This window comes from Bradyrhizobium vignae (assembly GCF_004114425.1).
GTDB lineage: Bacteria > Pseudomonadota > Alphaproteobacteria > Rhizobiales > Xanthobacteraceae > Bradyrhizobium > Bradyrhizobium vignae.
Genome location: NZ_RDQF01000044.1, coordinates 1 through 57,671 on the forward strand (window position 1 = coordinate 1; position 57,671 = coordinate 57,671).

General features: G+C 58.5%; 36 protein-coding genes and 3 pseudogenes (1 of these 39 running past the window's edge). 16 read left to right on the plus strand and 23 right to left on the minus strand.

Translation table 11 applies throughout. The features are described from left to right. Window positions 1–308: 308 nt before the first annotated feature. Together EAV90_RS28410 and EAV90_RS28415 are read right to left on the minus strand one after the other, a co-directional pair. Complete coding sequence (locus EAV90_RS28410; RefSeq protein WP_129145362.1) at window positions 309–1,745, minus strand: porin; 1,437 nt, start codon at window positions 1,743–1,745, stop codon at window positions 309–311. A gap of 784 nt (window positions 1,746–2,529) precedes the next feature. Continuing rightward, window positions 2,530–3,369 (minus strand): Crp/Fnr family transcriptional regulator, encoded by an 840-nt coding sequence (locus EAV90_RS28415; protein ID WP_129145363.1) that lies wholly within the window; start codon window positions 3,367–3,369, stop codon window positions 2,530–2,532. A 2,126-nt stretch (window positions 3,370–5,495) separates the two neighbouring features. Between EAV90_RS28415 and EAV90_RS28420 the strand changes: the two genes are divergently transcribed. The 3 genes from EAV90_RS28420 to EAV90_RS41310 all read left to right on the plus strand — a co-directional run bounded on the left by EAV90_RS28420 (window position 5,496) and on the right by EAV90_RS41310 (window position 8,607). Beyond that, window positions 5,496–7,043, plus strand: coding sequence for an acetolactate synthase large subunit (locus tag EAV90_RS28420; RefSeq protein ID WP_129145364.1), 1,548 nt, complete (start codon window positions 5,496–5,498; stop codon window positions 7,041–7,043). An 809-nt stretch (window positions 7,044–7,852) separates the two neighbouring features. Next, a complete protein-coding gene (locus EAV90_RS41305) occupies window positions 7,853–8,287 on the plus strand; it encodes an extracellular solute-binding protein (protein WP_283810517.1) in 435 nt (144 codons plus the stop codon). Then, window positions 8,281–8,607 carry an extracellular solute-binding protein gene (locus EAV90_RS41310; protein WP_283810518.1) on the plus strand — a complete coding sequence of 109 codons (327 nt, stop codon included), beginning with the start codon at window positions 8,281–8,283 and terminating at the stop codon, window positions 8,605–8,607. The genes EAV90_RS41305 and EAV90_RS41310 overlap by 7 nt, the downstream gene beginning before the upstream one ends. Before the next feature lie 748 nt (window positions 8,608–9,355). Here the strand turns inward: EAV90_RS41310 and EAV90_RS28430 are convergent. Beyond that, window positions 9,356–10,327: an ABC transporter substrate-binding protein gene (locus tag EAV90_RS28430; RefSeq protein WP_245509636.1), complete on the minus strand. Its 972-nt coding sequence runs from the start codon at window positions 10,325–10,327 to the stop codon at window positions 9,356–9,358. 1,539 nt (window positions 10,328–11,866) lie between these two features. Here EAV90_RS28430 and EAV90_RS28435 point away from each other — a divergent pair. The 4 genes and pseudogenes from EAV90_RS28435 to EAV90_RS28450 all read left to right on the plus strand — a co-directional run. Next, window positions 11,867–13,048, plus strand: coding sequence for a M24 family metallopeptidase (locus EAV90_RS28435; RefSeq protein WP_129145366.1), 1,182 nt, complete (start codon window positions 11,867–11,869; stop codon window positions 13,046–13,048). 665 nt (window positions 13,049–13,713) lie between these two features. Continuing rightward, window positions 13,714–14,610, plus strand: a pseudogene (locus EAV90_RS28440) (IS5 family transposase); the annotation flags it as partial. A 23-nt stretch (window positions 14,611–14,633) separates the two neighbouring features. Continuing rightward, complete coding sequence (locus tag EAV90_RS28445; protein WP_129145367.1) at window positions 14,634–15,677, plus strand: IS110 family RNA-guided transposase; 1,044 nt, start codon at window positions 14,634–14,636, stop codon at window positions 15,675–15,677. A 288-nt stretch (window positions 15,678–15,965) separates the two neighbouring features. Further along, a pseudogene (locus tag EAV90_RS28450) lies at window positions 15,966–16,449 on the plus strand (transposase); the annotation flags it as partial. Window positions 16,450–16,643: 194 nt separating this feature from the next. On the opposite strand, the gene EAV90_RS28455 reads toward EAV90_RS28450, so the two are convergent. Both EAV90_RS28455 and EAV90_RS28460 read right to left on the minus strand, forming a co-directional pair. Then, window positions 16,644–17,825: a M20 metallopeptidase family protein gene (locus EAV90_RS28455; protein ID WP_129145368.1), complete on the minus strand. Its 1,182-nt coding sequence runs from the start codon at window positions 17,823–17,825 to the stop codon at window positions 16,644–16,646. Between the two features lie 549 nt (window positions 17,826–18,374). Further along, entirely contained in the window at window positions 18,375–19,424 is a 1,050-nt protein-coding gene (locus EAV90_RS28460; RefSeq protein ID WP_245509637.1) for an ABC transporter substrate-binding protein, read from the minus strand. A gap of 553 nt (window positions 19,425–19,977) precedes the next feature. Here EAV90_RS28460 and EAV90_RS28465 point away from each other — a divergent pair. Further along, window positions 19,978–20,193, plus strand: coding sequence for a hypothetical protein (locus EAV90_RS28465; protein ID WP_129145370.1), 216 nt, complete (start codon window positions 19,978–19,980; stop codon window positions 20,191–20,193). A gap of 570 nt (window positions 20,194–20,763) precedes the next feature. Here EAV90_RS28465 and EAV90_RS28470 read toward each other — a convergent pair. Both EAV90_RS28470 and EAV90_RS28475 read right to left on the minus strand, forming a co-directional pair. Then, complete coding sequence (locus tag EAV90_RS28470) at window positions 20,764–21,747, minus strand: 3-hydroxyacyl-CoA dehydrogenase NAD-binding domain-containing protein (RefSeq protein ID WP_129145371.1); 984 nt, start codon at window positions 21,745–21,747, stop codon at window positions 20,764–20,766. A gap of 95 nt (window positions 21,748–21,842) precedes the next feature. Continuing rightward, window positions 21,843–22,313 carry a thioesterase family protein gene (locus tag EAV90_RS28475; RefSeq protein WP_129145372.1) on the minus strand — a complete coding sequence of 157 codons (471 nt, stop codon included), beginning with the start codon at window positions 22,311–22,313 and terminating at the stop codon, window positions 21,843–21,845. A 2,333-nt stretch (window positions 22,314–24,646) separates the two neighbouring features. On the opposite strand from EAV90_RS28475, the gene tnpB reads away from it, so the two are divergent. Continuing rightward, on the plus strand, window positions 24,647–24,880 hold the full coding sequence (gene tnpB / locus EAV90_RS41845; RefSeq protein ID WP_430644755.1) for an IS66 family insertion sequence element accessory protein TnpB: 234 nt from the start codon (window positions 24,647–24,649) through the stop codon (window positions 24,878–24,880). On the opposite strand, the gene EAV90_RS28485 is transcribed toward tnpB, so the two are convergent. The 4 genes from EAV90_RS28485 to EAV90_RS28500 form a co-directional block, all read right to left on the minus strand. Further along, entirely contained in the window at window positions 24,774–25,604 is an 831-nt protein-coding gene (locus EAV90_RS28485) for an ABC transporter permease (RefSeq protein ID WP_129145373.1), read from the minus strand. The two genes, tnpB and EAV90_RS28485, sit on opposite strands and share 107 nt — an antisense overlap. A gap of 5 nt (window positions 25,605–25,609) precedes the next feature. After that, the gene (locus EAV90_RS28490; RefSeq protein ID WP_129145374.1) at window positions 25,610–26,860 is read right to left on the minus strand and encodes an ABC transporter permease; all 1,251 of its coding nucleotides are present in this window, start codon (window positions 26,858–26,860) and stop codon (window positions 25,610–25,612) included. 76 nt (window positions 26,861–26,936) lie between these two features. Next, window positions 26,937–28,004 carry an ABC transporter substrate-binding protein gene (locus EAV90_RS28495; RefSeq protein WP_245509638.1) on the minus strand — a complete coding sequence of 356 codons (1,068 nt, stop codon included), beginning with the start codon at window positions 28,002–28,004 and terminating at the stop codon, window positions 26,937–26,939. An 82-nt stretch (window positions 28,005–28,086) separates the two neighbouring features. Next, a complete protein-coding gene (locus tag EAV90_RS28500; RefSeq protein WP_129145393.1) occupies window positions 28,087–29,178 on the minus strand; it encodes an ABC transporter ATP-binding protein in 1,092 nt (363 codons plus the stop codon). A gap of 1,572 nt (window positions 29,179–30,750) precedes the next feature. Here EAV90_RS28500 and EAV90_RS28505 point away from each other — a divergent pair. After that, the gene (locus EAV90_RS28505; RefSeq protein WP_129145375.1) at window positions 30,751–31,635 is read left to right on the plus strand and encodes a beta-keto acid cleavage family enzyme; all 885 of its coding nucleotides are present in this window, start codon (window positions 30,751–30,753) and stop codon (window positions 31,633–31,635) included. Between the two features lie 470 nt (window positions 31,636–32,105). On the opposite strand, the gene EAV90_RS28510 is transcribed toward EAV90_RS28505, so the two are convergent. The 5 genes from EAV90_RS28510 to EAV90_RS28530 all read right to left on the minus strand — a co-directional run bounded on the left by EAV90_RS28510 (window position 32,106) and on the right by EAV90_RS28530 (window position 37,962). Continuing rightward, window positions 32,106–32,654: an SDR family oxidoreductase gene (locus EAV90_RS28510; RefSeq protein ID WP_245509639.1), complete on the minus strand. Its 549-nt coding sequence runs from the start codon at window positions 32,652–32,654 to the stop codon at window positions 32,106–32,108. A 422-nt stretch (window positions 32,655–33,076) separates the two neighbouring features. After that, window positions 33,077–34,468 (minus strand): aminotransferase, encoded by a 1,392-nt coding sequence (locus tag EAV90_RS28515; RefSeq protein ID WP_129145377.1) that lies wholly within the window; start codon window positions 34,466–34,468, stop codon window positions 33,077–33,079. An 11-nt stretch (window positions 34,469–34,479) separates the two neighbouring features. Further along, window positions 34,480–35,991 (minus strand): NAD-dependent succinate-semialdehyde dehydrogenase, encoded by a 1,512-nt coding sequence (locus EAV90_RS28520; protein WP_129145378.1) that lies wholly within the window; start codon window positions 35,989–35,991, stop codon window positions 34,480–34,482. Between the two features lie 541 nt (window positions 35,992–36,532). Next, window positions 36,533–36,916, minus strand: a complete 384-nt coding sequence (locus EAV90_RS28525; protein WP_129145379.1) for a carboxymuconolactone decarboxylase family protein — start codon at window positions 36,914–36,916, stop codon at window positions 36,533–36,535. A gap of 11 nt (window positions 36,917–36,927) precedes the next feature. Further along, entirely contained in the window at window positions 36,928–37,962 is a 1,035-nt protein-coding gene (locus EAV90_RS28530) for an NAD(P)-dependent oxidoreductase (RefSeq protein ID WP_347338823.1), read from the minus strand. A 743-nt stretch (window positions 37,963–38,705) separates the two neighbouring features. On the opposite strand from EAV90_RS28530, the gene EAV90_RS28535 reads away from it, so the two are divergent. Both EAV90_RS28535 and EAV90_RS28540 read left to right on the plus strand, forming a co-directional pair. Beyond that, complete coding sequence (locus EAV90_RS28535) at window positions 38,706–39,182, plus strand: Lrp/AsnC family transcriptional regulator (RefSeq protein WP_129145381.1); 477 nt, start codon at window positions 38,706–38,708, stop codon at window positions 39,180–39,182. Between the two features lie 1,282 nt (window positions 39,183–40,464). Continuing rightward, window positions 40,465–41,702 (plus strand): annotated as a pseudogene (locus EAV90_RS28540) (multidrug effflux MFS transporter). 141 nt (window positions 41,703–41,843) lie between these two features. On the opposite strand, the gene EAV90_RS28545 reads toward EAV90_RS28540, so the two are convergent. Further along, a complete protein-coding gene (locus tag EAV90_RS28545) occupies window positions 41,844–42,104 on the minus strand; it encodes a hypothetical protein (protein WP_129145382.1) in 261 nt (86 codons plus the stop codon). A 344-nt stretch (window positions 42,105–42,448) separates the two neighbouring features. On the opposite strand from EAV90_RS28545, the gene EAV90_RS28550 reads away from it, so the two are divergent. Then, window positions 42,449–44,134, plus strand: a complete 1,686-nt coding sequence (locus EAV90_RS28550) for an MFS transporter (protein WP_129145383.1) — start codon at window positions 42,449–42,451, stop codon at window positions 44,132–44,134. Window positions 44,135–44,639: 505 nt separating this feature from the next. On the opposite strand, the gene EAV90_RS28555 is transcribed toward EAV90_RS28550, so the two are convergent. The 3 genes from EAV90_RS28555 to EAV90_RS41525 form a co-directional block, all read right to left on the minus strand. After that, entirely contained in the window at window positions 44,640–46,766 is a 2,127-nt protein-coding gene (locus tag EAV90_RS28555; RefSeq protein WP_129145384.1) for an acetate--CoA ligase family protein, read from the minus strand. A 175-nt stretch (window positions 46,767–46,941) separates the two neighbouring features. Beyond that, window positions 46,942–47,613: a dienelactone hydrolase family protein gene (locus tag EAV90_RS28560; RefSeq protein ID WP_129145385.1), complete on the minus strand. Its 672-nt coding sequence runs from the start codon at window positions 47,611–47,613 to the stop codon at window positions 46,942–46,944. A gap of 415 nt (window positions 47,614–48,028) precedes the next feature. Continuing rightward, window positions 48,029–48,772, minus strand: coding sequence for a PaaI family thioesterase (locus EAV90_RS41525; protein WP_347338822.1), 744 nt, complete (start codon window positions 48,770–48,772; stop codon window positions 48,029–48,031). Window positions 48,773–48,988: 216 nt separating this feature from the next. Between EAV90_RS41525 and EAV90_RS28570 the strand changes: the two genes are divergently transcribed. The 3 genes from EAV90_RS28570 to EAV90_RS40845 all read left to right on the plus strand — a co-directional run bounded on the left by EAV90_RS28570 (window position 48,989) and on the right by EAV90_RS40845 (window position 52,254). Beyond that, on the plus strand, window positions 48,989–50,167 hold the full coding sequence (locus tag EAV90_RS28570) for an FAS1-like dehydratase domain-containing protein (RefSeq protein ID WP_129145386.1): 1,179 nt from the start codon (window positions 48,989–48,991) through the stop codon (window positions 50,165–50,167). A 1,081-nt stretch (window positions 50,168–51,248) separates the two neighbouring features. Next, on the plus strand, window positions 51,249–52,061 hold the full coding sequence (locus tag EAV90_RS40840) for a hypothetical protein (RefSeq protein ID WP_245509640.1): 813 nt from the start codon (window positions 51,249–51,251) through the stop codon (window positions 52,059–52,061). Window positions 52,062–52,071: 10 nt separating this feature from the next. After that, window positions 52,072–52,254 (plus strand): hypothetical protein, encoded by a 183-nt coding sequence (locus tag EAV90_RS40845; protein ID WP_245509641.1) that lies wholly within the window; start codon window positions 52,072–52,074, stop codon window positions 52,252–52,254. A 1,199-nt stretch (window positions 52,255–53,453) separates the two neighbouring features. Here the strand turns inward: EAV90_RS40845 and EAV90_RS28580 are convergent. The 3 genes from EAV90_RS28580 to EAV90_RS28590 form a co-directional block, all read right to left on the minus strand. Continuing rightward, window positions 53,454–54,896, minus strand: coding sequence for an NAD-dependent succinate-semialdehyde dehydrogenase (locus EAV90_RS28580; protein WP_129145387.1), 1,443 nt, complete (start codon window positions 54,894–54,896; stop codon window positions 53,454–53,456). Between the two features lie 401 nt (window positions 54,897–55,297). Further along, window positions 55,298–56,203 (minus strand): NAD(P)-dependent oxidoreductase, encoded by a 906-nt coding sequence (locus EAV90_RS28585; RefSeq protein WP_245509642.1) that lies wholly within the window; start codon window positions 56,201–56,203, stop codon window positions 55,298–55,300. A gap of 144 nt (window positions 56,204–56,347) precedes the next feature. Continuing rightward, window positions 56,348–57,671 carry the 3' portion of an acetate--CoA ligase family protein gene (locus EAV90_RS28590; protein ID WP_208738552.1) on the minus strand. Its footprint extends 779 nt past the window's final position, so the window shows 1,324 of its 2,103 coding nt (coding positions 780–2,103); its start codon lies off the right edge, out of view — the gene reads right to left on this strand; it ends in the stop codon at window positions 56,348–56,350.

Genomic DNA, 57,671 nt, shown 5'->3' on the forward strand with positions numbered 1-57,671 from the left:
TGATGTGATCTCGCGCTTTGCGCGCATGCTGATCTTCCCTGCCATACCCGCCACCGAACTGATTCGGCAGCTCCGCCCCAGACACGACAGGGAAGTTGTCCGGTAACATTTTTACTGAGGCAATGCGGGGGGCAATTTCCCGTGTCGCCCGACAGTCAGGAGAAGGTGGTCCAAAGCGAGCTTGCGGTTGAGCAGCGACCACCTGAAAAAAAGGGCGATTTAGCCTCCCCTGGGGACGTTTGTTAAGACCCCAGGGAGGGATGGGTAGCGAAATAGATCCTAGCTGGCGGCGCGCCGACAGATTAGTGTTAGAACCTCAAGATCGCACCAGTCAGGAAGGTAGTTGTGGACGGATTATCGTAACCGGCAGAAAAGCCTCCGCTGAGCTTTGACCAAACAACGCCACCATAAACGTCCCAGTGCTTATCGAACGTGTAAACGGCAGAGAGGGACGCAGTTTCCCAGGCACCTGAGCAGTAGGAGTGGCCATTGTCGGAGCATGGTGTGGCAGTAGCGGTCGACTGATAGTAGCCTTGCATTGCACGGTAATATGCCGCCGAGACCGCCCAAGAGCCGATCTCATACTTCGCGCCAAGCCACGCAAAGCCAACAATCTTGTGATCAAACGAATAAGCGGTGTTATTGACCCTACCGAACATATAGCCGCCGACCGTGGTATCCCCGATGGAAAGCGGGTCGGACGGGTTTGAATATGTGATGTGCTGATAGCCCGCGTACAATGTGAGCCTGTTGAGAGGAGCTCCTTTGGCACCGCCACTAAAATCATAGGCATACTTGCCCATGAGAGCCCACGCATCAGTGTTCTGTCCGGTGACAGTAAGGGTATTGCAGCTCGGCGTGCCAGCCACACCGCATCCGCCAACCCCGAAGAGGCCGGCTCTCACGGCGTCGCGCTCCGCGGTATATACCGCGTCGACATACAGGCCTTGCCAGTTAAAACCGAAGTTCGCTGCATAGGAATCGCCATGGAGAGACGAGCCTTGGTTCTGTCCCTGGGCGAACATGGCGCCAGCGTGAAGAAACTCGTTGGTGTAGACGTATTTGACTGAATTGTTCCACCTGGTCGCTTCGGTTGCTCCCGCGCCAGCGGAGAATCCGAGCCCCCAGAAAATCGCCGAGAAGTCGGCGATATTAACCGGGTCGAAACCCCAGATGGAATCCGCGGCGAGCGAATTGTTTCGACCAACCTGCAGCTGCCCGTAGGTTTTGTTGCTTACTCCGACCCAGACTTGGCGGGTGAGCCCACCGCATTGGTTCGAGTCCCCGCTTGTCGTTTGCTGGCTGTTCGGCTTGCCATTGTTGTCGATCAGAGTCTTACAGCCGTCGTTAATTTGGCCGGTCAGCGGACTGAAGCCGGTTTCAATCCTTCCGATCGCTTTCCAGTCATATCCGAGGGGCTCCTCGATCTTGAGCCCGACGAATGAATAGCCTTGCGTATTTATAGTCGAAATTGGGCCTCGCCCGGGAGGACTCGCGAAGACGTTCGCATTCACTCCCGCGAAGTAGTTGCCGATCGGAGCAGCATTGTCTGAATAGGCGTATCCAAGATCTAGCGCGCCGTAGAGCGTGATACCGTTCCACGTCAGGGAATCAGGGATTGGGTTCTTTAGAGCCGGAGCCTTCAGGACCTCGCCGACATCCGCAGCTTGCGCAGTGACCGTCAAGCCAGCAATTGCCAGCCCACAGATTACACCTTTTGCAACTCGTCTCTCAATGGTCGTCATACTTCCCCCTTCATCTCAAGTTAATCAATGCGCGATACATAGTGCTGGATTACGTTCTTCACTCTGATCACGTCATGACAGCACTCACCGTTTTGATTCTGGACAGCACTATTGGCCTTGACCACCGATCGATTGCGCGCGCTTGTTCTACGGATTGCAAACCTATTAAGAGCGGCCACTGACCAGCCGCGTGGGACAGCCGAAGTCGCGAACACTGCTTTCTCAAACTGAGGACACGTCGGGACCATTGACTAGGATTCTCGTGATATCGCAGCAGGCGGCGGGGCAGGCTCATTCCATGACACGCAGATTAAGCCTAGCCGACTGCGTCCCTCGGCGGCTCACAATCTCAGTACGTATCGGACCGCGAAAACTAGTCTGCACCGGCAGCGTGCTATATTTGCATCACGCGTATCCCTCCCGTGTACTACAGTTCGCGACCAAAAAGGTCATTCGGTCGTGCAGTCTACCAATGGTAGACAGCCCACGTTTCCGTTCACGGCTCAAAGCGCGTCCGCTCGGCCTTTGTCGGCATCATCGACGGATCGGCGTGGGATCTTCGCCCAGGGTTCGCCGCGATAGGAATCGGTCAAGTCGAACTACTCGCCCGTTGGCAGCGTAACATGTTGGCGCTGATGTAAGTCCCCGGATCGGCGCAGCTCATTCCTGTCCTTAGGAATTTCGACCTACGGCATCGGTTCAGCTTCGCCAAAGAAGCAGCCTATGGGGCGAGAGTGCGGTCGTTAGTGAGTTGAACATCTCATCGGAATGAGGGGCGACCTTGCTAAATCGGTCGATGTTTTGATGAAATCAGCGGCTCCGACGACGCATAACTGTCGGAAATAAGCTTGTAGCAGCCACAAGCCCTTTGCTCCAAAGCTTTGCGTTCATCGATTTGCAAGGCGCCGCGCATCTGACGAATTAATTTCTGTTCTTGGAATCGGATTAGCGTCTCTGTTACGCTAGCGCGACGCAGTCCTAGGACGGACGAAAGGTAGTCATGGGTGACTGGGAGCACATGAGCGCCAACAGCATCACTCGCCAAACAGAGCCAGCTGGCGAGCCTCTTCTCACGATCATGCCGAACTCCGCATAGTCCTGTTTGAGCGCAATGGACGCCCAGCGCCTGAACGTACCGAAAAAGGTGCTCTCGAATTTGAGGCCGCTCGTCCATGACTCGGCGCAGATCCTCGACAGGAATGCGGTACGCAGTTCCGGTAAGGAGCACTACGCACTGATGCGTCGAAAGATGCCCTCCCAGCAAGAGCGAAGCGCCGACGGCGCCCCGATAGCCTATGACCGCCGTTTCAAGGATGCTCCCTGTGGCGACGATCCTCAGCGATACAAGTCCTGATTCGATGAAGTAAACGTAGTCGAGATGGCTCTTCGGGCTTAGCAAAATCGTCCTTTCTCTCAGGACGATCGGCTCAAGAAACTGATCCAATGCCGCACGGTCTTGCAGAGAAAATCTCGCCAAAATCGCATTTTTCACGGAAGGCCAAGTGTTGCGACGCGTCGTGTCGGCTAAGTGATGCATCGGCCCCGTGCCGCACGCCGGGTCGAGAGCTTTACAAGCTGAGCCGTCATGCGGTTCGAGAACTGCGGGTACCTGCTGCTGGGTCATGTGCGGTCCGCCCTTGGCCGCGAATCTATGATTCTCGCTGGCTGGAATTAACCCCCGAGTGTAGTTGGATTTCGATCTGATTTAATGCGGCGTGCCGCCAGCCAACGCCGAAATGCCGCGCTTATGTAGGCTCTTTCGATGGATTTCGACGAGATACACGTGACGATTGGCCCGGGAGGCCCGGCGGGGCAATTGTGATTCCGCCAAGGCCGATCGCTAGTCGTCGACGATGAGGTGCCCTTACAATGTAGACGCCTGGTTGAAAAGAACAAGCTTTTCGTGGGCGCCAATCAGGGGCAGTGGGCGTCCCGCCTTGAGCGGCGGAAACGTCGTCTTGTCCACACGCCGCGGTCGCCGACACCCACTATGCGGCGGATGCCGTTGAGCAAGGGTCCGGCGTGCTTGCTCCCGACCATGGCGCCAGCTCGATGATGGCATCGACCACGAAAGCGCTCTGCCCGCAGGCAGTGCAAATTGTGAATTTCAGTTCGATGGACAATGGGCGCGGCGCCGACTGATGTGGGTACACTGATAGGCGCGACAGCATCGGTCCCCCCGTGCTTTAATGTCTACTGGCGGCTCGCCGCGCGCCCCAGCGGCGCACCCTTGATCGAACGAATCATCGCTTCGGCGACAGGATATTGAGCGAGAGGGTATCGAGTGCTACCGGGAAGCCCTACGTCTCAGCGGCGGATACCGTCTCGGCGGTGGTACAGGCGCGCTCGGGCGCGGCCGCTCTACCACTTGGCCAGCTGCACCTTGCTCGGGCTCGTTCGGTGTGCTGGCAGGTAGTGCCGCCCTGGGGAACGAGCGGCGGGGGCAGATCAAGCTCGCCCGCGAAAGGCTTCGCCAAACCCGGCCCGTTCCCCGTGGCGACCACGGCTCGCGCTGGGATGCCATCGGTCTCGTACTGCTGCAGCCGCTCCTTCGAGAGCACAAAGGGCTGTCCGGCTGCTTATCGCGGACCGCTTTGAGCCCGCAGAGCTTCGGGGATGGAATCCGGCCCCATGGTGTAGGTGAAGAAGCCGAGAATGGACCGGGGACAGGTAGTCACCCTCTTGCGACACGGCCTCGGTGAAGTGGTGCTTAGGTTGCGCGGTGCGGTCTACCAGATCGCGCGGCGCAGCGAAGGAAACTAGCTCTTAAGATGCTGCTGCGCGGCGGCCGTCAGACCCGCCGCCTCGTCAATGTCGGTCACAATGCAGACGCTACGTGTCAAACCTATGGCCGGTGGAGTATGCGCGTAACCATGCCGAAGTCGGCCAGCGCTGCGTCGTCACTTTGCGCGTCAATCCTACGCGCCCCGACTGGACGCGATCCGCACTCGGAAAGCTCATTTCCACCAAGGAGTGAAGCTGTCGTAGAAGCCCATGCGTCGGTTCATTTGCGGAGCAAGCTCGCAACCATGTTTTCGAAGGGACGTTTGCTGCCTACGTTGTCCTGATACTGCTCTACTTGGATCGATGAGTGCTGCTCTTTCAGCGGCCCCTTTCCCCCAACAAGCGACACACCAGAGCTTTCGTACCGAAGAGTTGAGCCATCATTCGGTTACGCAGACGTATTGGCACCAAGTCTGCTAACGCCGAATTTCCCCACAGCGATGGCCTTGCGTGGCCGTTATTTTGCTCGAAGCGTGAGAATTTGACGTTTTTAGACTAGCAATGCCTCTATCTTGATCTCGTTGAGTTTGGCTCGATACAGTCGGCCGTTGTAAAGGCGATTGCGAGCGTGCTTCTCTCCTCAAGAATGAACAATCATATCGAACAGTTGTGAGTGGCCCGAGCAATAACCAGGCGGCGGAAAACCAGCTGACGGCCGTGAAGTCGGCTTGCCAAGCAGCTCTGCTGCTCACACCACCCTCCATCAATGTCAACCGAGAGAGCACTACTTCCTCGAACATCAGAGCAGCGAGAAAGAAGCTATATTTCTTCTTCGGAAGCCACCTAACGAGTCGCAATCCTCATGGACTGTGTTAACGGCTTCACGTGCGCTGCCGAACACTGTCTCGGTCATAGACGTTCTCGTACCGGCCTAGCAGGGCACTAATGAGCGCTGTTCCTTTGGCGGAAACGCTGAAAGTCGTTGCTTGAGCACGGACCAATCGCTTGCCTAAGGGAGCTTGAAAAATGAACGGTGCTGAAAGTCTGGTGCGGACCCTTGTGAACGGGGGGGTTGATCTTTGTTTCGCCAATCCGGGCACCTCCGAAATGCACTTCGTTGCGGCGCTTGACCGCGTGCCAGGTATGCGCTGCGTACTCGGCCTGTTCGAGGGCGTGGTGACGGGAGCAGCCGACGGCTATTTCCGAATGAAGGGCACACCGGCGTCGACACTTCTGCACCTCGGCCCGGGCCTCGCCAATGGTCTCGCTAATTTGCACAACGCCAAAAAGGCGCATTCCGGCATCATCAATATCGTCGGCCAGCATGCCGGTTATCACATCGGCTTCAACGCGCCCCTGACCTCCGATATCGAGGGCCTGGCGCGACCGATGTCATCTTGGGTCCACACCTCGCAGGATGCCAAATCTGTTGCCGCCGATGGCGCCGCGGCGATTGCGGCCGCCAAGAGTTCCCCGGCGCAAATCGCGACTCTGATCCTGCCTGCCGATACCGCGTGGAACGAGGCTGCCGGCATTGCCGCGCTGGCGCCCGGCCAGCAACACCCATCCTATTCGCCGCAGGCGCTCGAGACCGCGGCAAAGATTTTGCGCGGTGATGGCGAGCGCACGTTGCTTCTGATCACCGGAAGTGCGCTGACCGAGCAGGGACTGCTGCTGGCAGAACGTGTTGCCGCCAAGACCGGGTGCACGGTAATGGGTCCGACCTTCCGCCCTCGCATGGCGCGCGGCCGTGGTCGTTTCTCCATCGAACGGATTCCGTACGTTATCGAGCAGGCATTGTCGACGCTTCAGAAATTCCGTCATATCGTGCTAGTCGAAGCCGATGATCCGATCGCGTTTTTCGCCTATCCGAACAAGCCCAGCCTATTGAAGCCCGAGGGCTGCGATGTGCATCGTATGACCGCCTGGGGGGAGAATTCGATCGCCGCACTTGAAGCGCTCGCCAGCGTGCTTCGTGCCGGAACGAACGACATTGTGCGGCAGACGCAGCCGGAACTGGTCAAGCCGACTGGTCCGCTTAACCACACCACCATCGCGCAGGCGATCGCCTATGCGCTTCCCGAAAATGCGATCGTGGTCGACGAATCGATCAGTACCGGCCGGGGTTTCTTTTCGGCGACGGCGGCGGCCGCACCACATGACTGGCTACAAAACATGGGGGGCTCGATCGGCTTTTCAACACCGGTTTCTATCGGAGCCGCGCTCGCCTGTCCGGACCGCAAGGTTTTCTGCATGGTCGGTGATGGCAGCGCGATGTACACTATCCAGTCACTGTGGACGCAGGCCCGTGAAGGGCTCGACGTCGTCACGATTGTGTTCGCCAACCGCATCTACCAGATCCTGCGCGGCGAGTTCGATGGCGTTGGCGCCGGCGAGCCGGGCCAGCGCGCTCTCGATATGATGAAAATCGACCGGCCAACCCTTGATTTCGTTGCCTTGGCGCGCGGCATGGGTGTGCCGGGCCGCGCGGTGAGAACTGCCGATGAGTTCAATAACGCTTTGGCCGCGGCCAAGGTCGAGCCCGGACCAAGGTTGATCGAAGTTCAGATCTGAAGCGTGCAGAGCGCGACAGGCGAGGCGAGATGTGAGCAAAACTGAACTAACGTGATTTGCGGCGGTTTGCGAGTTTCACGCTGCTTGTTCGGAGAAGGAGCAAGCGCACCATCACGTTCGCGCCGCATGCAACTGAAATAGTTCTGTACTGGGGCCTTCTCAGAAATCGGCCGACTCGTCGGAAGCAACTCCAGCTCGGCTTGCTTTTCGTGCCCTCCCCACGCGTACTGAGCCTTGATGGGGAAAATCCGGTTGCGCATCGATAGGCGCGACTAGGTTCGACGCGCGAAGAACGACAAGGCCGCAATACCGCTCACCGGCGGCACGTGGTCGTAGAGATAGATGGACCGATCCCATTCAAACGGTGCTGGCTATAGAGGCCCATGCGTGGCACAACGTCTGACGTCATGGTGTGGTGAGCATGCGCGACGCGGGACAAGCTTACTACGACTTTGCGCGTCTTGTATCACCGAGCAGAGAGCGGCAGTGCACAAAGTCGAACTGCCGCAGGGTGCAACGGCCCGCAAGGTGGGCATTTTAACGGGGTCAATTGACGCGGGTACAGTACTCATCTTAGCGACGCAGTTCGCTCGAATTTGGGTGGTCAGCCCACTCGGCGTTCGACAATCGTCGTGCTTTCCCCAACGCTAATCCCCGCGAGAGCGTGGAATCGCGGTATTACGTGTACTACGAGTGAAGCGCGCAGACCGTCCATGTCAATTGCGTGACCCCACATGATCGTCTCGGCGTGCAGGTGATGCGCGCCAACAAGCGCATTCTCCTCTTCAACGAGATAAGGGCGCAAGATGATGACGAAGACGTTCTTGAAAGTAGCGAGCACAGCTGCGGGCTTGATAGCGGCCATGCTGGTGCCCGTTGGGTATGCTTTCGCCGCCGACCAGTTGACCATTTCCTCCTATGGAGGAGTATACCAGGCAAGCTTGCGCAAAGCCGTTTTGGAGCCCTTTTCGAAGGCGTCCGAAGTGGTTATCACTCAAATGGGCACCGATCGGTCGAAGTTGCAAGACGCCGACAAGTCAACCTGCGGAGCGCCCTACGTCACCTCTGCCATGTTGATCGGCTATGACAAGAGCAAACTGCCGACTGGCCCAAAGACCATCGCCGACTTCTTTGATTTGCAGAAGTTCCCCGGCAAGCGCGGACTAAAAAGATCGCCCGACAAGGCGCTCGAGTGGGCACTAATGGCTGACGGTGTTCGCGTCAAGGAGTCTACAAGGTGTTGAATACGTCTGAGGGCGTTGACCGCGCCTTGCGCAAGCTCGACACGATCAAGAAGGACGTTGTCTGGTGGCAGTCAACCTCCCAGCCGGCGCAGCTTTTGGCTGATGGCCAGGTTGTGATGACGTCAATCCACAACGGGCGCATCTACGATGCCGTCAAGAACATCGGCAAGCCCTTCGAAGGTGTTTGGGACACGCAGATCCAGGAGACGGCTGTCTGGATCATTCTCATCTCGCTTACTCTGCCCTGCCCCAGTCGCAGGCGCGACTTACGCAATACCTTCCTTACGGGCCCGTCAACAAAGACGCCATCGCTTGGTTGATCCGGAGATGAAACCCTATCTTCCTACTGCGCCTGAGCACATGCCCAATGCTCTGATCAGAGATTCCAGCTTCTGGACGGAAAGGGGTGACGAGGTGCTCCAGCGCTTCAATGTCTGGCTCGCGAAATGAGCAAGCAGAAGCAAGCGAACGAAACGACCGATGCATCGAATGCGATTCGCATCCGTCGACCGAGGTCGCGCACCGTCGGAAAATAAGGTGCGTGGATACGACCTCTTTTGCAGACCACGACGTTGCGATTCGCAACATCGTCCAATGATGAATGGAACTGTCGCTCGACTGGAAAGGCTTCACGCTCCTGAAGCACGAGAGGCGCTTCTAACGAGCGCGATGCGGAAGGAGAAAACGTCTTAAGAGACATAACTTCCTTTCACCGAGGACGACCTCAGAACGCCGGGGGTCAACAGGGGACATCGCCTCATGCTTCGTTCGCTCGGGCCGACAGTACGCTCGTTGTGAGGGCACAACCTAAACGCTATTACCAAACAATCATAGCTTGGGGCAGGGGCGGCGCAATATTGACGCTGCCTACAAGGGCCGGACCGGCAATAAGGAGGAGATCTTTTCTCTATCGAGAAATAGATTTTGCTAAGCTGGCGCGTGACATGGATTGCTTCGGCGTGCGAGTTGAGAATCCGGCGGATCTTTCTAAAGCATTGCGTCAGGCCGGCCGAGCGTGATTGAAGAGGCGAGAAGAACCGCGCAAGTGCTCCCCCGCCTCGTTTTGGTCTACTTCGCGAGCCAAGCAGTAAAGCGCTGTTTCAGCTCATCGCCCTTGTCAGCCCAAAAGTCAGCGTCACTATGCAGGGAATTGCCCACATGGCCGGGCGCAGTCACAAGATCGGGCAGTATCGCCGGATCAAGAAACGCGGTCGCGTCGTTGTTAGCGGGTGGATAGGCGATGTATTCTGTCAGCTTACCCTGCACCTGAGGCGAAGCGGCGAACTCGATGAACCGGTAGGCGGCGTCCAGGCGCGGACTACCCTTGGGGATCACCCAGACGTTTCCTGTTCCCCACTTTGCGGCATCCCACATGATCTGAAAATGCCTACCGGTATTCCTAGCCGCGTCGGAGATGCGACCGTTCCAAGCCGAGGTCATTACTACTTGGCCATCGGCGAGAAGCTGCACCGGCTGCGCGCCGGACGTCCACCAAATGACGTCGTTCTTGATGGTGTCGAGTTTCTTGAAAGCGCGCTCGACGCCCTCGCGCGTACCGAGGGTCTTGTAAACGTCTTTGATGGCCACGCCGTCGGCAATCAACGCCCATTCAAGATTGTCTTGTGGATTCTTCCACAACCCGCGCTTGCCGGGTAATTTCTGCGTATCGAACAGGTCGGCGATTGTTTTCGGACCGTTTGGCAATCTATCCTTGTCATAGGCGACGATCGTCGCAGATATGACCGAGGGCACCCCACAGTCATACCTTTCGCCGTCCACAAACTTGGTCCGATCCAGGCCGAGTCTCTTCCAGTCGATTTTCTCCAGGATACCGTCGGCGCACAATTGATTGACCCAGACCGAGTAGCCGTCGACGACGTCCCAACTCACAGTCTTGGACTGGACCATGGCTCGGATTTTGGCGGCCTCGCCATTGTACTCGTCTTCAACAATCTCAATTCCGGTCGCCTTCGAGAAGGGCTCGAACCAAGCCTTCCGCTGACCGAGCTGCAGGGCTCCGCCCCAGGAGACGATCGTCAAACGGTCTCTAGGGAAAGCTGGCGCTGCAGGCACTAATCCGTTCACTGCAAGTCCGGTTGCGGCGATGGCGCAGACGATAGTCAAGGTTCCCCGCATCCTATCGATCTCCTTTTGCTTTGCCGTCCTAAGGAGCGGCGTTGACAAATACGGGAACTGTCGGCGGCCTTCAAAGTGGAGTCGAGAGGTCGGTTGCTCATGCGGCCGGACAAATAGAACGGCTGCGCAAGCTGCGCACGGAAACCTTCGAAAGGGTTTGTCGTGTTGGAGGTATTTATTATCGGGCGGCTGGAGTTGAATTCCATTCATGTGTTACCTCGATCTGCCGAAATCCTGCGCCGATCGGCGGAATTTGAAGCGTTATGTTCGGCACACGGGATTTCTCCGTTTGATCCGCAGTGATTTCGGTCGTTCGAGCGCAACCACATTTGCGGTCGCCATGCGCAACTCGCCCGAGCAGCTCGCTGGATCGAAGATTGTTGAAGCCCCATAGGGGAGCATCGGACCCCGTCGTCATCACTTTCCTCTCTGTATGCGCGTCGCAGGCTTTGTCCCGGCGAAGCGTCGCTCCGACGCAGACACGCCGAATAGCGCTTCTCTGACGACATCAGGGGAATTCCAGAGGTCTGCCTCAATCGATCGATTTCCTTGCGCGTGAGCTAACCAGCGACGCTGTTTGCCGCTGCTGCCGAGACGCGGCTTGCCGGCCGGGTCATTACGACCGCCGCCGCAATCTCCGGCAACCCGACCGCCCGAAGCCGAAGGGGTGGCCGCCGCGCCGCGCCAGCTCGACATCCTTCAAGGAAGTCGAAGCTTGGTGAGCGCTGCCACTGCCGGGCATGGAAGCGGGCGCCCGCAGCTCCTCTCGCGGAAGATTGTGCAGAGCGGCGTAGCAGCGCCCCCATAGCCCCAGAAAAGCTAGTAGGTAGGCGCGGGCGCCTGACGACGCAGTGGGAGTCCGATGGGCTTCGCCCGGAGTGGGGTTTCCCGTTCCGGCAGATCCGTATCCTCCGGCTCCGAAGCGGGATCAGCCCATCTGGTGTCGCCCGCAGCTCGAATCGGCCACGCAAACCAGTCCAATCGGACCAACCGAACTCGAATTGCGATTTTAGACGAGCGTTGATGCGTTTATTGCCTGAAAAGTTCGTATTTCCCCTGTGGGAGCGGACTCTGCGACCATAAAAGGCCCTATATCGCGGAAATTCCGCGCTGGCAGGCAGTAACATTAAAGCCAAATGTTACATCGTTCGGCGTGGGACGCAACTTTGGGGCTGATTCAAGATGAAGATCGTGCAGCAACTTGCGCCGCTCGACGTCCGACCGGTGCAATACGCCGAGGATTGGCTGCAATCACCGGCCCCAAGGTCATCGCTGATCGGTAACCGCACGTGTATGTCCCACACAAGGGCTCTAGATCGTACATCGTGGTGACCCGCGCTTCTCTGGATTGGCAGTGGCAACAGGAGTTGCTGGACGTAAACCGGCGTGAACAATGAACCAGGCACTTCCCCATTTCGTTACAAACTGGATGGAGCTTAGACGATGACGATCAGCAAAGGAAAGCAGCTGTTTCCGCGAGAAGAATACCTGCGCAGGCTTGCTGCAGTGAAGGCAGAAATGGCGCAGCGCGACATCGAAGCGTTTATCGTAAGCAGTCCCGCGAACATCACGTATCTTTCAGGTCACACTGCCCACACGGCGTATGTCCCGCAAGGCCTTGTGATCTCGATGCAGGAGGAGGAACCGACCTTTGTCATGCGTCGCATGGATGCGCCGGCAGCTATCCACGAGTCATTTCTCAACCGCAACAACGTGATCGGCTATCCGGAAAACCTGATCGCAAACCCTGAGAAGGACGGCTACGACGTCATCATCGATTTTCTTCACGACCGCGGTCTTGCAAACCGCGGCGTAGGCTTGGAGCCCGGTTTCTTGACGCTTAAACAGTTTGGGCGGGGCCAGGACAAGTTTGCGACGAGACTGCCAAAAGCAAGGATTGTGGATTGCTCCAGAGCGATCGACTGGATTCGACTCGTTAAGTCCGAGCTCGAGATCGCAGTAATGCGGGAAGCCGCCGCCATCGCTGACGCGGCAATCATGCGTGCGGCAGACGTGATACGTCCTGGCGTGCGTGAAGCTGACGCGGCCGCCGAGGTCATCGGAACCCTAGTCCGCGGTGCCAACGGCAAACCCGGAACGGCAATTGCGCCCTATTGCATGTGCTCCTCGCCACGCACAGGAACAGCCCACATTCGATGGAGCGACGATGTCTTTCGGGATAGTTCGCAGATCAATCTGGAAGTCGGTGCCGTCCGCCAAGGCTATACTGCTGCGCTGATGCGCACTTACATAATCGGCAAGCCTTCTGACCGTCTGCGTCGTCTCCATGAGGCGGAGGTCGCCGGCCTGGAGGCGGCGCTGAACACGGTTCGACCTGGAGCGACCTGTAGCGAGGTCGCAAACGCGTTCTATCGCACACTTGAGAAGCAGGGTTTCACGAAGGAATCGCGATGTGGGTACGCGATCGGCATTGACTGGACAGAGCCGACTGCGAGCCTGAGGGATGGCGACATGACAGTGCTTAAGCCAAACATGACTTTCCATGTAATGCTTGGCAACTGGATTGACGAGGATTTCGGTTATGCCATCAGTGAGACCTTCCGCGTTACCGATTCCGGCGCTGAAGTCTTAACGACTGCACCACGCAAGCTCTTCGAGCTTTGATTGAAGGCCCTAAGGCCATTTCGCCCAATTATGATCTGCAGGGACCGCGGCCCCGCCGGTCCCTCAGTCTTCGGAGTGGCCGTCGTGAGACGCTCGACTGAGGCCTATGCACGCGTTGTGATCGAATGTGGGAAGAAGCTCATGGTATCGGGTTGCGAGGTGACCTGAAGAACTTGTTCGTTGCTATCGATAGACTGACATCGATCTGAACTCGGAGAAACATCGAGGCAAACGTGCATTCCTCGCCTGGCTCAAGGACGAGCGGTATCACGAGCTCGGCTCGAGCACGCATGCGCAAGACCCATCGGCCGACCTGCGTGGCAGGCATTACAGAGGCACCAAGACCTACAGGTCCCGGCGGGTTTCGCGCGTATCGGATGGCTAGTGGCGCACGATGTTGGTGTTACCCCAGTCTCGGCAGGCAAATGGCCTCCCCATTGAGCGCTAAACTCATGGGCATGCCGAGTTAATCAACAGCAGGATCACTCTAGACAGTCGCCTGTGAAAAAGCGCCCAAACCGTTGAATAGGAGTCGTTTTTTTTGGGGCGGCGGTGGTTTTGGAATTGCAAGCTTTCGAGGGCTAAAGCCTCGAAGCTTGCAAATCCATTTTGAAGATTTCCTCGAATCGGCAGTCGTGATTCCTTGGTCGCAGCGGAGGGGAACGATGCGACCCAAGAAGCCGGAGACGACGGAAGGCGATCTGTTTCGCGCCAGGCTCGATCAGATCATCAATCTGAAGCACGAGCTGGTCCAGCTCGGTACCAGGATCGACTGGGACTGGATCGATCGCGAGATCGCACCGCTCTACAGCGAGAAGGGCCGACCGGGGATCGAGAGCCGTTTCGTCATTGGGCTGCTGTTGCTGAAACACAGCTACGGCTTATCCGACGAGGGCGTCTGCCAGCGCTGGGTCTTCGACCCGTATTTCCAGCACTTCACCGGGTTTGAGTTTTTCCAGCACGAGTTTCCGCACGAACGAAGCGATCTCAGTCATTGGCGCAAGCGGCTCGGCAGCAAGCTTGAGCTCTTACTGGCCGCGAGTCTCAGGGTGGCGCACCAAACCGGCGCGTTGCGGACGCGCGATCTCAAGCGGGTGACGGTGGACACTACCGTGCAGCCCAAGGCCATCACCTTCCCGACCGATGCCAAGCTGGTCCATGCGGCGATCAGGGGGCTCAACCGGCTGGCTCGCGCGCATGGCCTTGAGCTGCGGCAATCCTATCGGCGCATCGCCAAGCAGGCGGCGATGATGGCGGGTCGTTATGCCCATGCCAAACAGTTCAAGCGCCATCGTCGGCAATTGCGCCTGCTGCGGTCGCGGCTCGGCCGCCTGATCCGAGACATCCGCCGCAAGATCGCCGGCCAGCCAGAACTCGAAGCTGCGTTCGAGCAACCGCTTTCGCGCGCAGGCCAGATCCGCTCCCAGGAGCAGCGGCAGCGCGGATACAAGCTTTACTCCTTCCACGCACCCGAGGTCGAATGCATCGGTAAGGGCAAGGCCTCAGCGCCGTATGAGTTAATGGCATGGACCACGCCCGCTCTCAACGGCAAGGTAGAGCCCCGGCAAGAGAAGGAGCGCAAACCATGTCCCATACGAACATTGTCACGATCGGCATTGATCTAGGCAAGAACACATTCCATGTGGTGGGGGTCGATGCAACGGGTGCGATCATCCTACGCAAGAAGCGACCAAGAAATCAGCTTGAGCAGTCGCTGGCCAATGTTCCGCCCTGCCTGATCGGAATGGAAGCCTGTGCAGGAGCACACCACCTGGGTCGCAAGCTCGAGAAATTAGGCCATCAAGTACGGCTCTTGCCAGCGCAGTATGTGAAGCCATACCTCAAGGGCCACAAAAATGACTTCCCTGATGCCGAAGCCATCGCAGAGGCGGCGCAACGCCCGACCATGCGCTTTGTCCCGTTGAAATCGGCCGAGCAACTCGACTTGCAGGCGCTGCACAGAGTTCGCAGTCGATTGGTGACACAGAGAACCGCGGTCATCAATCAAATCCGAGGTTTTTTGCTTGAGCGAGGGCTGCCAGTTCGGCAGGGAGCGGCAGCACTCCGATTGGCACTTCCACAGATTCTCTCGATGCTCTCGGATAACTTGTCGCCTCGAGTGGTTCGGCTCATTCAGGACCTTGCCGAAGACTGGCGCTTTCTCGAGCGGCGGGTCGCATCGATCACGAAGGAAATCGACGAACTCGCTGATCAAGACGCACACTGTCGCCGCCTGATGAGTGCGCCGGGTGTCGGACCAATCATCTCAAGTGCGATGATCGCCGCGATCGGAACTGGTGATGCCTTCCATAAGGGCCGCGACTTTGCAGCATGGCTTGGCCTCGTACCGAAACAACTTTCGACCGGCGATCGAACCATTCTCGGCCGCATATCGAGGCGTGGCAATCGGTACCTCCGAACGCTGTTCATTCAAGGGGCCAGAGCCGTACTTCTAAGGCGTCAGAGTTGGCCCAGGCATGGCTTCGGAGCCTGGTTGGAAGCAGCATCCAAGCGGTTCCACTCGAATGTACTGGTAGTCGCCCTGGCCGCAAAACTCGCGCGCCTAGCCTGGAGCATGCTCGCAAAGGGCCGTGATTGCGACGCCAACTTCATGGGCCACGCCGCGTAAGACACGGCCGGGAAGGAGAAGATCCACGGTCCAACCGGAACGGCACAACATCCCGCCGAGGTTTGCGAGACGGAAAGGACGATGGAGCAACGGTTGCACCGACACCTCTGAAGCCTGGTTCGACGCCATGGCCCTTCTTGAGGCCGGCGAGTTATTGAGGACAGAAGTGGGCGGATATCCATAATGGCTCGAGGCGAGAGCCTCAAATCGAAGCCGGATAGATTGGCGCAGACCGCTACATCCATTTGTCGATTCCTCTTGCAACGCGGGCGTGGTCCATAGATCGGCGTCAAGGCTTCGATCGTCACCACCAATGCCCGCGCCCCGGGCGGCCAGTTCGTGCTGCACGCCAAGGCGCTGCCGGGTAACCCCTTTGACGGGCACACGCTCGGCGAGGTCATCAACAGCACCGAGGCGCTCACTGGCGCGGAATCGAGCGCGCCTATGTCGACAAGGGCTATCGCGGTCACGAAACAGAAAACCCGCGCCGCTCTTCATCTCCGGCCAAAAGCGTGGCGTCTTCGGGGTGATCAAATGCGAACTCAGACGCCGCTCCGCCATCGAGCCCGTGATCGGTCATATGAAGACCGACGGACACCTCGGCCGCTGCCATCTCAAGGGCCGCGACGGCGATGCGGCCAATGTCGTCCTGACCGCCGTCGGCCACAATCTTCGCCTCGTCCTCGCCTGGCTGAAGCTTCTGCTGCACCTAATACTGAACGCTTTGATGCAGCTGCTCCCTCTCATCCCCGCGCTCAAACCAGATTCTTAACGGACGACTAGACATGCGCTCAGGAGCCAAGCATATCCAGCCCGAGCCCAAGACCTATCTTGTTGAGCGGATTGTTCTACGAAATGCACCAGATCCACGATGCGCAGCGACTATCCCCGCCCTGGGAGTTGGAGTGATTCTCACTGCGGATGAAGCAGGCGTCCGTATGGCAATGCCGTCGAGTGTTGAATGTCTCAGGGAGTGACCAGATCGAGTACATACCTGACTGCGAGCTCCGTCGTCGGAATGAGGAGATCATCGGCGACTGCGAATGTTGGCGTATGCACCAGTGATTCGTTGCCAGCTGTGCGGGTACCAAACCAAAAATAGAGCGATGGCACGCATGCCGCGTAGAAGCCGAAGTCATCGCTACCTGCAGCGCGCTTTTTCGCGGTCAGGGCCTCGCGGCCAAGCGTGTCGTGAACGACTTTCCGAAACCGCCTCACCATTTCGCTATCGTTGACGACAGGAGGCTCGCCTGTGCGAACGATGCATTCGGCTCGTCCACGATGCATGGCAGCGACGCCTTCGGCGACTTCGCGCACGCGCTGGGATAGCAGCGTGCGCCGTTCCGGGCTGCGCGTCCTGATTGTGCCTTCCATGACGACGGAGGGACAGATGATATTGGTCGCCTCGCCGCCATGGATGGTGCCGATCGTGACGACCGCGCCATCATCGACCGGCATCTCGCGGGAGACCACCTTCTGCACCTCGTTCACGAAGGCAGCAGCGATGGCGATTGCGTCGACGCCACTATGTGGCGCCGCGCCATGCGCCATCTTGCCAGTGATGTTGATCCTAAACTGATCCGCGGATTTGGTTATCGAGCCCTCGCAGGCGTCGAACACGCCAGCCGGAATATCGGGACTAACGTGGAAGCCAACGGCGCCGTCAAAGCCGTCCAACAGCTGTTGTTCTTTTACCGTACGCCCGCCGAGCGGCTCAGCCTCTTCGGCTGGATGGAAGAATACGCGCACCTTACCGGCGAAATTGTCGCGCATGCGGTGGAATGCGAGCGCAGTGCCGAGTGCGATTGATGCATGTACATCGTGACCGCAAGCGTGCATAATTCCGCTGACCTGCGAACGATAGGGTAAATCCTGGCGCTCCTCCTGAATAGGGAGAGCATCAATATCGCCGCGCACGGCGATCGATCGCTTCGGGCCGGACGCGGTGCCGTCGATATCGATATAGAGACCAGTGTTGTGGAAGACTTTCGCACCGTCGAGACCGAATCGCTGAAGTATGTTGCGAATGCGCTCCTGTGTCTTCCATTCTGCGTTGGAGAGTTCAGGCTCGCTATGCATCGCGTGACGTAGCTCAATCACGGCCTCGCGCTCGGCATCGGAGAGAAAGCTATTGGTACGTGTGCTCATGCAGCTTTACTTTCATTCTCATTTTTAGAGTGACAGCCCGCCTCTCGTGCGGCGTGCTGCCAATGTAACGTGATTGTTGTTCGATGTGGCTGTGACAATTGTCAAACTCGTCAGACTGAACAGCGGATCAGACCCGGACGTGAGATGAAAGATCACAGGGATCGTGGAGATGCGAGGTCATGCTCGCAATCATAGCTTGGCCCGAAGCAAGTTTCTCCATTCTTCGCCCTGTGTTCGCGGAAATTCCTCGTGAAAGGCGATAAAGGCGACGCTTTAATGCGAGTTGTTAGGTCCGTTCTGTCACTTTGAGTTAGTTCGTCGGGGCGCGCCAGAATCCAGCCAAAGTCAACTACTCGGTGACGAAGTCATGAGCACCATCGATTGCTAAAGGGCATCCGGCATAGCACGATCAGGCACCAGTCTGCAGCTCGTTGACCAAGCCGACCTCGACCCGCGCCGCCCGCACCATCTTCACCAACACCGGTCTCACTCTCGGTATGTCCGCTCGAGGCGGCAACGAGAGCATGCCCTCCCTGCCGCCAGTTGTGCTTACTTTGCGACCCAGACGGTAAAGCGCTGTGTCAGCTCGTCGCCCTTCTCGGACCAAAATGCAGCGCTAATCAAAAGGGAATTGGCCATATGGTCAGGCGCATTCGGAAGATCGGGCAGGATTGCCGGATCTACGAGCGCCAACGCCTCCTTGTTGGTCGGCCCGCAAGGCATGATGCTTGAGAAATGGGCCTGCGGCTGGGGCAAGCCTGCAAATGCTAGGAACTTGTAAGCTGCATCCACATGCGGGCTGCCCGCAGGAATGACCCAGACGCCCATGCTCAACTGCTGGGTATCCCACATAATCTGGAAATGCTTGCCGGAGTTCTTGACGGCATCGACGATGCGGTGGCTGTAGGCCGCGGCCATGACGACCTGACCATCTGCCAGGAGCTGCGGCGCCTGTGAGCTGGTCTGGAACCAGACGATGTCCTGCTTGATCGTGTCGAGTTTCTTGAAAGCCTGCTCGACTCCGGCGGGGGTGCTGAGGACCTTGTAGACGTCCTTGATAGGAACCCCGTCCGCGATGAGCGCCCATTCGAGGTTTTCGACGGGCCGCTTCTGCAGTCCACGCTTGCCAGGGAATTTTTTTGTGTCGAAGAAGTCGGCGATGGTCTTCGGACCATTCGGGAACTTGTCCTTGGTGTAGGCGATGATCTTGCCAGTGACCACCTCCGGCACACCGCAGTCAGTCGTTTCGCCCTCAATGAAACTGGACCGGTCGAGACCCAGCTTCTTCCAGTCGATGGGCTCAAGGGTGCCTTCGGCGCATAGTTGTCCAGCAAGCCCGGGATAAAGATCCACCACGTCCCAGCTCACGCTCTTGGACTGGACCATAGCGCGGATCTTGGAAATCTCGCCGTTGAACACATCTTCGTTGACCTTGATCCCGCTCGCCTTTGAGAAGGGATCGAACACCGCCTTCCGGAGGGCATCCTGAGCGGGTCCGCCAAACGATGTAATCGTCAGTTGATCGCCCGCAAAGGCGAGTTTCGGTGGCGCAATTGCTCCCGCTGCCAGGCCGATTACAGCCAGTACAGCTACGTTCATCAACCGTGTCTTCCTCATCGTCTGCCCTTCCTCTGTTATGTTATACTCTACGCCTACTAAATGGTCCCGGAGTTGCCGAGAGAGACCTTGCTCATATGACGCTTCGGCCTGTCGTCACTCCGCGTTTAGGCCATGCCGCGCTCAGCCCAGCCCGTCCAGGCTTTCGGAATTCGGCACTGATCACAAACCAGCATCGTGAGCGCGACGCGCTTCTGCTGGCCGCCGGAAAGCTGAGCAGGCCGGCGAACGCGTTGGCCGCGAAGCGGTCCGTGTTTTGGGCGATCACTGTCTTCTGGTCTCGATTTCGATTCTGCCGCGCTCGTCCAGGCGGGACGGTCATAGGCGGATGAAGCGCGCATACATTGAGCGGAGCTGCCCGTTCTTGATCGGCGAGGTGAAGGCTCGGCAGTCGACGACGTTCGGCACGCGTGGGGCATCTCTCAGCGCCACGGCACCTATTCACAGGCCTTCCGAAAGTGCCACAACACCTATCTACGGAATGGGGCGGAAGCTGACCTGTTGTGACAGCGTCGCCGGCCGAAAACGGTGCTAAGTGGGCATTGAGGCCGAGTTCATCAGCACCCGCATGAATCGGAAAAAGACCCGTGTCGACCCGCCCGAACCGCTCGAAAAGACCATGTCCCGGGTCTTCAAAGGCAATCAGCCCAACCGCTGCAGCTCGGTGAAGCAGGAGGAGAATGGCCGCATCGTCAAGCCCAAGTGTGGTGAATTCGGCGAGCCGATCTGCACAAGGCATTCCGCAACATGACGCCACCGCTGACCCCCGCCTTCATTGTCAGCCTGACCTTCTCTATTGCAGCGATACTATTGGGCAGCCGGCGTTGAATTTTATGCATGTTACGGCTCAGTTAGCCGAAATCCTGCGTCGAACGGGGCGAATTCGAAGCATTGTGTCGATCCCTTGGCGGAAGAGCCGGCGCCACTTGCTTAGCGCATCAACTGCCAGGACTCGGACGCCTGGCACAGTGCACGACCTTTGCTGGTCCGGATCCGACCAGCAGCAACAAGAACCGGATGGTCGGCATTCGAACCCACGCCAGCTCCATGCAGCAATTCGCCTGTTCGTCGGCGCCAGGCAGTAGCCACCCACCGGTTGGAGCCAATGAACACGCTCGCCGGTCCACGGCGAGCACCTGTTGGAGCAGCCTGCTAAGCTTATGCCGTGTTGCCGAGTCTCAGCACTGTTGGACGACGGATCTACGCGATGATCAGGGGGTCGCAAATGCGCGGGTATTTCTCCCGGACGACGCTGTTGCCACCCCTTAGAAGCAGATCACGATCATCTTGTGGGACAAACGTAGATCTCTTCCAGCTCTGCTCAGACGCCGTGTCGAGAAACACCCGCGTGACGCTGTGCAAGGAGCGTCTCGATCACCGCGCGGTCGCGTGTTGCCGAAAGCGTGGCTTTGTCACGACCAGCTTCCATGGCGCGGCACCCCTCAGCCATGGCTTGAATAAACTCAGGTGTGAACTCGGGAGGCGTGTGGTGGGAAAGAGACCGTTCGCTGCCCAGATTGAACCGTTCGAAATAGCCGCTGATTCCGCCAGCACTGCTCCCCATGTGGCGTACCATGCAGGGGCCAATCGCACTCCAGCGCGGAGCCAAACCATGTACGACCGCGGCATCAATCTGCTGGGGCGTAGCGTGTCCCTCAGCCACGAGGTGCATGGCCTCGCGCTCCAGCGCTGCCTGCAGATGATTGGCGATGAAGCCCGGAATCTCGTGATCCATGCGGATCACGACCTTGCCGATCGACTGATAGAACGCCTCTGCGGCAATAAGCGCCTCTCTACTGGTATGAACTGCACCAGCAACTTCCACGAGAGGAATGAGATAAGGGGGATTGAATGGATGCCCGACGATGACACGCGCAGAGTGCGCGGTCCCGGCTTGGAGATCGGCAATGCTGAACCCGGATGTGGAAGTGGCAATGACCACATCGGGCGGCGTCATGGGCTCGATCGAGGCGTAGAGGTTTCGCTTCAATTCCAGCCGCTCGGGAGCGCTCTCTTGCACGAAGTCTGCGGTCTTCACCGCCTCCTCAATTGTGCTCGCCCAGTTCAGGGTGCCGCGATCCTCGGCACGCGCGCCGAGGCGCTCCAGGGTCGGCCAGGCGGTCGTAAGGATTTGGTCGAGGCGATCCTTGGCGTCAGGCGCCGGATCCCACACCGTCACGTCGAGCCCGCGCGCAAGAAAAAGCGCGACGAAACCGCCGCCAATCAGTCCTGTCCCAAGGCAAGCGACCCGGCGGATGCGATCAGGCCCACGGAAGGCGTTCGCACTAATCTCATGAATGGCCATCGTTTAACCCTTCTTTGGCATTGGAATTACGAAGACATGGCCGCTGATCCCTCGGCCTTGGCTGTGCCACCGGCGCTGAATATCGGATGCCACGCTCATCGCGCCGGTGCCCCGGCCGCGAGAGACGCTGCGCGGCCCACATTCCGCAGCAGGTTTACGTCCTGGTTGCGTTGTGCATCACGGAGGCGCGTGAAGACCTCGGAGCGGAACGGCTCAACCCTCCGGCTTGCCGTGCCGACGTTGAGCTGCAGCTGCTCCGCTGTCGCGGCCAGCAGTTGGTTGCGGTCGTCTATCATCTCCTGGTGGAGCACGAAGCGCTTGGCGTCGAGGTCAACGATACGAGTGGTGATTGTCAGGCTCGTTCCGGCAGGGATCTCGCGGACATAGGTGATGTGGAAATCACCCGTGAAAACGGAATGGCCTTCTTGGATATAGGACACTCCCAATCCCAAGTCATGGCAGGCGAGGTCGCTGGCGTCGGAAAACACCTCGAAATGCCAGCGTGCATTCATATGTCCGTTGGCATCAAGCCAAGACGATCGAACTTGGCAGCGGTAAATGAACATCGGTTCCTCAAGGATTCGCTCGGACGCTCAGGGCCTGATTTCCGGCTTGCACCAGATGCCGCTGTGGCCCCTGTTGAGGTTGCAGGATTCGCCACGATTCAAAGGGCAGCCCGAGAGACCGACGCCTCCTATAAGAGGGCGCTCCCCCTGCATCGCATTCCACGCAACAAATGAAGCCCGACAGAACAGCGGCCCTAAGCACGGTACGGGGTGGAGCGCGCCCGCTCTCTTGTGGCGGCACGATTGAGATCGTTCCGAACGTCGTGGCAATTCGAAGCAACAATCTGGCACGCGCGGTGTACGGCCGTTCTGAAAGGATGGAAACATCGACCATCTCTCTCTTAAGGCCACCAATTCGGCGCGTTCGAAATGTAAGTGCTCTGTATCATACCAGTGTTGCCCGCAAACTTCCGACTTCGACAGCCACTGCATTGGCAGATGCGGACTGCCTTTGCGGTTCAAGTGCATCACACTGTAAAATTGCGCGACCCCAAATCTCCTGCGTTATTCGTCGAGATCCGCCCTATTCCTGCAATTCGTGCCCTACACATGATAGAATTCTCCATTCTTGCCACTTCTGGAGGTCCAGGAACGGCAATTGCGTTGAGAGTATTGGTCGCTCGAAGCCTTGGCGCTCGGTTCCAAGCTCTATTGGGGACCGCCGGAGCGCGAAGCAAGCGGCGTCAGGCGAAATAGACCTCACGTAAGAAGCTCCACCTTTGCCGATTTGGCGCGGAACTTCTGCTGCGCAGGCACAAATTTCGGCGGAATTCAACCAAGAATGGGATGTATTTCTTCTGGGTGAAATGCAGATGCCGCAATTCGAAAGAACTGAGAGGAGAACGTGGATTGGCTTGCGGCCGCACTGTGGGCAGCGGTCGCTTCATGGTTGGCTTCCGCCACGATCGACAGGAGCTTTCCAGATCACGCCCGGTTTGGTATTTCTGGTTGCGGCTTGGGTGGCGGCGCGTTTGAAGGCAGCTTTGAGGGTTCTCGGCAAGAATGCGCGATTGCAAGGCTTCTCCAACCGCGATCTTGCGTTTTGGTCGCCCAAACAAGTTCATATCCTGTATTGTTCGCCGTCTGGGCGTTGAGCCGGAGAATCGTTCCTTGACGCTGAAGCAGCATCTGCGCTGGGGACGGGCCCTCTAAGGCCATACTCCTCCAAGGCCCCTGCGGAGCCGATGGAGCCGGCGGATGACCCCCGCCGGCTCCACGTGGCGTCGACGCCGATCCGCAAGCATGAGAGTGGCCTGCGAGGATCCCAAGAGCCGCGGCCATCAAGACGTTGAGCTCGGAAACCGTCGGGCCTCGCACCTGACATAGGGAGGTTACGCGTCGAAAGACGTTACCTTGCACGATGGATCATCGCTTCGTTTTGATCGGCTGAGGCCTTGTTGCGGAGATCGAGACCAATCGCCTCGGGCCCTGTCGCCCTTCTTGGCTGCCACCACGCGAGCCTTACTGCCTGACAGCCATGCATGTTGCGGAGTTTCCCGCCTCTTTCGCTGGCCACGATCGCCGAGGCCCATCTATTTTTCGCGCCCAACGCGCGATTTTGACAACCCCTCCCCGCTTGCGATCGAGGAGCTTGACGGCAGCCGCACGGCACGGCGCTCTGATCGCGTGCGGCGGCCAGAAGCGACGACTCTTTGCACGCTTGGCAGAGCGGCTTCCAAAATCCGAGGAAGGCTCAGCCGTTCAAAGAACGGCATTTCGATGCCGTAAGCGTCATGAACAGCACGTTGTATCGAGCGGTAGCGTCGACATGGATGCGACCGCATCGCTGTTCGCTTAGGCGTTCATCGGCATAAGGGAGGCAACATGCGTAAGCGCTAAGCCGGCACCCTCGGTTCGACGTTAGATTAGATGTGCGAAGAAGCCTCCGGGTTGAGCGGAGGTTTGGGATGGGATTGGACGGCAAAAGGGACGCCCATTTGGACAGCTCATCAGTTGGGTCAGGAGCAGTCAGCCGGCTTGAGGTGCTTGAGGGACCGTCCGGGCGTCGCGTGCGTTCGGAGGCCGAGCGGGCTCGGATCGTCGCCGAAAGTCTGCTGCCCGGCGCTCAGGTGGCGGAGGTGGCGCGCTAAGCACGGGGCGACGCGCTGGCAGATTTACGATTGGCGACGACGCTTCCGACAGCGCGGCGAATTGCCGTCGAGCGAGGCTCCGCAGCCGCGGTTCGCGCCGCTCGTTGTGGAGGGGCCGTTTGAGGAGCGTCACGTTCCGACAGTCAAGCTCGAGATTGCGATTGGCGACGTCGTCGTGCGGACGGACGCGGCGATAGATGGGGAGCAGCTATCTCGAGTGATCCGCGCGGTGCGGGCGTCACGATGATTGTCCCCGGCGCCGAGCTGAAGATTTACATCGCGACGCGGCCCGTCGACTTCCGCTGTGGGCACGATGGGCTTGCTGCGAAGGTGCAGCAGGCTAAGCGCTTACCAACATGCGAAGGGAGCGTCAGGTGTTGCGGATGCCGCGCAGGCGCTCCGAACGCCGGCGTAGCAGCTCGACCGTGGTCAGCATCGCGATGGAGAACAAGATCAGCACGGATGCCGCTGCGATGATGGTCGGCCTGATTTCCTCGCGGATGCCCGAAAACATCGTCCTGGGCAGGGTCCGCTGGTCGACGCTGGCTATGAAGAGGGCGAGCACCACTTCGTCGAAAGAAGTACCGAAGGCGAAGAGTGCACCGGAGATCATGCCGGGCAAGATGAGAGGCAGCGTGACTTTGAAGAAAACTGTGACCGGCGGCGCACCGAGCCCGGCGGCTGCGCGCGTCAGTGAGTGGTCGAAGCCTGTTAGGGTTGCGGTCACGGTGATGACGACAAAGGGCGTAGCCATCGTCGTGTGCGCCAGGATCAACCCCAGATAAGTGTTGAGCAGCCCGACATCAGCATAGAAGAAATACATGGCTACCGCGGTGATCACGACCGGTACCATTATGGGCGAGATCAGCAGGCTCATCAGCGCTGCGCGCCAAGGGAAATTCGGGCGACTGAGCCCCAGCGCGGCAAGTGTGCCCAAGGTAGTCGATAGCAGCGTGACAGATACTGCGACGAAGATCGAGTTGTATAACGCGACCCGCCATTGGCTGGCAAAAAAGAATTCCTGATACCAGCGCAGCGACAGCCCTGGCATCGGATAGGTGAAAAAGGGCACGGAATTGAACGAGAGCGGGATGATCACAAGGATCGGCGCGATTAGAAATAACAGCACCGCCGCGCAGATCAGCCGGTGCAGATAGTACCAGCCCGTTTCAATCGGAGAGGTATAGGTTGAAGCGGCCATCGTTCTCAACCCATCTTGATCCGGTCGACGCCGACCAGTTTATTGAAGACGTAGTAGAGCAACAGGGTCGCGGTGAGCAGGATGGCGCCAAGAGCCGAGGCCATGCCCCAGTTGAGCTCCTCGTTCGTGTAGTGGGCGATAAAGGAGCCGACCATCTGGTCGTTGGGCCCTCCGACCATCGCGGGGGTGATATAGTAGCCCAGGCACAGGATGAAGGTCAGCAGACAGCCGGCGGCAATGCCCGGCAGGGTCTGGGGAAAGTAGACCTTCCAGAAGGCATAGAACGGCCCGGCGCCGAGCGAACGAGCGGCGCGGATATGGATGGGCGGTATCGTCTTCATCACGCTGTATATCGGCAGCAGCGTAAAGGGCAGCTGGATATGGGTCATGGCAACCATCGTACCGATCCGGTTAAAGATGAGCTGGGCCGGCTGTGATATCATATGGAGCGCCATCAGCATCTCGTTAATAACGCCGTGCTGCTGCAGGAGCACGACCCAGGCGACAGTGCGCACCAGCAGCGACGTCCAGAAGGGTAGCACGACCATGATCATTAGCAGATTGCTATACTTGGCCGGCAACGTCGCCAGCAGATAGGCGACCGGAAAACCCAGCAGCAGAGTCAGGGCCGTCACGCCGATGCTGATAGCCAGCGTACGCAGAAACATGTCCTGGAAAATCGCGGTCTCCGGAGGCGAAGCGACGATTTGGCCGCTGGGACCATACTGGTAGTCAACTGAACGGAGCAGGTAGTAGGGCGTATAGGCCAAGCTTCCCCGCTTGAGCAGGCTCCAGACGTCTTGTCGACCCCAGACTGGATTGATCTCGATCAGCGTCGGCTTGTAGGGACCGGCGGAAAGCGTGCTCGCCTTTCGGGCGCTCGACGTGATCTGGCTGCCGAGGCCTGGAAGTTCGTAGTTTATCCGCTTGGCGATCGCTCCCATGCTCCTCTGGGCCCAGGCCTGCTTGAGATCTTCGGCTAAAGCAGCATATGTGCTCTCGTCTGGCAGGTCCTTGCCATCCCAGGCACTTAATGCTGCCGTAGTTCGCGGCATTAGCGTCAGCAGCGTATCGTCATGGATGGCGTTGAACATCATCCGGCCGATTGGCAAGGCGAAGCCGATCAGGATGAACAGCAGCAGCGGCAAGACGAGGATGAATGCCCTCAGTTTGCGCCGGCGCTCGACCCGCGTCAGCTTGGTTCGCAGCGGCATGCCGTCGGGCTCCCTCGCGATCTGGACGGCCATCGTTACCATCTACTCACCTCTCATGGAGTTCGTCGGTTCGATGCGACGAGGAGAACACAAGGATTCTCCCTGCCGCCAGTTGTGCTTACTTTGCGACCCAGACGGTAAAGCGCTGTGCGAGCTCGTCGCTTTTCTCGGACCAGAACGCGGCGTCAACCCTCAGGGCATTGGCCATATGGTCGGGCGCATTCGGAAGATCGGGCAGGATTGCCGGATCTACGAGCGCCAACGCCTTCTTGTTGGTTGGCCCGCAAGGCATGATGTTCGAGAAATTGGCCTGCGGCTGAGGCAAGGCAAAAAAGGCAAGGAACTTGTAGGCGGCATCCACATGCGGGCTGCCCGCAGGAATGACCCAGACGCCCATGCTCCACTGCAGGGTATCCCACATAATCTGGAAATGCTTGCCGGAGTTCTTGATGGCATCGACGATGCGGTGGCTGTAGGCCGCGGCCATGACGACCTGACCATCTGCCAGAAGCTGCGTCGCCTGTGAGCTGGTCTGGAACCAGACGATGTCCTGCTTGATCGTGTCAAGTTTCTTGAAAGCCTGCTCGACTCCGGCGGGGGTGCTGAGGACCTTGTAGACGTCCTTGAGAGGAACGCCGTCCGCGATGAGCGCCCATTCGAGGTTTTCGACGGGCCGCTTCTGCAGTCCACGCTTGCCAGGGAATTTTTTTGTGTCGAAGAAGTCGGCGATGGTCTTCGGACCATTCGGGAACTTATCCTTGTCGTAGGCGATGATCTTGCCAGTGACCACCTCCGGCACACCGCAGTCAGTCGTTTCGCCCTCAATGAAACTGGACCGGTCGAGACCCAGCTTCTTCCAGTCGATGGGCTCAAGGGTGCCTTCGGCGCATAGTTGTCCAGCAAGCCCGGGATAAAGATCCACCACGTCCCAGCTCACGCTCTTGGACTGGACCATAGCGCGGATCTTGGAAATCTCGCCGTTGAACACATCTTCGTTGACCTTGATCCCGCTCTCCTTCGAGAAGGGCTCGAATATGGCCTTTCGGTTGGCATCCTGAGAAGGCCCGCCAAACGATGTAATCGTCAGTTGATCGCCCGCAAAGACGGGTGTCGCCGGCGCAAGCACTCCAGTGGCCAGACTGATTACGGCCAGTGCGCCAACGTCCATCAACCGCGTCTTCCTCATCGTCTGCCCTTCCTTCATTATCAAAAAACTGTGCTAAGCATGGCCGGCGTTGTCTCGCGGCGGCGCTTCGGTACTGCCGTCACTACGCGTCGAGCGCCCGACAATCTTCCGTTTTCCAGCCGACGGTAATCGCCGCGCCGGGCTCGAGCTGCACCAGGCCTTCGGAATTCGGCAGCTTGATCACAAAATCATTATGGCCGCACACGGAGACCCGGGTCCGCACGTGGTCGCCGAGGTAGATCACTTCCGCAACCTCAGCGCTGAAGATATTGGGCAGCGTGCCCGGCGTCGGGTTGAGCTGCACTCGTTCAGGCCGCAACGACAGCACGGTCGGCCGACCGATCGCCTCGACATTGATCGCCAGCGCCTGCACGTTGCCTGCGCCCGCAATTTCCACCTTGCACGTCGTGCCGTTCATCGCCACGACCTTCCCATGCAGCTGGTTATTTTCGCCAATGAACTGCGCGACGAAGGCGTTCTGCGGACGTTCGTACAGATCGGCGGGCGGGGCGAGTTGCTGGATAACTCCGTCGTTGAACACCGCTATGCGGTCCGACATTGTCAGGGCCTCGGCCTGGTCATGCGTCACATAGACTACAGTGACACCGAGATCCGCGTGGATATGCTTGATCTCGATCTGCATCTGCTCACGTAGCTGCTTGTCCAGTGCGCCGAGCGGCTCGTCCATCAGCACGAGCTTGGGATCGAATACGAGGGCCCGGGCAAGCGCGACGCGCTGCTGCTGGCCACCGGAAAGCTGAGCGGGCCGGCGCTTGCAATAACCGCCGAGCCGGACCCGTTCGAGGGCCCGCTTGACTCTGGGCTCGATCTCGCTCCTGCCGAGCCTACGCACTTTTAGTGGGAAGGCGAGGTTCTCCTCGACGGTCATATGCGGAAAAAGCGCGTAGCTTTGGAACACCATGCCGATGTCGCGCTTGTGCGGAGGCATGGCGTCTATCGAGCGCGCCTCCAGAAGGATCGAACCATTCGTAGGCGTCTCAAAGCCGGCGAGCATCATTAGGGTCGTTGTCTTGCCGGAGCCGGAGGGGCCCAGCATGGTCAAGAATTCCCCCCGGGCAATGTCGAGGTTGAGATTCTTTACGACCAACGTCTCGCCATCATAGGTCTTCTGGACGTCGGAAAACTTCACAAAGGCGCTGTTCGTGCCTGACATTAACGCTCTCCCCTGCCCTAGCGCTTCTCCCGCTGGTGCAGCGCCGCCGACCATCAGATCACCATGTTCTTTCTTCACGGATTGCAGCTTCTCGCGCGCGTGGTCAAGATCGTGTGAATCGGTATGCTTGAGGCGTGTGCGGTTGATCGAATGACGCATCGTTCCTCCCAACTTGGTTTTTTAATGCGACAGAAGTTCTGTTTCTTACGGCAGGTATTTATCGGGCTGGCAGAGCTGAAATCCATGAATGTGGCGGCTAAGGCTGCCGAAATGCTGCGCTAAATCGGGAATATTTGAAGCTTTATGTCAGGCGATAGTAGTTCCCGACCCTCGATCAGCCGGGAGAGATCGTCTTGGTCCGCCCGGATATACCTTGCCAAATCGTTCCGAGGCGGCCGGCGACGCGCCTATCGGCGAACGCGTTAATTGAGATAGCCGGCCGGGGTGGCGCAGGAGAGCACGGTGGTTGCGCGGTCCACGGTCGCCAGTCGCCGATTGCTACTTGTAATTTCGTTTTCATCGCTTCCGCAGTTTGCGAGCGACAGATCGAAGTATTCTAGGATGAATGATCCATGTCCGCGAAGTACCTCTTTCGGAGAGTGGCGGATCTCGCACTCACACAGGACAACTTCTTTCGAAGTAAGCGTTCTCTTTCGAAGGAAAGGTCGTCCACGATCGGCCGCGCATTGTGAAATCGTGGCGTCGCAGTTGACAATACGAGAGTCGAAACCAGCGGGTGTACTGACTGCCTCCGCCTTCTCATCAGGTATGCGACGCGCAAAATGGATCTGGCCCGGACGCGCTCCAAACATTACTTCCACTCGCGGTGTCCGCGAGCCTGGTTCCAGGTTTTAAAGGCCGATCACAACCGCACAAAATCGGCGAAGTGAGCGGGCGGGCTTTGCTCCGATTTTGGCGGGCAGGGTGGCTTTTTGGCGAGCATGGTCGCACAGAAGGGTTGCGAAACCTCGCTATTCGCCGTCTACGCACACAATTCCGGCAAAGACTGATCTCTATTCGAGGAATCCGGCCGCAAAGCGGGCTAGAACTACTTGCTACGCTATTGTTTTGGGTACCTGATGGTATTGCTGCGTGCAAGCTGTCCCGAAATCCTGGGGCGCAAACATGAACGTGACGTGAGGTGGAGACCTGGGTCGCTGACGAATGCGGCTACTTGCGGCGTTGCTGCCGCCCACGAAATGCATCAAGTGCGCTCTGGCGCATGTGGCCACGGCGCGTCGCGCACCCGAGCCGACGCGGCTTGTCGGCGTCCCGCTGGTCGGAGAAGGATCATCACAGGCTCTGCTGCGGGAGCGAGCTACCATCGATGTCCAACGCTATCAAGAAACAACACGTGTACATTCCGATGCGGACCTCTCAACAGACAAAATCCTCTTCTGGCGGGCACCGGAAAGAGGCCGGCATCGTTGCCGATTCACGTGAAATTTGACGCACCACGATTTCGGGCATCGAGTGGGTATTCGAATTGCAACGCGTCGCATGGCGGTCAAAAGCACACAAATTGTGGTCCGGTGCAGAGCCGGCTCAACAGAATCAACAAAGGAGTTCTTGATGTCTCGCAAAGTCGTCGTCACATGCGCAATCACCGGCGGTAGTGCCGCGGTTCTTGCCAAGCATCCAGATATTCCCAAGACGCCGTCTCAAATTGCTGATGCGGCATTGAATGCTGCAAAGGCAGGAGCTGCGATCGTCCATATTCACGTCCGCGACCCAGAAACCGGAGCCCCATCGAACCGGCTCGAGCTATATGAACAGGTCGTCAAGAAACTTCGCGACGCGGCCACTGATGTCATCATCAACTTGACCTGCGGAATGGATGGAGAGCTGGCGATTGAATCTCTCGATCCCGTAAAGCTCAGCAAAGCGACCACACTTAAGAATCCCATGGGTCGCTGTACGCAGGCAATCAAACTCCAGCCAGAAATTGCTACGCTGGATTGCGGCACGATGAACTTTGGGCAGACCCTGTACGTCGCACGCATGTCCGATCTTCGAGAGATGGCGACGCTTATGCGAGACGCTGGCGTCAAGCCCGAGCTCGAATGTTTCGAACTCGGTCACATCGAAAACGCCAAAAAGCTGATCGCGGAAGGAAAAATTGATGGTCCCCCGCTGTTTCAGTTCTGTCTCGGCACAGGTTATGGCGCTCCGGCTGTACCAATTGTCATGCAGGCGATGCGAGATGTCCTGCCATCAGACGCCATCTGGGGGGGATTTGGCTGCGGCGTGGACGAGATGCCTGTTGTCGCACAGTTGGTCGCATTGGGCGGGCATGTCCGAGTTGGATTGGAGGACAACATCTATCTTCGACGTGGCGTGCTGGCATCGAACGCTCAACTGGTCGAGAATGCAGTTGGAATCATTGAGCGGATGGGGGCCAGCGTCGCCACACCGGCCGAGGCCCGAAAACTACTTGATGTTGTGAAGCGTGGATAGCATCAAGCTCCCATAGGCCAACCGAGATATACGGCCCCTGGTCGGGGACGGCCTCGATCAGGCGAAGCCGCATTTTGCGCCCGTAGAAGCGCCATCATCCGTGCTCGCGGAGACTTCCGCACTGTGATCCCGCACATTCTCATTGGAAGGTGTCTCTGATGACATGGCGTTGCATCGAGGATCTACGGGCTCATCGCACTTAGAGTTATGTGCATCTCCGCCCGCACCGACGGCTGGTCCCAACGAACCCTCGCTGAACCTGGATCGCACTCGGCCGCCGGATTCTGGCCCTTGCTAAAATGGGCCGGACAAGGCCGCTCGCCGGAGAGCTTGCCGTCGTAACCAATTTAGCCAGGACATCTATGGTTTAGCGGGTCGCAGCGCAGTCTATTGCCTGAACTCGTCGAGCGAGGTTCTCGAGTCGGTGCTTATCAAGGCCAGTACAGCTCGCTGTAATATAAGAGCGTTTACTACGAGGTGACAGCAATGCAGACGCCATTAACTCCCGACGCTCCCGGATTTACAAGAAAGCCGATCGTGGCCGCGACCTCACGCACGTCGACGAAACGCTTCGCTGGCTGGGCCGCGCGGAGCCGCTCAACGGCCTCGTCGGTGCACACGCCCATGGTCGCCGCCTGAATCTTCAGCTGATCACGCATCATCCCCGTATCCATCCAGCCCGGCGCGACTGCATTGACAGTCAGGCCATGCCCCGCACCTTCCAATGCGGCGACGCGCACGAGGCCGAGCACGCCATGCTTCGCAGCAGTGTACGCGGTCTTCTGGGGCGCTCCAGCGAAGCTTGCGGTAGATGCCGTGACCACAATGCGGCCGCCGGGGGACTTCGTTAAGGCGGACCACGCGGCTTTCATCGCGAAAAAGGGGCCGTCCAACATCACACTTCGAAGACGTTCCCATTCATGGTCCGGAAACTGATCGATCGCAGCTACAAACTGGCAACCGGCATTCAAGACAAGAATGTCGAGGCACCCGGCGAGGGCAAGCACATGCGCGACCATATCGCGATTTCCGCTCGCAGCCGCAACGTCCGTGTGGAAGACCCCCGGTAATGTCGACGCCATGCACGTCCGCCCCCGCGTTCGCGCAGCTCGGCCATGATCGCCTTTCCAAGCCCGCCCGCCGCTCCAGTCACCAGCGCGACCCGTCCCTTAAGCGAATATCCATGCGCATGGAATTGCTGTTGGTCGTTTTCGCGCTCAAGCTTGGCCATCCGTCACCTGCAGGGTTCCAGAATCCTCAGCTATCCGTCCGTTACGGTTTCAACGCCGATGTGAGAGCTGCGTGCGTCGCCGGGGGGAGCCGCGCTCGCCGGTCGGGTTGACGAGCAACGGCGGTCATCGGTTGATTTCGGCCCCCTGCCCTCGACTTTGACCGCTCGCCAGCTTGCTTCCGGTTATGGATTCATTTTGTAGCGTGCCTCTCAAGCGTCTTTCGTGAGCTCGTCCATTACTTGTTTGGTCGCTCGATAGGCGAGCTCAACGATCTCGTCGATTTCAGCCTCGGTCACGACAAGAGGTGGAGCGAAACCGAGAATGTCTCCATGTGGCATTGCCCGGGCAATAAGCCCCCGATCACGGGCCGCCTTGGAGATACGAGCCCCAACCTTGAGCTGTGGATCGAATCGACGCTTCGTCTGGCGGTCGGCAACGAATTCGACGGCTCCGAGTAGTCCCACGCCCCTCACTTCACCAACTATCTCGAGCTGTGCGAACCGTTCGACAAGCCGCTTTTGGAAGTGCGAGCCGACGACCTTGGCGCGGTCACTGAGCCGCTCGTTTTCCACGATATCGAGGACCGCATTGGCAGCAGCTGCTGCTATTGGATGGCCGGAATAGGTGTACCCGTGCGAGAATGCTCCGACTCGATCAGCCGCCTCTTCCATAACTTTATAAACTTTCTCACCGACAATGGCTCCTGAGAGCGGCATGTATCCGGATGTCAGACCTTTCGCGACTGTCACGAGATCTGGTTCCATCCCGTACAGGGTGCTGCCGAAGTCAGCGCCGGTTCGACCGAATCCACAGATTACCTCGTCGGCGATCAGAAGAATATCGTACCGCCTAAGCACTGCCTGAACTTCGCGCCAGTAACCGGCGGGAGGCGGTGTAATGCCGCCCGTGCCCAGCACCGGCTCAGCGATGAAGGCGCCGATTGTTTCCGGCCCCTCTCGTACGATGAGCTCTTCAAGCTCAGCCGCACGCCGGCGAGAAAACGACTCTTCCGTCTCACCTGGCTCAGCGCCCCAATAATGGTGCGGTGTGCCCGTGTGCAGAATACCTGGAAATGGAAGATCCATCTGATCGTGGTAGAACGACATACCCGTCATCGAACCAGAAATGACTGAACAGCCATGATACCCACGCTCGCGCGAGATGATCTTCTTCTTCGTCGGGTGGCCGCGCAGATTGTTATAATACCAAACAAGCTTGGCTTGGGTTTCGTTAGCGTCCGAGCCGGAAAGTCCAAAGAATACTTTGCTCGGCTTGCCCGGCGCCATTCGCACCAGACGATCCGATAGGGTCGCAAGCTCTTCCGTGGTGTGGGCTGCGTAGGTGTGGTAATATGCCAGCTTGTAAGCCTGTCGCGCGATGGCCTCAGCCACTTCAGTGCGACCGTATCCGATATTTACACAGTACAGACCGGCAAAGCCGTCGATGTAGCTATGTCCCTGCGCGTCTTCGATCCGGATGCCTTTACCCCCGGCGATAATCGTGGGATCGCCGATCTTGCCGCTCGCATATTCCTTGAGCTGAGTGAAAGGATGAAGGACACTCGAGCGATCGAGCTCAGCGATGGTCCTAACGTCAGTCATTCCAAAATCTCCTAAGCCGCCAAATCGCCGAAGCAGACGTATTTGAGTTCCATGTATTCATGGAGCCCGTGTCGCGAACCCTCGCGACCGAGCCCCGATTGCTTCCATCCTCCGAACGGAATGGGCGGTCCCGTGAACGAAGCTGTGTTGACACCCACCATGCCGAATTCGATGTTTTCGGCAACTCTGAGCGCTAGACGCAGGCTGTCGGTGTAGACGTACGCTGCTAACCCCATCTCGCTCGAGTTCGCCCTGGCAAGGACCTCATCTTCCGAATCGAAGGGAAGTACTGCAGCCACGGGACCGAACGTCTCTTCACGAGCAATGAGCATTGTGTCCGTGACATCGCTTAACAGTGTCGGAGAAACGAAGTTCGGACCCAGCTTCTCGTCCTGTTTTGCGGAAATGACACGCGCTCCGTTTGCCGCAGCATCGTCGATGTGAGCTCTGCATTTGTTGGCGACCGATATTTTTGTCATCGGCCCGATATCCGTTGCGGGGTCCAAGCCGTGACCTATCTTGAGCCGAGCTACCTCCGATGCAAACGCCTCGACGAACGCGTGATAGATGCCCCTTTGCACATAGATGCGGTTGGCGGCCAAGCAATCTTGGCCCGAAGTGGCAAATTTTGCGTCCATCGCCCCTTTGACAGCTTTGTCAACGTCGACGTCCTCGAAGACGATAAAGGGGGCATGGCCCCCAAGTTCGAGTGACACCTTCTTTGCTGTCTCCGCTGCCCCTCCCAAGAGTAGCCGGCCGACTTGGGTGGACCCTGTGAAGGAAAGGGCGCGCACCCTCGTATCGCGCAAGAGAGGCGCCGAAAGAGCGGCGGGATCACCGACGAGCACCTGAAACACGCCAGGCGGTATGCCTGCCTCTTCGGCCAATCTAGCCAGGGCAAGAGCAGAGAGCGGTGTCTCGGGAGCAGGTTTCACGATGATAGGACAGCCAGCCGCAAGAGCGGCGCCAGCCTTTCGTGTGATCATGGCGACAGGAAAATTCCACGGAGTGATGGCAGCCGCGACACCGATTGGCTGCATTCGCACATGAAGAAGGCTTGCCGGTTTGTGGCTGGGAATCGTTTCGCCGTATGCGCGCTCCCCCTCCGCAGCGAACCATTCGAGAAATCCAGCGCCGTAGCCGATTTCGTATCGCGCTTCGGCGAGCGGTTTTCCCTGCTCAATGGTCATCAGGACGGCGAGCTCGTCCGTATGGGCGCGGATCAACGACGCCCAAGAACCAAGGATCTCTCCTCGCCTTGCCGGCAATACTTCGCGCCATGCACGAAAAGATCGTTCTGATGCTGCGATCGCAAGATCCATGTCCGCAGCACCACAACGGGCAACATCGGCGACCTCTTCTCCAGTAGCCGGATCGATCACAACGTCGCGCTGCTCACCCGAAATCCAACGACCATCGATGAGTGCGGCCCCGGCGACAAAATCACGGCGGCGTAGACTTTGCAGGTGCCTCGTCGCAAGAGCAGTCAAAGGAGTTTTGTGCCGAACAGTTTCAAAGGCCATTCCGGATCTCACGCGCTGGTTGTCTAGCTGACTACACTCAGCATACTGCTGCAGCAAACGTGTTTGTGTCGCATTTTCCCGTTGCCCGGCCGATTTCCTGCGTCGCCGGACATCTAGCGTCGAAATTCAGCTCAAAATCCCAATCGCAGTGCGACACGACCGGATCTAGCTCACTCCCCTGGCGGTAATTGTCCTTGTAAGGCGCCCGCTACGGCGCGCGAGACGGTTCGGTCTGCGCGATTCTCATGGAAAGCACGAAGAGAACGATACGCGCCTGCATTCGTCGGCCACGTCTACATACATTCGGCCCACGTCTACATACATAATGACGACGTGTCAGACGTCGTTTGCGACCGCGGCGGGGTTGTTCAACAAGCCTGCTAGACTCTTCGGTGATCTTCCAAGTCTATTCTGGATGGCCGAAGCTGTTGCAGCCGACTATCACGCGGGCGTACGATAGGCTGCTGCACGCCACCGCAGTCGTCGGCTCGTCAAGCTCAGGATTGTGCAACCCTGCACGCTGCAGTGCTGATCTCTGGGATCAAGAGGATTCTGATTCGTGGAAGGCTTCGCGCGCATTTCGGAAGGCATCGATTCCCGCAGGGATCCCGCAATAGACGGCGACCTGAAGCAGGATCTCCTTGATCTCGTCCTTCGTGAGTCCGTTCTTCAAGGCCCCTTTTACGTGAAGCTTCAACTCGTGCGGCCGATTGAGGGCACCGATCATCGCCAGATTGACAATGCTGCGGGTGCGTCGGTCGAGCCCCGGGCGCGTCCACAATGCGCCCCAGCAAAATTCAGTCGACCATTCCGCCATCGTTCGTGTGAACTCGTCGGCGCCTGCGATGGACTTGTTAACATAATCCTCGCCGAGTACCTCTTTTCGAACCTTGAGTCCCTTCTCAAACAACTCGCTGCCGCTCATGATCATTTCTTTCAGTGTTGATGTCCGATCTCGCGCGCCCGCAGCCGGCCCGGCTGCAGACATTCTTCTCTAGCCCGTATCTCGACGCCAGCCCATTCCTCAGAGAGCTTGGCGATCGAGGTGAAGTCCGAGTCCGCTCCATACTTGGCCTGGGTCAGCGCTAGAATCTGGCGCAGGATGGCGCCCATCACCATCGGGACTCCCATCGCTTCCGCTTCATCAACGCAAAGCCGGACATCCTTATAGCAAAGTCCCGTCGCAAACCCGAAATCAAAGGTGCCGGGAAGCACTGAGCGCGGAAACTTGTCCTGCGTTGCACTGTTCCGCCCTGAACTCACGTTGATGATGTCGAGCAGGGTCTTGGGATCGAGACCCGCCTTGACGCCCATGGCCAACCCTTCGGAGGTGATGACGAGCGCTGCTGCCGCGAGCAGATTGTTCACGAGCTTCGCGGTCTGCGCGAGCCCGGGTTTATCGCCGGTGTAGAAGGTCTTGCCGAAAGTCTTCAGGATCGGCTGAACAACCCGCTCATAGAGTTCGCGCCGACAGGAGATCATCACGGCCAAAGTCCCACCCTTGGCGCCCGCGATGCCGCCGCTGACAGGCGCGTCGACCCATGACATGCTCTGCTCGCCCAGACTGCGCGCTATGGCCGCCGCGGCGCCGGGACCAGTTGTCGAAAGATCGATCACAGTGCGAACCCTGCTGCCGCGCCCGATGCCGTCGTCGCCGAGCGTCACCGCTCTCACCACATCGGGCGTCGGCAGACTGAGGAGAATGATCTCGGCTGCGGAGGCGACCTCGCGGGGCGACTTGAGAAGTCGCGCGCCGCGGGCAACCAGCGGTGCCACCGCGTCGGGATGTGCGTCATAGACACAGAGCCCATAGCCAGCGTCGAGAAGCCGTGACGCCATTGCGCCGCCCATGCGTCCGACGCCAACAAAGCCGAGGAGCTCACCTGCCATCATTCGTTCCTTTGGCCGGCGTGTACCGGTCTGATTGCCCGAAAAGATCGTCGCCGCTAAAGTAGTCAGCCCGCGCGTGATTGAGTTGGAATTTCATCTTGATCCAAAGAGAGTTGACGTCGCGATCTTCCTGATACTGCCAAGCGGCCCCGCGCTCTCCCGTCAAGCCGCCGATAGGCGTATAGCGGATGATCTAATGTGATTATGCAAAGAGCTGGGCTTTGGCACCTAATTCCTGCGCTTGGACCCCTATCTTCGCTGAATTTAACTGGTTGGGTGGATGCGCGCCCGTTTGTCCGTAAGCCAGAACAGTGCTTTCGGCATCGAAGTCATAGTCAACTCTCGAGAACCTCCTCGACGAACTCAACAAAACGGAGGCGGCGGGGAAAGCGGCAAGCTTAATCAGCGGCGGTGAGGGGAGGATAAGTCGCAGCTGCAAGCGGGGCTACCGGCACGCCCCTGGTGAAGGCCGCGTCACAGGTCTGGGAGTGCACGCTGACGAGAGTCATGCCCGCGGCGCCGCAGCGGGTATCTCCGAGTTGCGGAATATGCAACCGGCAGCAACATCTCGCAGGTCGCCGACCGCGTAACGCGCGCGGCGCAGCACAGCTCGACTCTCCACACGGGGAGAGATTTGTAGGCGCAGCACAGAAGCGTCCTTCGTCGAACCTTGATCGAAGGCGACGAGCATCGAGGAAATTGCTTATTCATTCACAGTACTGCTAGTATGAGTATATTTGCATCGTCATTTCCGGCCTCTACGATGGTTTCCTGCATCGCGGGGCCAGGTGGCCGCGAAATTCACCTCAATGCGGGAGCCAATTATGCGATACGACCGTACAGATGCGCGCATCCTCGAGATCGTGCAGAAGAATAATCGTCTGACTTCCGAAACGATCGGTGATCTGGCCGGGCTTTCTGCTACTGCGTGTCAGCGACGACTGAAGAGGCTTCGTTCGGAAGGCATCATCGAGGCTGATGTCTCAATCGTGTCGCCGAAGGCTGTAGGGAGGCCGATTCAGATGCTCGTCTTGGTGACGTTGGAGCGCGAGCGATCAGATATTATCGACAAGTTCAAGAAGGCAATTAAGTCGTCAGCTGATGTCGTGAATGGATTCTACGTCACGGGCGATGCTGATTTTGTCCTGTATGTCACGGCGCCTACTATGGAAGATTATGAGCAGTTCACGCGGCGCTTCTTCTATGAGAATTCGGACATCAAGGGCTTCAAAACAATGGTTATAATGGACCGGGTCAAAGCAGGATTTGCCATTCCAATTGATGCGCCCGTCGAGGTGTGATGTGGCGTGTGTTTGTCGGCATGCTTTCTCACTCAGCCATCCAACGTCAGAAATCGGCACTGCTTTGTCGTGCGCACCGGCTCGTCGGAACTGAGTTGTGAGAATCCGGATACAAGAAGATCGCGTTGACTTCGTAAGCAATGAGTCAAATCGCCCTTCATGAGCGCCGCCCCAGCGGCGAGGTTGTATTCACGCAGCCCCTCTGACTGAAGAGATGTTTCTTTGTCGTACGCTGACCGGTGGCATGCTATATGGTGCGAAATCCCTGCTTTAAGTCGAATGTGATGACACTATTCGCAATTGCAGTGATTTGGTGTCGATTGCATCGCTGATCTCTCAGCAAGTCGATCGGCATTCCACAAAGTGTTCATTCGAGCTGAGCTGTCGACAGGGGGTCTCATCGCTTGAAGAGGTTGCGGCTTTCCTTGTTTATCCTGATAAGGTCCATCAGGTGGCGACCGAACACCTGGATGAGGCCGTCCTCGGGATTCAGCTTCACGTCCCACAGCTCAATCCTCGTCTTCGCCGAGAGCTGGTTAGGTGACGGAATGAATCTCGTTGGGATGCATCATGACGTCGCCTGAGCACTGCGCGGCGCCCGGAGCGCGACCCTCATGGTCAACGCGGGACACGAATGTCCGAATGGGACCTGTGTTTTGATCAAAAAAATCGCGATTGAGTAGTGTGGCCGTTTGGCCTTGGTCTGCCCGTTTCCGGAGGTCGGCTTCTCGAGAGTAACCCGCATCGTATCCTCGTAGCCGCGCCTTCGTCTATTTGGAAGTAATGCGCGGAGGCCGACGCAACCGGTATGGTGCCGAAATGCGTTCACCTCGTGTGCTAACTTTCTGGCTGAGGCAGTCTCAGACTATCGGAGCTAAGTCCGACGCACTTTGCGGCAGACGCCGCTCGAGCGCTGCGCGGCCCTCACAGAGCGGCGGCGAGGCACTTTGCAACTCGTAGCCACGCCTCGATGAGCCGCAAAATGTGGGCATCGTCCTATGAGGATGATCCTAAATGGCACCTTCCACAGCACCACTCGTGGCCGACCCAGCGTACTTCCTGCTCGCAGAATCGACGATCGGTTTGCACATTTAGCCTGTACGACGACCGTAAAACCTCAACGTTCGTCATTTGACGCATAATTGCCGCTGAGCAGGCCCATAGATCGGTTACCCCTGCTTTGAAGTCGAGGCTAATGCCAAATAGATTAAACCGCTTGCACCAACAGGTTGCATTGCCTGACTTCAATGCCGATGCCGGAGTCCGCTCAGGCCAACGCCCGATGGGATTTCCCGAATTCGTCGGCGTTATCGCATCCATCATGGCGCTGTGCCCGCTGGCGATGGACATGATGATGCCAGCGCTGCCGAACATCCGCTCTGCCTTCCAGATAGATGATGCCAGCGCTGCCGAACATCCGCTCTGCCTTCCAGATAGACGATGCCAACCTTGCGCAGATGGTGCTGTCAAGCTTTATGTTAGGGTTCGGTGCCGGACAGTTCATCATGGGCCCGCTGTCGGACCGGTTCGGCCGCCGTCCGGTGCTGCTCGCCGGGATGATCATCTACACTATTGTTAGCCTGCTCGCGATCATAGCTCCCTCGTTCGAGATATCGCTGCTGACGCGCGCACTGCAGGGGCTGGGCACAGCCGCCACGCGCGTGATCGCCACCTCGATCGTGCGCGATTGCTACGCCGGACGACGCATGGCGAGCGTGATGTCGCTCGCGGTCATGGTGTTCTTCACGGTTCCCGTGATGGCACCATCATTCGGCCAAGCCGTGATGCTGGTGACACACTGGCGCGGCATCTTCGTCCTGCTGATGCTCTATGGCATGATCGCGCTCGCCTGGACCGCAATGCGCATGCCGGAAACGCTGTCGAAGGAGACGCGCAGGTCGCTTGCGATCACGGAAGTGCTTTCGGCATTCCGCCAAACCGTCACCAACCGCCAGACTGTCGGCTATGCGCTCGCGGCCGGGAGCGTGCAAGGCGCGCTGCTTGCCTTTGCGTTCTCCGCGCAGCAGATCTTCCGAGACCTTCGAACTCGGAGATTACTTTCCGGTCGCATTCACCGGCGTCGCGGTAGGCGTCGTGATCGGCGGGTTTCTCAACGCTCGCATCGTCTGCCGGGGCATGCGCGCGATGTCGCACGCAGCCATGACCGGGTTTGGAGTGGTCGCGGCTGCGCTGCTCGTCTTGGTGGAGACGCAAACCCTATCTCTGCCGATGTTTATGGTGCTCGCGCTACTCATGATGTGCGCCTCGGGGCTGATGATGGCGAACTTCACTGCGCTCGCGATGGAGCCGCAAGGCAACATCGCTGGCACCGCTTCCTCGCTCTACGGCACAATCACCACCCTGCTAGGTATCGGCATCGGCACCATCATCGGCCAGGAATACGACGGCACGTTGCTGCCGTTCGCAAGCGGCTTCTTTCTGTGCACGCTGGCCGCGTTCGCCATCGTGCTGGTGACTGAGAAAGGCTGCTTGCTTCAGACGCAGCATCATCCGATTTGATGATCTTGGTAAGGTGCGGCAGCTAGATCAGCTGAAGGCGCAACTCATGGGTCGCCCTAGACGTCCGGATGTTGCTAACTCGTACGAGAGCGCCCCCACCGGGCAGCGACTGAATCGCTCGCCGCTCCCAGCCACGAGATCTTAAGGAAGTATCCGCGTAACCGCCGAGGTGATCGGGGAACTCGCCGCGCTTTCTGCCACCGCGTGCGAATGACGGCTGAAGAGGCTCCTGCCGGAAGGAATCAACTGACGTTTCACTGCTTCGAAGGCAATTGGAACGCATGGGAAAATGCCATCAAATGAGTTGACCTTGTCAATCGAGCCCACTGGCAACGCTGACGTCGTGTAAAGTTCTGCGCGCGCCATGAGGAATCCGAGCAGTTCACCCGACGAGTTCTTCATGTAAGGCCGGATATCGTCAAGAGATGATAAATAGACCGGAAGAGGCGGACGTTTCCACCGCGATCGGAGTGCCGTCCGAAGATTGATCCGAATCACTTAATGGCCAGTTCAATGGGCCTGCGCGCTTTTTCCTCGCTCGCCGGCACATAACGCAAAAAATCAGCACAACGACTCCCCTACTCTATTCTAGATGTCTAGGCGGCACGAGTCTGATTCGTTTTAGATGGACGCTCCAACGAAAATTGAGACCTGCGAATGTCGCGCCGGGGCCATTCTGAGCTTCTCTGCAATTGTTCTCGGGCCGTCACGGATCTCGGTGACTTGCAACGGACGCACCAGTCGATATGACCGACCAACCTAAGCTCCAGAGGTTGAGCCGCGACGGCGTCGCCGCGCCACTGCGCTACACCGCCTTTCGGTACATCTGGATAGCGAGCGTCTTGTCCAACCTCGGCATCCTGATCCGAGGGGTCGGCGCTGCTTGGGCGATGACGGAGATGACATCATCTGCCGATATGGTAGCGCTGGTGCAGACGGCAACGACGCTGCCCGTGATGCTGATCGCGCTGCCCGCCGGCGCCATTGCCGATATGCATGACCGCCGCCTGGTGACGCTGGTTGCGCTCTCGATCGCGCTTTGTGGCGTGACGGCGCTAAGCGCCCTCCAGTGGCTGGGTCTCACCACGCCAAATGTGTTGCTGGTCCTTTGCTTTGTGGTCGGTAGCGGCGTGGCAATGATGTACCCGGCCTGGCAATCCTCCATCTCTGAGCAGGTGCCGGCCGAGACGTTGCCGGCGGCGGTTACGCTCAATGGAATCAGCTTCAATATCGCGCGCAGTTTTGGGCCCGCAATCGGTGGTATTGTGGTTGGGACCGCAGGTGCGGTCGCGGCCTTTGCGCTGAACGCGGTACTCTATCTGCCACTGATGATCGCGCTGCTCCTATGGAAACGGGTGGCGGAGCCATCGCGGCTGCCGCGCGAACAGCTGAGTCGGGCCATTATCTCGGGTGTGCGGTACATAACGAATTCGCCGCCCATCAGGATCGTGCTGACCCGCGCGGTGGTAACAGGCGCGATCGGCAGCTCGATCTCGGCACTCCTGCCGCTGGTCGCGCGTGATCTGTTGAGCGGTGGTGCGCAGACTTACGGCATCATGCTCGGCGCGTTTGGTTTCGGCGCCGTCATCGGGGCAACCACTATCGGCGAGCTGCGCAAGCGCATGAGCGGCGAGGCTGCGATGCGTGCGTGCATGCTCTCCATGGGCGGTGCGACCGTGGCTGCGGCTCTGAGCCGCGAACCGGTGCTAACCGCGAGCGCTCTGATTCTGGCTGGCGCGGTGTGGACCGTGGCGTTCACGTTGCTGGATATCGGCGCGCAGCTCTCGGCACCCCGGTGGGTGGCAGGCCGATCGTTAGCGGCCTATCAGGCTGCGTACTCTGGCGGCATTGCGTTCGGTAGCTGGGGTTGGGGCCGTCTGACAGATGCAGCTGGAGTTGAGACGGCGCTGCTTGTCTCGGCCGGGCTGATGGTGGCCTCGCCGCTGCTTGGGCTCTGGCTACCCATGCCGCGCGTTAGTCCGGGCGACGAACAGGTCGAGCTGCTGGCCGATCCAGAGGTGCGGCTGCCGCTCACCGACCGCAGTGGGCCGCTAGTGCTCGAGATCGAATATCGCGTCGCGCCGGAGAACGCGCGCGCCTTTCACAATCTGATGCAGCACGTGCAGCTGTCCCGTCAGCGCAATGGCGCTTACGGTTGGTCGATCGCGCGCAACATTGCGGATCCCGAGCTGTGGACCGAGCGCTATCACTGTCCGACATGGCTGGATTATTTGCGCCAGCGCAACCGCTGGACCCAATCGGATCGGACGCTGGATCGAGAAGTGGAGGCTTTCCACATCGGCCCCGATCCTGTGCGCGTCCGCCGCATGTTGGAGCGTCCATTCGGATCGGTACGATGGAAGGAAGACACGCCCGATCGAGACGCGAACGAGATGCTGCCCTTTGATTCCAAGCGTGTCGTCGGCCATTGAGCTGCGTCGTGGTTAGCCACCGGCCCGATCTGTAAGAACATGGAAGCGATTCCGACGCTGTTGGCGTTCGACTGTGACGTTTCCCTTCCAGGACGAGCAGCAGCTCAATTGTGTCCGATATGGAACGAGTGGGGGCAGGCTGGTAGGAAAGCGCCAGTTCGAATCCGCCGAACGACATGCTGCAGCTGGCGAATGCACCAACGCGATAGTTGTCGGGTGGCTTCTTGTTCACTGCATGCGGCCGCCTAGAGGTCCCAGCAGCGCCTATGAACTTATGGCGGCGCTAGGATAGCAACGCGCGCAGCTCCAGATCGTCGAAAATTGCTTGGCTGCTTTCCCGTGAGCTGCGACGTGTCTTCAATCAATCGCATGGGCGTTTGGTAGGTCGAGCGTGAGTTCGCCCATCGCGCCTGCGCGGCGGGTTGGGTTGGGCGAACCTCAGATGATGCTGGCGATCGGTGCTCTGGCCTAGCCAAAGCGCCGAAGCCAGATCTTCGTCCGTGGTTTATTCGCCAAGCCGACTCGCGGGTACGATGAGAGCATCGACCGCGACGGCACCATGTTTGCGCACAATAAGTGGATTGATATCGATCGACCGAATTTGGTCGCCCAGGCTACGCGCGATCGCATCGAGCCGTGTCACCGCACCAGTCAAGGCTTCGATATCCAGCGCCGGGGCACCGCGGAACCCGCGCAGGATCTTCTGTACTCGCAGTTCGTCGAGCATCCGGTCCGGCTCTCCGACGCGGAGACCAGCAGGACGGAGAGCCACGTCTTCCATGATCTCCGTCCAAATGCCGCCTTGACCCATCAGAATGAACGAACCGAGGACAGGATCAGTTTCCAGACCCAGGATCATCTCGGTCCCGTCTCGTACGAACGGTTGAACGATGAGGACTTTCGAGCCCGCCGCGAAGAGCTTTGTCGCTGCCTGCGACAATTCCTTCGCATCGCGTATGTTGGTAACCACGCCGGACAGTTCGGTTCGGTGCAGTACACCTGTGTCGCCGATCTTGGCGACAACCGGATATCCGAGTTCATTTGCCGCACTGATCGCGGCATCGACGCTCGTTACGAAGCGGCTCTCTACGACCGGAATGCCTGCGGCGGCAAGGAAATCGAGTGCCGGCCTTCCGGAGAACGGCTTCTCCCCTAAATCGCGTAGCTGGTTAGCCATCCCAACTTTGTCGATCGCCGGCACCTCTGAAACCGGGGGCAGAGGCCGCGCCCACATCACGGCACGGTCAAGAGCCCGGAACGCCTCCCGTTGGCCCAATACCACAATATTTTTGTCGAGGAGACCATCCGTCTTCGCGGACGACATCGAACCATCTACCGGTATTACCAGCGCGACCGGCTTGTCAATCGCCCCTGCGACTTCCACGGCGCAGGCTGCATATGTTTCTTCTAGGTCGCCAGCCGGACCATTGAGGTTAGGAAAGTGCAGAACCGTGACGACGTCGACATTCGGGTCGGTTGCTATGGCCCTATAGATCTTCTTAGAGCCCTCCTCCGCGCCGTCGTAGCCCCAGTAGGCGTCAAGAGGGTTCCTGCAGACGATCTCGGGGGGAATGACGCTACGAATCGACTTCACCGTCTGCGGCTGGAGCTCGGCATAGCGGAGCGTCTGGCACTTCGCCATTTCGTCCACGTACATCTGAATTAGTCCGCCCGACGGACAAATCGCGCCGACCCTTCCGTCTCCCACAGGCCGCCCGGTTTGGGCGATCATCGCGGATGCAAGTAATTCCTCTAGCGTGTCAACCTGCACCACGCCATGCTTCTTGAACAGCTCGCGATAGAAGCGATATGGTGCCGCAAGCGCGCCTGTATGGGCCGTGGCGAGTTCTTGAGACGCCTCGGTGCGCCCCGGCTTCAGCAGAATGACCGGCTTGCCGGCCGCGTGCGCCCGATCACATTCAAAGAAGAAGCGCTCGGGGTCACGAACCGCTTCGATAAAACCGCAGATGACCCGAACGTTCGGGTCGTCTACAAAGTAGCGGAGGAGATCAGCGCTGCCCGTAACCGCTTCATTCCCAGCAATGATGGCGTGACTCCAGCGCACGCCACGTCCAGCTGCCAAAATGGCGAGCCTTGTTCCGCCGCCTTGCGAAATAAGGGCAACATGACCTGGACGGCGGATCTCGAACGCGCCCATGTTGAGATGTACGCGATCAGCCCAGTTGATCATCCCGCCCGAGTTCGGACCGAGCAGGGCCATTCCCGAACTTCGCGCCACATCCGCGATCCGCGCTTGTGCTGCCGCTCCCTCCGCGCCAGCTTCTGCAAATCCCATCTCCGGGATCACTGCCGCCCTCACGCCAACCTCTGCAGCCTCCTCAATCCCCGCGACAATTGCATCACGGTTTCGCAGAATGAGGACCGCATCCGGTACAAACGGCATGCTTTTGAGCGACGGATAGCACGGATAACCGGACACCTCCTCATACTTGGGATTCACCGCAGCCACTTGTCCCGAGTACCCGATCAGCTTGTAATGTTCGAGGGGTGTACGACGCACGTCCGAAGTCGGACTTGTGCCAATCACCGCAACCGATTTCGGTCGGAAGAGTGCCGAAAGCGCGCTTTGGCTGACCGGCGTCGATTTTGCGGAACGGGACTGCGGGAACATGTTGCCCTTTCGAAATATTAGTCGAGAACCTTAGCTTAGAACCTCGGACGCGCCGTCAAGCTGCAAGATTGGGCGCCGTTGAACTAAATCCTGCAAATTGGCAGGTCTTTACGCTCACTCGGGGCGGTGATGCACGGAGAGATCGCCAACGAGTGACATGACTTTCGCTCGTGACCTATCCCAGGTGCTTCCTGAAAAATTCCAATGTGCGGCCCCACGCCACTTCCGCCGCTTTACGGTCGTGCTCTGGGCGTTGTTCGTTGACGAACCCATGCTCGGCGTCATAGCGAAACAGCTCGAGAGGCTTGCCCGCTGAATTCATGCTATTCTCGAAGGCATCGACCAGCTGCGGCGTGCACCAATCATCCGTGTTGGCGAAATGTGCCTGTAAAGGAATCTTGACCTCAGCAGGCGTCGCTACGTGCTCCGGCGCCATGCCATAGAATACAACCCCTGCCGTCAGCTCCGGGACTTTGGCCGCGGCGACGATGGTCACTTTGCCGCCGAGGCAGAAACCGGTCAAGCCGACTTTGGCTCCGTTTCGTGCGAGGTATTGCACCGCGCCGCGGACGATCTGAGTGGTCGCGTCGATCAAGTCGAGCGCCTTGTTTTCACGATCGGCGGAGTCGGGATCGTGGTACGGCACTACCTTGCCGTTGTAGAGGTCCGCTGCTAATGCATCGAAGCCCGCTAGCGCAAGCCGGTCGCATAGCCCCCTTATCTGGTCGGACATCCCCCACCACTCCGGAAGGACGACCACGCCAGGTGCGTTACCGCTCGCCGCATTTGCAAGGTAGCCCGACGCGTTCTTGCCGTCCGGTCGCTTGAACGTAACGGAGATACCCATGTTTTTCTCCTACGATTATCCAAGGTCAGCTCAACTCCAAACCGCGAAGGCCTGACCGTCTTCAACTCGAGTGATTTGAGCGTTCAGAGAAGCGCGATCAGTTGTGGACGCGGATATCGGACGCCTCCGGAGCGAATAGCAATCAAACGATGCGCGTTGTTGTTCTGACGACCAGGAAGAAATCCCGTTCGTCAGTCGAACCAATGCTGGTCGCTCGCAATGGATGCATCCAGGCTGGCGCAGATGTTAGCTACGGCCTTGCTTTTGGGAGCTGCCTTTTACTCCACTCTTCGGGATGCTTGCCTGGGTGGCCTGGACCCGCGCATACTTCTTCCGTGAGCGACAGGCGATTCGCAGCAGTCGTCTCTGGCTGTGGTTCTCGGCCTGCTGGGGCGCATTCACTCAATGTCGCGAGCTAGGCGGCTGGCTGTGCAGATTTCGGCTTTAGCCGCTTAAGCGTGCCCGAGAAGGTCAATAATTTACGCTCTCCTGTGGTCAATTGGCCTCGCACGAAAACCATCGAGCGGCCGGCGCGGGTGATTTCGCCAGTGCCTACGATCAGATCGCCTTCGCTCGCGGCATCGAGAAACTCACATCCTAGAGTGACAGTCACGCTGTCTCCGCCTTGCTTGACCGGGACAGGGATGACGCCTGCGCAAAAGTCAGCGAACGCCACAAGGCAGCCGCCATGGACGATACCGGTGTCTCTGACGTGCTTCTTTCCAACTCGGAAGGCGCAGCGCATGTTGCCATCGGGCTCTTCGCGATAAAAGAAGGGACCTGCGTTAGTCTCGAAGCCTCCATCGTCGTAAAACGTCCACCCTTTGAACTCGCCTTCGGCAACAATCTGAGTGCGCGAAGCCGCGAAAGTCGCGTAGTCGTTCATGAATATGTCCTCGAATTTGCTGATTCGCTTAACGGTCGACGTGCTTGGGATTTGCCGCAACAAAAAGTCACCGAAGCGAATCGACGTCTCTAGGTGATGGGCCCTAGAGTTAGAATGGACAACGCGCTCAAAGGCAGCGAACTCGGCCGCCAGCTGCAGCAATTCTGCAAAGTGGAACAATAAGGGGGTCTGCGCGCCTCTTGAACTGGGTTCGAAGGCCCTTCCGCGGAGATCCTCGATCGCCGCAGCTTCCAAAAGGACGCGGTGCCGCACGGCAGGGAAATCCTCGGAAAAACGGCGCCACCGCTGGATTCGAGCGGAAACTGCTGATTATTGCAGTAATTGGGACCGACCCGTTTCTACACTAAGCAGATAAGCAGGTAACGATCGAGGGCGTAGCAGGCCATGTCCCGCGGCCCTCTCCGAAAGTAGCATTTCAAGACACGACCGTCTTGCCTGTCCGATAAACGAAATGAAGGACATCGAGTAATGTCAGGAACGAAGGACCAAGAGAATTCCGAGCTCATCCAAATCGACATGAAAGAGTTCGAGCCCTGGATCGGCGTTCCGCACGGAGGGATCCAGATGAAGGTTCCCTTCGTGCAGCAGGACTTCCAGCGCTGGGTGACGCACACCGACAACTACAATCCCATTCATTTCGATGAGAGCTGGGCGGCGGCGAGTCGATTTGGGCAGATCGTCGCGCCTCAGTCCTTCACGGGCATCCGCGCGGCCGGCGACGATGCAATTTTTATGAGCAAGACCCTGATGGCGGGGTTTCACGTCAGCGATGAGTTTTTCTACTACGGACCGCGGATACACGTCGGCGACCAGCTGTTCATCGACCGGGTGCTCTCGTCGGCACGTCCGACAAACACGCGTTACGGCCCCAGCGTCTTCCTCAACTTCGGCACCACGTTCGCGACGCAACGTGGGATGATCGTAAAGAAGCGGTCTACGGTCATGCTTCATCCGAAGGCGAACGGTCTGGTTCTTGGGAAGGGCAAGCTCGAGACCGCCGCCCCGGTTCCGCCGGAGCCTGAGTGGACCGACGCCCAGATCGACGAGTTGCGCGAAGCAAAGCTCGCATATATCCGGACCTTTCGGACGCACGAGAAGCGGCGTTTTGGATCGGTGAAGGTCGGGGACAAGTTACCCCGCGCGGTCTTCGGACCCCATACAGGGCTTACATTCCTCTACTCGGATGCTTGCTGCCCAGAGGATGTGTGGGGACTCACGCATGTGCCCGATCAGCCACCGCTCCTGCCGAAGAACTCAAATTTCGGTTACGACATTCCCGACCTTCCTGAGATGCCGCTCAACAGAGCTCGCTTTGTCATGAACGAGGGTCGCGGCCGACATGTCTATGATAAGGCTGCCATTCGCGGCGGGCTGCCCCGCTCCTTCGCGATCGGCTCGGTCATGACTATTTGGGGCACTGATCACTTTGCCAATTGGGCAGGCGAATGGGGCTTCCTACGCCATCTAACGATGCGCTTCAACAGCTCAATCTGGAGCGGTGACGTCACCTATATTGACGCTGAGGTGACTGAGCTTTCATCGGGACCTGCAGGTTGCGGAACGGTCCATGTCACCTACCACCTCGTGAACCAGGACGGCCTTAGGCAGTGCAGCGGGACCGGCAAAATAGAGCTCCCGCTCGAATAGCGAACAACGCGAGCGCCCCTAGTCACACCGTCCCTTGGTGAAAGAGGCAGACGCGAAAATGCTAGCCAACTGAAGTTCGTCGCGAATGGTGACGAAGTTGCCTTGGCGGAGTTCAGTGCCGGCTTTGGACGCTTGGCAAGTGGCTAAAGATTCAACCGGAGCGCACGCATGGTCCGTGTGCGTGTTTCCAATATTCATTTGCGCGATTGGAGTCGGCCCGATGAAAACTCCCCCGTCGCCGCACTTCGTTCCTGTAGATCTCAAGTGTCGTTTCAACGCCAGACGTCGGGAACTGGATACAGCATTCGGTAAGGGAGGTGGCGATCGGGATTGGAGCAACAACCTCAGGTGACCTCAGATCTTTCGAGGCATACCGCTTCTCTTCAAGCGACGAAGGTAGGCTTGATGTAGCCGCGCTGCGTCCTGGAGAGGCTCCAGTTCAGGTCCCTCTGACGCCGACGGTGGCCACATACATGATCTTTGTTCAGGCGGTCACAGATCGCCCAGCTGCGACGCCGCATGGCTTTAGGGGATGTCTGGCCGAAGCGCGAAGTCTTCGCCATGCGTCGCATGTACGCTCAGCCCACGTACCGGAACTGCGGCGAACGGACTTGGCACCCCAGCAAATATTACTCTGTTGAATTCCGAAGCGCCGGAACAAGCGCACGTCGCTTTCGTTGGCCATCGCCATATTGGAGCGAGTAGGTTGACACCAATTCACCAACTTCATTGCTGTCGTTAGGACGATGAGTGTGCCGTGTGACGCCAACAGGCAGACGCATTCTCAGTTTTCGGCGCTCCTGAAGGCGCAGGGGATGCTCAGCGAGTTTAGTCGTGCTCAGCGCATAAATTAGAGAAGCCTCGTTCTCCGCGCGCAGCCGAAGCCCTGTTCCTTGAGTACTCCCGATCCGACTGGCTGAGCGATGTGCCAGACGTCCAGCCGGCGCGGTCTGATGGAGAGGTAATTGTTGAGTATTCCGCTCACCCCGATGCTAGACTTTATGTGCGATCTGACGACGGCAGCTTGCTCATGCGGGATCTTCGCTCGCTTGACGGGACTCAGCCACTCACCGGTTCTTCGTTGGAAGCGATCGCCATCGAGGCAGCCGCCAGACGCGTGGAATTACGGATAATTGAGAAAAGCACAGGCGGGCGGGTCGCGGTGCGCTTGCATGTTCATGGCCCGAACGGAGAGTACCTTCGGCCGAAAGGACATCATCGGAAGGTCACTACTGGCTGGTTCCAGGATTACGCTGCCGAATTTGCAAACGGCCTGAATCAGTATGCATATGTGGACGGGCATTGTACTATTGACCTTCCGATCGGCCCTGTTTTCGTTGAAATCACGAGAGGCTTCAAGGTCCGTCCCTTTTGGCGCATCGTCGATATCCAGCAGAACACGGAGGCCCTCACCTTCGAGCTGGAAAAGGTGCTCCGCTGGCGCGAGCAAGGCTGGGTTAGTTCCGACAACGCATGTTCACTTTCTGAGCCCGCAGACAGCCCTTTTAGGGGGCAGGCTGAAGGGGTGAACGTCGTTAACTTACTCGCATGCCAGCTGGGCGAAACGTTCAGTAACGTTGGCGACTTCGAGGGTCGAACGACTCTTGAGGCGAAAGACTTCGGTGGCGACGGCGAGTTCTTGGTTCGCGTCGGAACTGAGAACCGCATGCAAGTGCTGGGGCACATTTCTCTTCTTGGCTATGAAGGCAGGATCATCAATCCGCTGTCGACCGGCGGCCCAGAAGAGGCGGCGATCGGTGATCCATTAGAAACCACGATGGCTGGTTGGGCAGAACGTTGCCGTCAGCAAGGAGGGCTCGTCGTAATGCCGCACGCCGAATCCGCAGGCCGAGCGCGCGGCAGACATCGTTCTTGGACTAGTCGATGCGGTTGAGATGATGTCCATGAATCCGCGCGACGCCCAGATCAGCGCGTTCGGTCTCGCCGACTGGTATCGATATCTCAACATAGGCTATCAGATACCGGTGGTTGGGGAGACCGACAAGATGAACGCTGCTTGCCTTCTCGGCGGCCTTAGAACTTACGCGCATCTCGGAGACCGCGATTTCACCTATTCGAGTGGATAGACGCTGTGCGTAAGGGGGACACGTTCATTACAGTTGGGCCGCTCGTTACAATGGCTGCGGAGGGAGGGCGTCCAGGGAGCAAATTCCAGCTTCCCCCTGGAGGCGGCACCGTCACGATCGACTGGCAAGTTGAGTCGGTTAGTGTGCTGGCTCATCGTGTGGAATTAATTCGTAACGGTGCAGTCATTGAGGAAGTGCGCTGTGACACCCTGGCGTGCCAAGGAAAGACCTCGTGGTCCGGGTGACAGAGTCTTGTTGGCTGGCAATTAGAGTGCGGGGCAGCGTCATCGGCCGCGATGCTGACATCGCTGCCCATACCAGCGCCGTCTATGTTCAGGTCGGACGTAGTCCAATCTTTGCGACGAGCGACGCAGTCGCTGTCCTTGCGCAGATCGAGGGGTCAATAGCTTACTTGGATACTCTGGCTCCGAAATCCGATGAAGCCCGAGACGCGCGCTTAAGGGCCACGTTAGAGCTTGCTCATCATCGTCTGCATCGCCGGCTTCACCAGCTTGGCGCCGGCCACGAGCACACACCAGTGCACTCGGCTCATCTGAAACGCGAGCATTGATAGGGCGCACACTCGGGTCAGAATAGCGACTGGTTAAACAATTGAGAGACAACATATGAGATCGGGGAAGAGGAAGACGCCCAGTAGTTTCGCATCAGCCGTGAAGTCATTTAGCGTAAAGGCCGTCTCAATGCGCTACCCAAGGACCATGGGGCGGTTGCTGAAAGCTAAGCGTAGCTTCGTCGCTCGAGGCAGACTTATCGCCGATTTGCGACATGTTTGCCTTCGTCGAGCCGCAGAGAAGTTCGCGTCCTCAGTCAAATCGGCGATTGCTACTAGAATATCGTCGGAAACGATGGGTGAGTCGGAAACCAACGACGGGGACATGTTCGCTCGGCGGCAGCGGCCAATGACGCCCGGCAGCATGATCACCTCGGTATCACCAGGGAAGCCGACGGCAACGGGGTCTCGGTAGGCTGGCACGAGCGCGGGTCGTCTGGCAAGATAGTATCCTGTGATTGTCCCGGCGGCTGTAGTCGGGACGCTAAAGTCGTAGGCCTTCGAACCTATGAGCATCCGGAACGCGACGTCGGCGCGGCTCGCACTCATAGTCCCACTGTCCCAATAAACTTGCGTCAGGTCAAAGGTCGCCCGTTGTGTATAGTAGTGGGTATCCGTCGGATTTGTCTCACGCGCTGGCCTGGCTAACGAACTTGGTGTTTTGAAAAGCAAGCAGGCCCTCGACACCGCCTTCCAGCCCCACGCCGCTCTCCTTGTGTCCACCAAATGGTGTCTCCGGCAGGGACACTTGCCAATGGTTCAAGATGACATTTCCGCTTTCGATCGCTGCCGCGACCGCTTTGGCGCGCGTGATATCTTTGGTCATTGCGTACGCCGCAAGACCGAATGGTAACCGATTGGCCAAGGTGATCGCTTCATCGAACGAACCAAACGGAGCCGTGATAGCAAGTGGCCCAAACGGCTCGACATTTGCAGCCATACATTGGTTATGGGTGTTCGCAAGCAATGTCGGACGATAGAAAAACCCTCTATTGCCTGTACGCTCCCCACCGGCCGCAACACGGATCCCACGCGATCGTGCGTCACCGACAAAAGCATCCATGGAGTCGACCCGCCGCGCGTTGGCAAGCGGCCCCATGACCGTCGCTGAATCGAAGCCGTCGCCGATCTTGATGGCGTTGGCGTGCTCAGCGAACTTCTCCACAAATTGGTCATGGACCGACTGGTGCACATAGAATCGGGTTGGCGAGGTGCAAACCTGGCCAGCGTTGCGATACTTGGCCATCGCGGCAGATTTGGCGACGGCATCGATGTTCACGTCATCGAAGATGATAACAGGCGCATGCCCTCCGAGTTCAAGCGTCATGCGCTTCATGCCCTGAACTGCGAGAGTAGCGAGTTGTTTACCGACATTCGTCGAGCCGGTGAAGGTGATGCCGCGAATGGCAGGCGCTTCGATGAGTTGCCGCGAGATGGCGATTGGATCGCCGAATACAATGCTGAGTACTCCGTCCGGAAGCCCCGCCTCGAGAAGCATCCCGCCGATGGCAAGCGCAGTGGCCGGGGTTTCTTCGGAAGGCTTGATAATCACCGAACACCCGGCAGCGAGAGCACCGCTGATCTTCCGTGAGGGTGTAATCGCCGGGGCGTTCCACGGTGAGAACGCGGCAATCGGCCCAATTGGCTCCTTGACCGCGATCTGCTGTATGTGCTCTGCCCTCGCGGGAATAACGCGACCATAAGCCCGCTTGCCCTCCTCGGCATTCCACTCAAACATGCCGGCGGCCTGCTCCACCTCAAGTCGCGACTCCGCAATTGGCTTGCCGAGCTCCAGGGTGATCAGGCGCGCAAGAAGTTCGCGCCGCTCTCGCATTAGATCAGCTGTGCGTCTCAAGATACGCGCTCGCTCATTCGACGGCGTGCTACGCCACAATTGAAATCCCATCGCCGCGGCAGCTACCGCCTCTTCGATGTCGGCGTGAGTTGCGTGGGGCAGCTGCCCAAGCACCTCACCGGTCGATGGATTGAGTACAGGTTCTGTTTTTCGTCCCTCTACGCCGACCCGGCGACCGGCCATCAGGAGCTCAAGAGCGGGATACTCGAATCGCATGGGATCTCCAACTGTCAGATAGATGACGACGCCTTATCTCGTTTCGCGAGCGGCAGCGTCGATCAAAGGCGGTAGGGCGTCGGAACACTCGATCTTTCCGGATAATTGAAAGAGGCGATCGGCAGCGCCATTTTTCCAAGAAGCAGAATTGTAAAATCAATCTTCCGGCCGCATCGAGTGGCTTATCACTCGATGTCACAGCGTCGTCGAGCTTGCGGAAAACGCGACAACATGTTGGCGAGCGTGGCTCGCCGCCGGTATCCGTCTCCAAGCTCTGTTGCCGATCTCTCCATATCGGCCGACCTGATAGCGTCGAGGGTACCTGCTCTGCGAGACCATCCGAGCACCGGAACAGAGCCTCCAGCGTCATTCACTCGTTTCGAGGCTGCAGCATTTGCCATTTAGTGCGACTTTCTATCGGCCTCGATGAGGTTGATCATCGCTGGATAGTAATTCTGAGAGTAGCCAGCAGCGCTGGTCTTCTGCAGCAAATCAGAGGTCAAGGCAGCAGAAGCCGCATCGATGCCGCCCTGCTCGGCAAGTTCGAGCGCCAGCTTGATGTCCTTGATAGCATAGTCAGTCGGAAACGTATTTTCCGGAAACTTTCCTGGAACAAGCGCCTTCAGCCCAGGCGTTCTGAGTGCAAAACTGTCCGCGGATCCCTTAGACATCACATCGAAAAGGAGAGCACCCTCGACGCCAGCTCTTCGGCCGATCGCCAGCGCCTCGGCCAGAGCATTCACGGTCATGAAGACAACCATGTTGTTGAGTATCTTGACGACCTGGCCGCTGCCCGTATCGCCACAATGAGTGACGTCCGTTCCCATATGGGAGAGAAACGGTACGATGAGATCAAAGTCTTCGGTGCTGCCGCCGACCATAATGCTTAAGGTGCCGTCCCAAGCCGCTTGGCGCATTCGCGCGACCGGCGCATCGATCAAGGTGAGCCCCTCTTTACGCAGCTTGTCTGCAAGATCCCGCGTTCCCTTGACTGAACTTGTGCTCATGTCGACGACGGTATGGGCGCGGCGTTTGGCCCCCAAGATGCCTCCTTTTCCCAGGCAGACCTCCGCCACCTCCGCAATGCTTGGAAGCGACAGAAAGATAACGTCGGCATTTTCTGCAACTTCGACAATCGACGCGCAGGGGTTCGCACCGGCTTCGGCGAGACGCTTGCGCGGGTCCGGGCGGCTATCCGTGGCATAGACGGGCAATCCCGATTTCTTCGTAAGATTGATGCACATCGGCTCGCCCATGACGCCCAGTCCGACGAAGCCCAGTGTTTCGATCCTCTTGGACATTTCCATGTACCTTTCCTGCTATTCAGATCCTGAAGAACGGTCTCGGGGCACCAGGATGCTCCACGATATTAACTCTTTTCCGACTAACGGGCCGTTGTCCGTAAACGGAAGTGTCGGCGGGTTTGACTGGGCTAGCGGGTGATCGTGCAACTAGCTGCTTCGATCCAGCCTCACGAGCGCGTCGAGTGCGAGCACGCCTTCACCGTCTCGCCGGACTATCAGTGGATTTATCTCGGCATCCAGAACATTATACTCTTCGTCGACGGCAAGATGCGACAAGGCGACAATTGCGTTCGCAAGCGCTTCCAGATCGCCCGCTGGCCTGCCTCGATAGCCATTAAGGACGCGCGAGATGGCAAGCTCCGCGATCATTTCCCGGGCCGCCTCGAGCGACACCGGCGCAAGGCGAATACTTCGGTCGCGATATATTTCTGTAAAGATCCCGCCTGCCGCCAGCAGTACAATTGGACCTACATCTGCATCCTTACGGTATCCAAGAAGAATTTCACCGAGACCAGAAGTCATCGGCTGGACGATGACTTGCGTCACGGAAGATTCTGGGCGCTTGGTACCCACCTCTCTTACAATGGATGCGATCGCGTCCCTCAGGGCTTTTTCGTCCTGGACACCAAGAACGACGCCGCCGACGTCTGTCTTGTGCGCAATCGTGTCCGACAGAAGCTTGACGGCCACCGGGTAGGCAAACGGCAGATCAACTAGTGCGGCATTGACCGGGATGACAGCAGAGGTCACATGAGGCAGACCGATTTTTTCGAAAAGCTTATACGCATCCCATTCGTTCAGCTGGGCCGGGCCGGCGCGTTTGAAGACCCGACGGTGCGCCAGCGCGCCCTTCGGCTCGCGACGGGCAAAGGCCGCAGCAACTGCGTCCGCGCAACCTTCTGGTGTTCGAAAGCTCGGAACGCCAGCTCTTGCAAGCATCGCAAGCGCCTCAGGAGCATCGGGCACGAGAAATGACACGAGAGCCGTTCCGGCGGCCGCGCTTGCGATGACTGGTTTGACAGCCAGTTCGGGTTGGAGGCGCGCTGAAGAGCCCGTGACAGCCACAACCAGATCGAATTCCGACTCAGACAACACGGTGTCCAGGGCCGCTTTCATCACGTCGGGTCGCGTCCCCGCCATTGTGAGATCTACGATCCGTTCGTGGCCGACGTTGATGCCCACCTTCGTCAGCTGCTTCAGCGTGTCTTCGCTGGGTTTGACGACATCGATGCCGCGTAGCGCGAGGCCATCGACCACCATTGCTGCGCCGCCGCCCGTGGTGGTCAGGACACCGACCCGTGGTGCCCGTTTCTGAACCGCCCCTATCGGGATACGATTGAGAAGCGGCAGGGCCTCGATCAACGTCTCGAAATTGTTAACTCGGGCAATTCCGCAGTCAGCCAGAAAAGCGGCTGCAATATCATCTTCGCCGGCCAGCGCCCCGGTATGGGATAGCGCGAGCTCCGCAGCC

Excerpts from the sequence above, each read along its gene's own strand:
- EAV90_RS28410 (WP_129145362.1), bottom strand. The coding sequence starts at position 1,745 with ATGACGACCATTGAGAGACGAGTTGCAAAAGGTGTAATCTGTGGGCTG.
- EAV90_RS28415 (WP_129145363.1), bottom strand. The coding sequence starts at position 3,369 with ATGACCCAGCAGCAGGTACCCGCAGTTCTCGAACCGCATGACGGCTCA.
- EAV90_RS28420 (WP_129145364.1), top strand. The coding sequence starts at position 5,496 with ATGAACGGTGCTGAAAGTCTGGTGCGGACCCTTGTGAACGGGGGGGTT.
- EAV90_RS41305 (WP_283810517.1), top strand. The coding sequence starts at position 7,853 with ATGACGAAGACGTTCTTGAAAGTAGCGAGCACAGCTGCGGGCTTGATA.
- EAV90_RS28435 (WP_129145366.1), top strand. The coding sequence starts at position 11,867 with ATGACGATCAGCAAAGGAAAGCAGCTGTTTCCGCGAGAAGAATACCTG.
- EAV90_RS28445 (WP_129145367.1), top strand. The coding sequence starts at position 14,634 with ATGTCCCATACGAACATTGTCACGATCGGCATTGATCTAGGCAAGAAC.
- EAV90_RS28455 (WP_129145368.1), bottom strand. The coding sequence starts at position 17,825 with ATGAGCACACGTACCAATAGCTTTCTCTCCGATGCCGAGCGCGAGGCC.
- EAV90_RS28460 (WP_245509637.1), bottom strand. The coding sequence starts at position 19,424 with ATGAACGTAGCTGTACTGGCTGTAATCGGCCTGGCAGCGGGAGCAATT.
- EAV90_RS28470 (WP_129145371.1), bottom strand. The coding sequence starts at position 21,747 with ATGGCCATTCATGAGATTAGTGCGAACGCCTTCCGTGGGCCTGATCGC.
- EAV90_RS28475 (WP_129145372.1), bottom strand. The coding sequence starts at position 22,313 with ATGTTCATTTACCGCTGCCAAGTTCGATCGTCTTGGCTTGATGCCAAC.
- tnpB (WP_430644755.1), top strand. The coding sequence starts at position 24,647 with ATGATTGTCCCCGGCGCCGAGCTGAAGATTTACATCGCGACGCGGCCC.
- EAV90_RS28485 (WP_129145373.1), bottom strand. The coding sequence starts at position 25,604 with ATGGCCGCTTCAACCTATACCTCTCCGATTGAAACGGGCTGGTACTAT.
- EAV90_RS28490 (WP_129145374.1), bottom strand. The coding sequence starts at position 26,860 with ATGGTAACGATGGCCGTCCAGATCGCGAGGGAGCCCGACGGCATGCCG.
- EAV90_RS28495 (WP_245509638.1), bottom strand. The coding sequence starts at position 28,004 with ATGAGGAAGACGCGGTTGATGGACGTTGGCGCACTGGCCGTAATCAGT.
- EAV90_RS28500 (WP_129145393.1), bottom strand. The coding sequence starts at position 29,178 with ATGTCAGGCACGAACAGCGCCTTTGTGAAGTTTTCCGACGTCCAGAAG.
- EAV90_RS28505 (WP_129145375.1), top strand. The coding sequence starts at position 30,751 with ATGTCTCGCAAAGTCGTCGTCACATGCGCAATCACCGGCGGTAGTGCC.
- EAV90_RS28510 (WP_245509639.1), bottom strand. The coding sequence starts at position 32,654 with ATGGTCGCGCATGTGCTTGCCCTCGCCGGGTGCCTCGACATTCTTGTC.
- EAV90_RS28515 (WP_129145377.1), bottom strand. The coding sequence starts at position 34,468 with ATGACTGACGTTAGGACCATCGCTGAGCTCGATCGCTCGAGTGTCCTT.
- EAV90_RS28520 (WP_129145378.1), bottom strand. The coding sequence starts at position 35,991 with ATGGCCTTTGAAACTGTTCGGCACAAAACTCCTTTGACTGCTCTTGCG.
- EAV90_RS28525 (WP_129145379.1), bottom strand. The coding sequence starts at position 36,916 with ATGAGCGGCAGCGAGTTGTTTGAGAAGGGACTCAAGGTTCGAAAAGAG.
- EAV90_RS28535 (WP_129145381.1), top strand. The coding sequence starts at position 38,706 with ATGCGATACGACCGTACAGATGCGCGCATCCTCGAGATCGTGCAGAAG.
- EAV90_RS28545 (WP_129145382.1), bottom strand. The coding sequence starts at position 42,104 with ATGAAGAACTCGTCGGGTGAACTGCTCGGATTCCTCATGGCGCGCGCA.
- EAV90_RS28550 (WP_129145383.1), top strand. The coding sequence starts at position 42,449 with ATGACCGACCAACCTAAGCTCCAGAGGTTGAGCCGCGACGGCGTCGCC.
- EAV90_RS28555 (WP_129145384.1), bottom strand. The coding sequence starts at position 46,766 with ATGTTCCCGCAGTCCCGTTCCGCAAAATCGACGCCGGTCAGCCAAAGC.
- EAV90_RS28560 (WP_129145385.1), bottom strand. The coding sequence starts at position 47,613 with ATGGGTATCTCCGTTACGTTCAAGCGACCGGACGGCAAGAACGCGTCG.
- EAV90_RS28570 (WP_129145386.1), top strand. The coding sequence starts at position 48,989 with ATGTCAGGAACGAAGGACCAAGAGAATTCCGAGCTCATCCAAATCGAC.
- EAV90_RS40845 (WP_245509641.1), top strand. The coding sequence starts at position 52,072 with ATGAATCCGCGCGACGCCCAGATCAGCGCGTTCGGTCTCGCCGACTGG.
- EAV90_RS28580 (WP_129145387.1), bottom strand. The coding sequence starts at position 54,896 with ATGCGATTCGAGTATCCCGCTCTTGAGCTCCTGATGGCCGGTCGCCGG.
- EAV90_RS28585 (WP_245509642.1), bottom strand. The coding sequence starts at position 56,203 with ATGGAAATGTCCAAGAGGATCGAAACACTGGGCTTCGTCGGACTGGGC.